The 55965-nt window shown below is 56.0% G+C and carries 55 protein-coding genes, 1 tRNA gene, 1 other RNA gene and 2 pseudogenes (1 of these 59 only partly in view); 37 read left to right on the top strand and 22 right to left on the bottom strand.

All coding sequences use genetic code 11. The features are described 5' to 3' along the window. The 5 genes in view from OE750_RS10355 to OE750_RS10335 are tightly spaced (at most 59 nt apart) and all read left to right on the top strand, a layout consistent with a single transcriptional unit that may run on beyond the window. Positions 1-250: the 3' end of an ABC transporter ATP-binding protein gene (locus OE750_RS10355; protein ID WP_263764109.1), read on the top strand. The gene continues 845 nt to the left of window position 1, outside the view; 250 of the gene's 1095 nt are visible here — the last part of the coding sequence; the start codon falls outside the window, past its left edge; the stop codon is at positions 248-250. Positions 251-253: 3 nt separating this feature from the next. After that, the gene (locus OE750_RS10350) at positions 254-1165 is read left to right on the top strand and encodes an ABC transporter permease (RefSeq protein WP_263764108.1); all 912 of its coding nucleotides are present in this window, start codon (positions 254-256) and stop codon (positions 1163-1165) included. Then, a complete protein-coding gene (locus tag OE750_RS10345) occupies positions 1158-1964 on the top strand; it encodes an ABC transporter permease (RefSeq protein WP_263764107.1) in 807 nt (268 codons plus the stop codon). The genes OE750_RS10350 and OE750_RS10345 overlap by 8 nt, the downstream gene beginning before the upstream one ends. Positions 1965-1998: 34 nt before the next feature. Then, entirely contained in the window at positions 1999-3018 is a 1020-nt protein-coding gene (locus tag OE750_RS10340; protein WP_263764106.1) for an extracellular solute-binding protein, read from the top strand. Between the two features lie 59 nt (positions 3019-3077). Beyond that, positions 3078-4757 (top strand): amidohydrolase, encoded by a 1680-nt coding sequence (locus tag OE750_RS10335; RefSeq protein ID WP_263764105.1) that lies wholly within the window; start codon positions 3078-3080, stop codon positions 4755-4757. Here the strand turns inward: OE750_RS10335 and ffs are convergent. Then, an RNA gene (ffs, locus tag OE750_RS10330) (signal recognition particle sRNA small type) lies at positions 4758-4855 on the bottom strand. Further along, positions 4853-6763 (bottom strand): 5'-nucleotidase C-terminal domain-containing protein, encoded by a 1911-nt coding sequence (locus OE750_RS10325; RefSeq protein ID WP_263764104.1) that lies wholly within the window; start codon positions 6761-6763, stop codon positions 4853-4855. Before OE750_RS10325 ends, ffs begins: the two co-directional genes overlap by 3 nt. Before the next feature lie 165 nt (positions 6764-6928). Here OE750_RS10325 and nudC point away from each other — a divergent pair, with 165 nt between their 5' ends. The 6 genes from nudC to OE750_RS10295 all read left to right on the top strand — a co-directional run bounded on the left by nudC (position 6929) and on the right by OE750_RS10295 (position 12543). Next, positions 6929-7900 carry an NAD(+) diphosphatase gene (gene nudC, locus OE750_RS10320; protein ID WP_263764103.1) on the top strand — a complete coding sequence of 324 codons (972 nt, stop codon included), beginning with the start codon at positions 6929-6931 and terminating at the stop codon, positions 7898-7900. A 48-nt stretch (positions 7901-7948) separates the two neighbouring features. Next, on the top strand, positions 7949-8416 hold the full coding sequence (locus OE750_RS10315; protein WP_263764101.1) for an SRPBCC family protein: 468 nt from the start codon (positions 7949-7951) through the stop codon (positions 8414-8416). A gap of 91 nt (positions 8417-8507) precedes the next feature. Further along, on the top strand, positions 8508-9140 hold the full coding sequence (locus tag OE750_RS10310; protein ID WP_263764100.1) for a hypothetical protein: 633 nt from the start codon (positions 8508-8510) through the stop codon (positions 9138-9140). Between the two features lie 135 nt (positions 9141-9275). Further along, positions 9276-10052 carry a DUF6478 family protein gene (locus OE750_RS10305; RefSeq protein ID WP_263764099.1) on the top strand — a complete coding sequence of 259 codons (777 nt, stop codon included), beginning with the start codon at positions 9276-9278 and terminating at the stop codon, positions 10050-10052. A gap of 10 nt (positions 10053-10062) precedes the next feature. Continuing rightward, positions 10063-10443 carry a hypothetical protein gene (locus OE750_RS10300; protein WP_263764098.1) on the top strand — a complete coding sequence of 127 codons (381 nt, stop codon included), beginning with the start codon at positions 10063-10065 and terminating at the stop codon, positions 10441-10443. Between the two features lie 72 nt (positions 10444-10515). Continuing rightward, a complete protein-coding gene (locus OE750_RS10295; RefSeq protein ID WP_263764097.1) occupies positions 10516-12543 on the top strand; it encodes an NADPH-dependent 2,4-dienoyl-CoA reductase in 2028 nt (675 codons plus the stop codon). Between the two features lie 110 nt (positions 12544-12653). Here the strand turns inward: OE750_RS10295 and OE750_RS10290 are convergent, their stop codons facing one another. The 7 genes from OE750_RS10290 to ffh form a co-directional block, all read right to left on the bottom strand. Next, entirely contained in the window at positions 12654-13439 is a 786-nt protein-coding gene (locus tag OE750_RS10290; RefSeq protein ID WP_263764096.1) for a hypothetical protein, read from the bottom strand. Further along, a complete protein-coding gene (gene rimM / locus OE750_RS10285; protein ID WP_263764094.1) occupies positions 13436-13942 on the bottom strand; it encodes a ribosome maturation factor RimM in 507 nt (168 codons plus the stop codon). The genes OE750_RS10290 and rimM overlap by 4 nt, the downstream gene beginning before the upstream one ends. Before the next feature lie 200 nt (positions 13943-14142). Continuing rightward, complete coding sequence (rpsP, locus tag OE750_RS10280) at positions 14143-14559, bottom strand: 30S ribosomal protein S16 (RefSeq protein WP_263764093.1); 417 nt, start codon at positions 14557-14559, stop codon at positions 14143-14145. A 39-nt stretch (positions 14560-14598) separates the two neighbouring features. After that, complete coding sequence (locus OE750_RS10275) at positions 14599-14895, bottom strand: chorismate mutase (protein ID WP_263764092.1); 297 nt, start codon at positions 14893-14895, stop codon at positions 14599-14601. Between the two features lie 120 nt (positions 14896-15015). After that, a complete protein-coding gene (locus OE750_RS10270; RefSeq protein WP_263764091.1) occupies positions 15016-15621 on the bottom strand; it encodes a GNAT family N-acetyltransferase in 606 nt (201 codons plus the stop codon). Then, positions 15621-16169, bottom strand: a complete 549-nt coding sequence (locus OE750_RS10265; protein WP_263764090.1) for a GNAT family N-acetyltransferase — start codon at positions 16167-16169, stop codon at positions 15621-15623. The genes OE750_RS10270 and OE750_RS10265 overlap by 1 nt, the downstream gene beginning before the upstream one ends. A gap of 4 nt (positions 16170-16173) precedes the next feature. Continuing rightward, entirely contained in the window at positions 16174-17673 is a 1500-nt protein-coding gene (ffh, locus tag OE750_RS10260) for a signal recognition particle protein (RefSeq protein ID WP_263764089.1), read from the bottom strand. Positions 17674-17992: 319 nt separating this feature from the next. Here ffh and OE750_RS10255 point away from each other — a divergent pair, with 319 nt between their 5' ends. Together OE750_RS10255 and OE750_RS10250 are read left to right on the top strand one after the other, a co-directional pair. Beyond that, positions 17993-18214, top strand: coding sequence for a hypothetical protein (locus OE750_RS10255; RefSeq protein ID WP_263764088.1), 222 nt, complete (start codon positions 17993-17995; stop codon positions 18212-18214). A 312-nt stretch (positions 18215-18526) separates the two neighbouring features. Beyond that, a complete protein-coding gene (locus OE750_RS10250) occupies positions 18527-19402 on the top strand; it encodes a LysR family transcriptional regulator (protein ID WP_263764087.1) in 876 nt (291 codons plus the stop codon). Here OE750_RS10250 and OE750_RS10245 read toward each other — a convergent pair. Beyond that, on the bottom strand, positions 19399-19728 hold the full coding sequence (locus tag OE750_RS10245) for an ArsR/SmtB family transcription factor (protein WP_263764086.1): 330 nt from the start codon (positions 19726-19728) through the stop codon (positions 19399-19401). The genes OE750_RS10250 and OE750_RS10245 overlap by 4 nt on opposite strands. Positions 19729-20112: 384 nt before the next feature. Between OE750_RS10245 and OE750_RS10240 the strand changes: the two genes are divergently transcribed. The 5 genes from OE750_RS10240 (at position 20113) to OE750_RS10220 (ending at position 22689) form a co-directional block, all read left to right on the top strand. Beyond that, positions 20113-20463 (top strand): AtpZ/AtpI family protein, encoded by a 351-nt coding sequence (locus OE750_RS10240; protein ID WP_263764085.1) that lies wholly within the window; start codon positions 20113-20115, stop codon positions 20461-20463. A gap of 2 nt (positions 20464-20465) precedes the next feature. Beyond that, on the top strand, positions 20466-21224 hold the full coding sequence (locus OE750_RS10235) for a F0F1 ATP synthase subunit A (protein WP_263764084.1): 759 nt from the start codon (positions 20466-20468) through the stop codon (positions 21222-21224). 43 nt (positions 21225-21267) lie between these two features. Continuing rightward, positions 21268-21492: a F0F1 ATP synthase subunit C gene (locus OE750_RS10230; protein WP_089892297.1), complete on the top strand. Its 225-nt coding sequence runs from the start codon at positions 21268-21270 to the stop codon at positions 21490-21492. A gap of 83 nt (positions 21493-21575) precedes the next feature. Beyond that, positions 21576-22112 carry a F0F1 ATP synthase subunit B' gene (locus OE750_RS10225; RefSeq protein WP_263764083.1) on the top strand — a complete coding sequence of 179 codons (537 nt, stop codon included), beginning with the start codon at positions 21576-21578 and terminating at the stop codon, positions 22110-22112. A 4-nt stretch (positions 22113-22116) separates the two neighbouring features. After that, positions 22117-22689: a F0F1 ATP synthase subunit B gene (locus OE750_RS10220; RefSeq protein ID WP_263764082.1), complete on the top strand. Its 573-nt coding sequence runs from the start codon at positions 22117-22119 to the stop codon at positions 22687-22689. A 73-nt stretch (positions 22690-22762) separates the two neighbouring features. Here the strand turns inward: OE750_RS10220 and OE750_RS10215 are convergent, their stop codons facing one another. Both OE750_RS10215 and OE750_RS10210 read right to left on the bottom strand, forming a co-directional pair. Further along, the gene (locus OE750_RS10215) at positions 22763-23530 is read right to left on the bottom strand and encodes a FadR/GntR family transcriptional regulator (protein WP_263764081.1); all 768 of its coding nucleotides are present in this window, start codon (positions 23528-23530) and stop codon (positions 22763-22765) included. A 120-nt stretch (positions 23531-23650) separates the two neighbouring features. Beyond that, entirely contained in the window at positions 23651-24856 is a 1206-nt protein-coding gene (locus OE750_RS10210) for a TsoY family (seleno)protein (RefSeq protein WP_263764080.1), read from the bottom strand. Between the two features lie 226 nt (positions 24857-25082). Between OE750_RS10210 and OE750_RS10205 the strand changes: the two genes are divergently transcribed. Next, on the top strand, positions 25083-25352 hold the full coding sequence (locus OE750_RS10205) for a hypothetical protein (RefSeq protein WP_263764079.1): 270 nt from the start codon (positions 25083-25085) through the stop codon (positions 25350-25352). Between the two features lie 24 nt (positions 25353-25376). Here the strand turns inward: OE750_RS10205 and OE750_RS10200 are convergent, their stop codons facing one another. After that, positions 25377-27605, bottom strand: coding sequence for a transglycosylase domain-containing protein (locus OE750_RS10200; protein ID WP_263764077.1), 2229 nt, complete (start codon positions 27603-27605; stop codon positions 25377-25379). Positions 27606-27862: 257 nt separating this feature from the next. Between OE750_RS10200 and OE750_RS10195 the strand changes: the two genes are divergently transcribed. From OE750_RS10195 to OE750_RS10175, 5 genes are all read left to right on the top strand, one after another. Further along, on the top strand, positions 27863-28201 hold the full coding sequence (locus tag OE750_RS10195; protein ID WP_263764076.1) for a P-II family nitrogen regulator: 339 nt from the start codon (positions 27863-27865) through the stop codon (positions 28199-28201). 21 nt (positions 28202-28222) lie between these two features. Next, on the top strand, positions 28223-29548 hold the full coding sequence (locus OE750_RS10190) for an ammonium transporter (RefSeq protein ID WP_263764075.1): 1326 nt from the start codon (positions 28223-28225) through the stop codon (positions 29546-29548). A 108-nt stretch (positions 29549-29656) separates the two neighbouring features. Continuing rightward, entirely contained in the window at positions 29657-31483 is a 1827-nt protein-coding gene (gene mutL / locus OE750_RS10185; protein ID WP_263764074.1) for a DNA mismatch repair endonuclease MutL, read from the top strand. Then, positions 31480-32634 (top strand): DNA recombination protein RmuC, encoded by a 1155-nt coding sequence (locus tag OE750_RS10180; RefSeq protein WP_263764073.1) that lies wholly within the window; start codon positions 31480-31482, stop codon positions 32632-32634. Before mutL ends, OE750_RS10180 begins: the two co-directional genes overlap by 4 nt. 74 nt (positions 32635-32708) lie before the next feature. Next, positions 32709-33035 (top strand): DUF3775 domain-containing protein, encoded by a 327-nt coding sequence (locus OE750_RS10175; RefSeq protein WP_263764072.1) that lies wholly within the window; start codon positions 32709-32711, stop codon positions 33033-33035. 87 nt (positions 33036-33122) lie between these two features. On the opposite strand, the gene OE750_RS10170 is transcribed toward OE750_RS10175, so the two are convergent. Genes OE750_RS10170 through OE750_RS10155 form a run of 4 tightly spaced genes read right to left on the bottom strand, consistent with a single transcriptional unit; the run spans position 33123 to position 36236 of the window. Beyond that, the gene (locus tag OE750_RS10170; protein ID WP_263764071.1) at positions 33123-34265 is read right to left on the bottom strand and encodes a saccharopine dehydrogenase family protein; all 1143 of its coding nucleotides are present in this window, start codon (positions 34263-34265) and stop codon (positions 33123-33125) included. A gap of 12 nt (positions 34266-34277) precedes the next feature. Further along, positions 34278-34532 carry a SemiSWEET family sugar transporter gene (locus OE750_RS10165; protein WP_263764070.1) on the bottom strand — a complete coding sequence of 85 codons (255 nt, stop codon included), beginning with the start codon at positions 34530-34532 and terminating at the stop codon, positions 34278-34280. After that, on the bottom strand, positions 34529-35572 hold the full coding sequence (locus OE750_RS10160) for a saccharopine dehydrogenase (protein ID WP_263764069.1): 1044 nt from the start codon (positions 35570-35572) through the stop codon (positions 34529-34531). The genes OE750_RS10165 and OE750_RS10160 overlap by 4 nt, the downstream gene beginning before the upstream one ends. A gap of 13 nt (positions 35573-35585) precedes the next feature. Beyond that, positions 35586-36236 (bottom strand): histidine phosphatase family protein, encoded by a 651-nt coding sequence (locus OE750_RS10155; RefSeq protein ID WP_263764068.1) that lies wholly within the window; start codon positions 36234-36236, stop codon positions 35586-35588. Between the two features lie 189 nt (positions 36237-36425). Here OE750_RS10155 and fdhF point away from each other — a divergent pair, with 189 nt between their 5' ends. The 3 genes from fdhF to OE750_RS10140 are packed head-to-tail and all read left to right on the top strand — an operon-like array spanning position 36426 to position 41352. Then, on the top strand, positions 36426-39203 hold the full coding sequence (fdhF, locus tag OE750_RS10150; protein WP_263764067.1) for a formate dehydrogenase subunit alpha: 2778 nt from the start codon (positions 36426-36428) through the stop codon (positions 39201-39203). 38 nt (positions 39204-39241) lie between these two features. After that, on the top strand, positions 39242-40153 hold the full coding sequence (locus tag OE750_RS10145) for an HNH endonuclease (RefSeq protein ID WP_263764066.1): 912 nt from the start codon (positions 39242-39244) through the stop codon (positions 40151-40153). After that, on the top strand, positions 40150-41352 hold the full coding sequence (locus tag OE750_RS10140; protein WP_263764065.1) for a Zn-dependent hydrolase: 1203 nt from the start codon (positions 40150-40152) through the stop codon (positions 41350-41352). The genes OE750_RS10145 and OE750_RS10140 overlap by 4 nt, the downstream gene beginning before the upstream one ends. Before the next feature lie 100 nt (positions 41353-41452). Here the strand turns inward: OE750_RS10140 and OE750_RS10135 are convergent, their stop codons facing one another. Both OE750_RS10135 and OE750_RS10130 read right to left on the bottom strand, forming a co-directional pair. Further along, a complete protein-coding gene (locus OE750_RS10135) occupies positions 41453-42154 on the bottom strand; it encodes a response regulator transcription factor (RefSeq protein ID WP_263764064.1) in 702 nt (233 codons plus the stop codon). Then, positions 42151-44061, bottom strand: a complete 1911-nt coding sequence (locus OE750_RS10130; RefSeq protein ID WP_263764063.1) for a PAS-domain containing protein — start codon at positions 44059-44061, stop codon at positions 42151-42153. The genes OE750_RS10135 and OE750_RS10130 overlap by 4 nt, the downstream gene beginning before the upstream one ends. A gap of 233 nt (positions 44062-44294) precedes the next feature. Here OE750_RS10130 and OE750_RS10125 point away from each other — a divergent pair, with 233 nt between their 5' ends. The 9 genes and pseudogenes from OE750_RS10125 (at position 44295) to OE750_RS10090 (ending at position 53249) form a co-directional block, all read left to right on the top strand. Then, positions 44295-46268, top strand: coding sequence for an AMP-binding protein (locus tag OE750_RS10125; RefSeq protein WP_263764062.1), 1974 nt, complete (start codon positions 44295-44297; stop codon positions 46266-46268). After that, on the top strand, positions 46265-47086 hold the full coding sequence (locus tag OE750_RS10120; protein WP_263764061.1) for an ABC transporter ATP-binding protein: 822 nt from the start codon (positions 46265-46267) through the stop codon (positions 47084-47086). The genes OE750_RS10125 and OE750_RS10120 overlap by 4 nt, the downstream gene beginning before the upstream one ends. Positions 47087-47124: 38 nt before the next feature. After that, complete coding sequence (locus OE750_RS10115) at positions 47125-48111, top strand: branched-chain amino acid ABC transporter permease (protein ID WP_263764060.1); 987 nt, start codon at positions 47125-47127, stop codon at positions 48109-48111. 6 nt (positions 48112-48117) lie between these two features. After that, positions 48118-48372, top strand: coding sequence for a hypothetical protein (locus OE750_RS10110; RefSeq protein ID WP_263764059.1), 255 nt, complete (start codon positions 48118-48120; stop codon positions 48370-48372). Beyond that, a pseudogene (locus OE750_RS10105) lies at positions 48372-49328 on the top strand (branched-chain amino acid ABC transporter permease); the annotation flags it as partial. The gene OE750_RS10110 and the pseudogene OE750_RS10105, both read left to right, overlap by 1 nt. 186 nt (positions 49329-49514) lie before the next feature. Next, positions 49515-49664: pseudogene (locus OE750_RS18165) on the top strand (branched-chain amino acid ABC transporter permease); the annotation flags it as partial. 74 nt (positions 49665-49738) lie between these two features. After that, positions 49739-51022 (top strand): ABC transporter substrate-binding protein, encoded by a 1284-nt coding sequence (locus OE750_RS10100; protein WP_263764057.1) that lies wholly within the window; start codon positions 49739-49741, stop codon positions 51020-51022. A gap of 71 nt (positions 51023-51093) precedes the next feature. Beyond that, on the top strand, positions 51094-51918 hold the full coding sequence (locus OE750_RS10095) for an ABC transporter ATP-binding protein (protein WP_263764056.1): 825 nt from the start codon (positions 51094-51096) through the stop codon (positions 51916-51918). A 110-nt stretch (positions 51919-52028) separates the two neighbouring features. Next, positions 52029-53249: a phenylacetate--CoA ligase family protein gene (locus OE750_RS10090; RefSeq protein WP_263764055.1), complete on the top strand. Its 1221-nt coding sequence runs from the start codon at positions 52029-52031 to the stop codon at positions 53247-53249. Between the two features lie 14 nt (positions 53250-53263). Here OE750_RS10090 and OE750_RS10085 read toward each other — a convergent pair whose 3' ends face one another. From OE750_RS10085 to OE750_RS10075, 3 genes are all read right to left on the bottom strand, one after another. Next, positions 53264-54187, bottom strand: coding sequence for a hypothetical protein (locus tag OE750_RS10085; protein ID WP_263764054.1), 924 nt, complete (start codon positions 54185-54187; stop codon positions 53264-53266). Positions 54188-54354: 167 nt separating this feature from the next. After that, positions 54355-54480, bottom strand: a complete 126-nt coding sequence (gene ykgO, locus OE750_RS10080; RefSeq protein ID WP_085850311.1) for a type B 50S ribosomal protein L36 — start codon at positions 54478-54480, stop codon at positions 54355-54357. A gap of 86 nt (positions 54481-54566) precedes the next feature. Further along, positions 54567-54641: transfer RNA gene (locus tag OE750_RS10075), tRNA-Val, on the bottom strand. 152 nt (positions 54642-54793) lie between these two features. On the opposite strand from OE750_RS10075, the gene OE750_RS10070 reads away from it, so the two are divergent. After that, positions 54794-55657, top strand: a complete 864-nt coding sequence (locus tag OE750_RS10070) for an N-formylglutamate amidohydrolase (RefSeq protein WP_263764053.1) — start codon at positions 54794-54796, stop codon at positions 55655-55657. Positions 55658-55965 lie beyond the last annotated feature (308 nt).

The raw sequence follows: 55965 nt of genomic DNA, 5'->3' as shown, positions 1-55965 counted from the left end.
GGGCATGGTGACACTGGCGATCAGGCCCGAGCACGCAAGCCTTTCAGGTGAAGGCGAAGGGATACTTGCGGGCACGCTCGACAATATCGTCTACTTCGGGACCGACACCCATTATCATGTGGCGCTCGATGACGGCACCGCATTTGTTTTGCGTCAGCAAAATACGCCTGACGCCGCTTCGCAGTTTGAAAAGGGATCGCGGGTGGGTGTGAAATTTGGCGCGGATGTCGCGCAAGTATTGAGGGACTAGCGCATGGCGGATCTCTCTCACAAGGCGGCAAAGCGCGCCTCTCGTGTCCGCTGGATGCTTCTTGCGCCCGCGTTGTTTATTCTGGTCATTGCCGCGAGCGGGCCACTTTTGATTACGCTGGTTTATTCGTTTCTCACAGCGGGTGACTATGGCGGAGTGGAGTGGGGCTTCTCGGCGGACGCGTGGTTTAATGTGTTTATGCAGCGCGATATTTTTGACGACACGCTAAGCTTGTCGGATGCGCACCTGAGCATTTTCTGGCGTTCGGTGAAGCTGTCACTGATCACAACATTGGTGTGTATTTTCTTCGGTTTTCCAACGGCCTACTTCATTGCGACACGGCGCAAAGAGCATCGTGATCTCTGGATGCTGCTGATCATGATACCGTTCTGGACCAACCTTGTTATCCGCACATTTGCTATCGTTGAGCTTATTCGCAACGAAGGCACTGTGAACACGATTTTGATGTCACTCGGGATGATAGATGAGCCGCTCCAGATCCTTTATACCGAGTTCTCGATCGCGCTGGGGATGGTTTATGTTTACCTGCCTCTGATGGTTCTGCCCCTTTATGCGTCGATGGAGAGACTGGATTTCAGCCTCGTGGAGGCAGGATATGACCTCTACGCCACGCGAATGAAGGTGTTGCGCCGTGTTATTTTCCCCTTGGTCAAGCCGGGTGTGATTGCTGGCTCGATCCTTGTTTTTGTTCCGTCGCTCGGCGCTTATGTGACGCCGCGCGTTATGGGCGGGGGCAATCATTTGATGATCGGTAACCTCATTGAATTGCAGTTTGGCCAAGGGCGGAACTGGCCGCTGGGAGCAGCGCTTTCGATTACGCTTCTTGCGATCGTGATGGTTGCGCTCATGGCTTACGTGCGCGCGGTTGGTAACGAGGAGGTGAAGCATGGCTAAGAACAAGGGTTTTAATATCCGGCGCCAGACCGGGTTTACGACAATCGCATTGGTCTGTTTCGGGATGCTGTATCTGCCGATTGTTTTGTTGGTGACCTACTCGTTTAACTCGGGCACTTCGATTGCTATCTGGGAAGGGTTTTCCTGGCGTTGGTATCAATCGGCCTGGGCCAACGAGCAGGTGCAAGAAGCTACTGTGCGCAGTCTTGTGCTTGCGTTTTGGGCTTCGCTGACAGCGACGACCTGTGCTGTGTTGGCTGCCTTGGCGACGACGCGCACGCGTAAGTTCAAAGGGCAAAGTGCTGTCTTTGCAATGATCAACCAGCCGCTCATGGTTCCCGAGATTGTCACGGCTGTAGCGCTTCTGATTTTGTTTGCGATGATTAAAGTGGCCACAGGCTATTCGGGGCTTCTGTATCTTGTCGTTGCGCACTCGGCATTCTGTATTCCCTTTGCCTACTTGCCGATCCGTGCACGGCTTCAGGGCATGGACCTGAGCCTTGAGCAGGCGGCAGCCGATCTTTACGCTACGCCCTTTCAGGTATTTCGCCGCGTGACACTGCCACAGCTTTGGCCGGGTATTCTGGCAGGCGCGATGCTGGCTTTTGTGATATCCTTGGATGACGTAGTGATCACAGAGTTTGTTAAATCGGCAGGGCAAGACACGCTGCCGACTTATATGCTTGGCCAGTTGCGCCGTGTGATTACCCCGGAAGTTAACGCGATTTCGACGGTGCTGGTTGCTATTTCCGTGACGATGGTTGTTGCCTTCACGTTGCTCAGTAAAATCAAGAATTAAACCAACTACAAAAACCTAAACAGGGAGACTTGAAATGAAAAAGACAATCGCAGCCATGGCTCTGGTCCTGGCAAGCCCCGCTTATGCGGACGGCGAGCTGAACATCTACAACTGGGGTAACTATACATCACCAGAGATGATCGAGAAATTCGAGAAAGAGACTGGTATCAAGGTGACGATCACCGACTATGACAGCAATGACACAGCCATGGCCAAGCTGAAAGCGGGCGGCCACGGTTTTGATATTGTTGTTCCATCGGGGACATATGTGCCGATTTTCATTTCTGAAGGCTTGCTCATGGAGTCAAAGCCGAACGAGATGGAAAACTTCAAAAACATGGACCCCCAGTGGGTTGATGTCGAGTTCGATCCGGGCCGTAACTACACTGTTCCGTGGCAGTGGGGCACTGTTGGTGTGACAGTGAATACGGGGATTTATGGCGGGGATATCAACACCGCTGCTGTTATCTTTGATCCGCCCGAAGAGTTGAAAGGCAAGATCAACGTTGTGCCGGAAATGAACGACGTGATGGGCATGGCCATTCAATATGTCGGTGGTGAGCAATGCACGGCGGACAAGGAAGTCCTCATGAAAGTGCGCGACACGCTTGTAGCGGCCAAAACGAACTGGCTCTCGATGGATTACGGTATGATCGAAAAATTCGCCAAAGGCGATGTGGCAGCCGGTGTGAACTGGAACGGTGCGTCGTTCCGTGCGCGTGAGCAGAACGCCGACATTGCGTTTGGGTATCCGCAGGAAGGGTATCCTGTCTGGATGGACAACGCGGCCATCGTGTCTGACGCGAAAAACGTAGATGAAGCCAAGATGTTCCTCAACTTCATCATGGATCCTGAAAATGCTGCCATGCTTTCTGCGTTTGCGCGTTATGCCAACGGGATTGCAGGTTCGGAAGAATTTATGCCTGAAGATATGCAAACAGCACCCGAGATTGTTGTGCCTGCGGAGCTGAAAGGTGCTGCCTATGTGGCCAAGACTTGCCCGCCTGAGGCGACCAAGCTTTACACCGCAATCTGGACTGAACTTCAGAAATAAATCCCTTTGGGCCCCGCTGTATAAAAGCGGGGCCTTTTTCTTTTTTTGCGGAGAGCAGAATGACCCCCGATATTATTGTGTTGAATGGCGCGCTGATGACTTTTGACGACAGCCAGCCTGAGGCTGAAGCGCTGGCGATTGCGGATGGCAAGATTTCTGCTGTCGGCGCGAGTGAGGACATCCGTGCGATGGCGGGGCCGCAAACGCGGATTATCGACGCTAAGGGCGGCACGGTATTGCCCGGGTTTATCGACAGCCATGTGCATTTGTTCGGGGGGGCTGTCGAACTTAGCTGTCTCAGCCTTTATGGCGTTGAGGGGCTGCAGGGGATGGCCGAGGTCATTCGCCCTTATGCCGACGAGAACCCCGAGGACAAGCTCGTCTTTTGTGTGATGTGCGACTACATGATTCTGGGCACAGGCAAGACGCCGACACGCCACGACCTTGACCAGATACTGAAAGACCGCCCCTTGGCGATGTTTGCGCCTGATCACCACACCGTTTGGGCGAATACCGCTGCGCTTGAAGCGACAGGGCTTTTGCAGGGCGGCGAGGTTGATGCCGGTTCCGAGATTGTTATGGGAGACGACGGCTTGGCCAGTGGTGAGCTTTTGGAGCCTGGGGCTTACGGCCCTGTGCTTGCTCTCACGCGCCATGGAGGCCGTGAAATGATGGGTTTGACCACGGGAAAAGACCCTGTGCCGCCTGCGACACCAGCCGAACGGGAAATGGACAAGAACGTGATTGCCCAAGGGCTTGCGCATTGTGCGGAGCAGGGCATCACCGGGCTTCACTTGATGGACGGGAATATTTATCAGGCGGAGCTGTTGAGCGAGCTTGAAGCCGAGGGGCGGCTTTTGTGCCGCTGCGAGGTGCCGTTTCACTTTAAGGGCACAGACCCGATTGAACGGATTGCAGAGGAAGCGCCAGCGATGCGCGCGCGCTTTCAGGGCGATATGGTGCGGAGTGCGCATTTCAAAATGTTCATCGACGGCGTTGTCGAGAGCGGCACGGCGCTGATGCTTGAGCCATACCCCGGAGTGCTGGGAGAAGGTGGTAACACCGGCGAAGAGGTGTTTACCCAAGAGCATTTCGTGGCGGCTTGTGTGGAGGCGGATCGACTGGGCTTCCAGATTGCCGTTCATGCTATCGGTGATGCAGGTATCCGGCGCACTATTGATGCTTTGGAGGCCGCGCAGAAGGCCAATGGCAAACGAGACAGCCGTCACCGTATCGAGCACCTGGAAGTGATGCATGTCGATGACATTCCGCGGCTTGCCGAACTTGGCATTGTGGCCTCGATCCAGCCGGGTCATGCGCCGATCGGGCATATTTTCCCGCCTACGGGTGTCGGGGAATGCCTCCACGATCATCAGATTGCGGGTGCTTATGCGTGGCAGGATATCCGCGCGACAGGGGCGAAGGTGATTTTTTCGACAGACTGGCCTGTGATCCCTGTGGATGTAATGCCGAGTGTGAAGGCTGCGATTGCGCCGCTTGATCTGGGTGAGAAGTGGCGGGACCAGACGCAGAGCCTTTCTGACACGCTGGAAAGCTACACCAAGGGCAATGCTTGGGTTGAGTTTAACGAAGCGCGCAAGGGACAGCTCAGTGTTGGGATGATGGCAGATATTGCTGTGATGAGCCACGATCTGACGGCTCTCGCACCCGCAGACATCACCGCGGCACAAGCGGTTATGACCATTTGCAACGGTCGAATTACATTTGAACGGGGATAAGGGTGAGAGGTTGAACACGACCCAAGCGGGTCTCGTTGCGGCTGCTTCCTTCCGGATCTGACCGGGTTGGCGAGGCGCCTGCCCGCGCCAACCTCTCACTGGCCGATATAGGATGCTCCCGCCGGATTCGCAAGGGTTTGCGCGCAGCCTGTGCCCGAGAGCGACAGGCGCATCTCTGCAAAGCCGAAAGGCGTGTGGCGTATGAATTCGATGCCCTTTGCGGGGGAGCTGGCCGCCTTGGGTGAGGTCAGGAAAAGTGCGCTGGTGTGCGGCATTGGCTTGAACCGCCACGAGGGGCTGGTAGCAGGGCGAATTGTTCCTTTGCTGCGGATGTAACTGCCGAGAACGTTGCGGCAGGGCTCGCCTGTATCCAGAATGAGCTGCGGTCGTAAGGCTTCGGGGATGTCGGGCCAGAAGGTTTGCACGCGATATGAGCTTGCTGCGAGAGTGAAGATCGCATCATCGCATACGGTTTTGCCTTTGTAGCTGAGTGAAGTAATGCGGCCTTGGCCTGTGCTGACCCTGCGCCGCTCTGCATTGAAAACGGCGGGCTGGGAGATGTCGATTTCGTATTCAAGCTGTGGAATGACATCAAACAGATACCCCGGGAATGTGCCATTGAGCAGGGGGGCATCTTGCGCGCCGACGGGCACTTGGCTGAACACACTGGCGCTCGCTTCCAGCCAGAGGCGCAAGGCTTTGCCACTAATGCGCAGTGCGCAGAGCGTGTCATGAAAGCTGTAGAGCTTGTCGAGATCACGCTGGGCGATTGTGCCTTTGGGAATATGGCAGTAGTGCCACGGACCAGCGCGCCCGCCTGTGCGGAATGGGGCGATAACAGAAAGCACGGGCACGTCGGCAATAGCGGTGCCTCGCACCGCTTGGCGCACACTTTCCTCGAAAGCTTCAGCTAGAAGGTGAAGGCTTGCGTTGTCTTGAACAAGAGTAAAAAAGCTGTCGATTTGCCCTGTGGTCTGGCCCAGCGGTTCGGCCACGGCGGCAAGGGTTGCGCTGTGATGGCCCGCAAGGGCTGCGACTATCTCGGGGCATTCGGGGGCGTTTGCTGCTGTGCGTTCTGTGCTCAGCAGTGTTTCACGGATGTGCCAGCGATTGTTGCTGCGCTCAAGCGAGAGGTCGGCTTGACCCAGATGCTCGCCCCATGCGCCCGGAATCAGAGTCGGGAAGTCTGCGCCGGGAATTATGCGTAGACTTGCATCGGGCCGCGGGCAGACTTCATGGGTGTGTCCGGCTAGAACAAGATCGGCTTTCTGAAGCACCGAGAGCGTGTCGGAGAGTGCTGTGCCAGATTCGGGTCGCGCCTCAGAACCAACAGCGCAATGGGCGAGAACAATGGTTATATCCGCGCCAGCTTCTTTCATCTCGGCGAGAACGCGGGCAAGAGCAGGCCCGACAGGCTCGCAGACGATTGACGGGTCTTTCGCGGCAGGAGATTCGAGCGTTTCGGGAGGTAAAATTCCAGTGACACCGATGCGCATCGGGGATTTGTGCCCTGCCATTGTGCGCTCAAGGATCACATAACGTTTGATCTGCAGGAGTTCCGGAGGCAAGCGAACGTTGGCCGAGACGATGGGAAATGTCTTTTTTGCCAGTGCTTTGGCTAAATGTTCAGGGCCAAAATCAAGATCATGATTGCCAAGGGTGGCGGCGTCATACTCCAGTGTGTTCATTGCTGTGATGACGGGGTGGTCTGTTTGTGTTTCAGCTTGAGGCATGTAAGCCAGCCTATCGGCGATGGGAGAGCCTTGAAGAAAATCGCCTGAATCAAACAAGAGACAGGCGGCGGCCTTTCCACGTGCGCGCTTGATTTGAAGCGCGGTGCGCGACAGGCCGCGATGTTTGAAAAGCACATTGTTGTTGTAATCAAACGCCAGCACATGCCCGTGTAAATCCGATGTTTGCAAGACGCGAAGGCATGCAGCATGGGGTGACGCGGGAGTGTTTTTGTTCTGGGTCAGGTGCTGGAGCCTTATGTGCTTGGGTGCCATTAGAGCTTGTTTTCGAGGGGAGGTTAACACGCAATAGTTGAGTTTATCAACTGATGTCGTCTGACCCGCGTGCGGTGCTTTCAGGCGGGGCTTTGTTGCAATAGTCAGCGGGTGTTCAAGGATTCTCAATCCCGCTACAAGACAGAGAGAAAAAACGAGGACGTTATGAAGCTGGCTGAAACAGTGACTTTTGGAGGCTCGCATCTTGATCGCGCGGCCGAGATTAGGGGGATGTCCGCACATCTGGCCGAAACGATCGCAGCGGGCGGGGCGGAGACGATCTTGTTATGGCGGGGCAAGCCGCTTTTGGAGGGTGAAGCGCGTGACCGTTTGGCGCGGTTACCGATGGATCATGTCGTGCTGCAAGAGCACGGGAAAACCCCGATACTTCTGGGTCGCGAAGAGAGCGGCAAGCTGGTTTTTGTCAGCGATATATCCGATTGGATTCCTGTTGAAGTTGATGAGGCGGCGCTTGGGGCATTTTTGGACCAGACGGAGCAGCAGCATCCGATGCTTAACGAAGCGCAGGGCTTTTTGGAGTTGCGTGGCGTGATGACCCGGCTGAGTGCGCGCGATGCGGAGCTTGCAGCGACGGCGCGTGCGGTTTTGGGATGGCATAGATCGCACCGCTTTTGTGCTGCGTGTGGAACCGAGAGCAAAATGATTATGGCGGGCTGGCAGCGGTCTTGTCCGAGTTGCAACACCCAACATTTTCCACGCACTGACCCTGTGGTGATCATGCTGATTACGCAGGGTAATTCGGTCTTGATGGGGCGTTCGGCGGTTTGGCCCGAGGGGATGTATTCTCTTCTGGCGGGCTTTGTGGAGCCAGGAGAAACCATTGAGGCAGCAGTGCGGCGCGAAGTCTTTGAGGAGGCGGGAATTGAAGTGAGCGATGTTGGCTATCTGGCGAGCCAACCTTGGGCTTTCCCGAGTTCGCTGATGATCGGATGTGAGGGGCGCGCGGAAAGCGATGTGATTACGCTTGACCCTAACGAGCTTGAGGACGCCCGATGGTTTAGCCGGGAGGAGATCGCTCAGGCGTTTGCGGGTGAGCATCCGGTGCTGAAACCTGCAAGAAAAGGTGCGATTGCGCACTTTTTACTTTGGAACTGGCTGGCAGATCGGCTTACATAGCCGCCAACCTAGAAACTCGACACAAGATCCTAAAGGGGCCATTTGAGTATGATTTTTTCCGCTAAACAGGATGTTGAGGCTCCTATCGAGCATGTTTTTATGGCGGTGTCCGATTTTGAAGGCTTTACGCGCCAAGCGATGCGGCGTGGAGCAGAGGTGACACGGCTTGACGCATATGATGAGCCCACGGCGGGTATGGCCTGGAACACGATGTTTCATTTTCGCGGCAAGCAACGCAAAATGCGGATCGAACTTCAGAAGGTGGATGCGCCGAACGGTTTGACTGCTAAGAGCAGTACGAAAGGGCTTGAAGCGACTCTCCAAGTTGAGCTGGTGGCGATGTCAAAGCAGCGCACACGGATGAGTATAGAGCTTGAGCTTGACCCTCAGACTCTTGCGGCCAGATTGCTGGTGCAGTCACTTAAGCTGGCGCGGGGGAGCATTACAAAGCGGCTGGCCAAACGGCTAGATGGTTTTGCGAAAGCTACAGAGGAAAGCTACCACAGCGTTAGCTAGGGGCGCGTCAAGGCTTGTGTCGCAGTTCCGGCTTCGATATCTCGAGGGTTAAAGCTGATAGGGGCAGACCCGAGCGCCGAGGCGGAATCATATGTCGACATTGAAATTCAGACGGGCCACTTTGGGGCTAGTGTTTTGCACCTTGCTGAGCGGTTGTCTGGCCGAGCTTCCAGCGAACGGGCAAGCAGGTTCTGTGTTGAAGGCTGGCGGGGAAAAACGCAGCTTTGCGCTTGCGAGTGCTGCAATCGTTCCTGAGCGGGTGATCGGAAAAGGCCCTGCGGGGTATTGCATCGACAAGCGGTCTCTTAAGACCGGGCGTATGGGAGGTTTTGCTTTGCTCGCGCCTTGCGCAGCGCTTGATGCGCGCGCTGACAGCATTGGACTTGAGGCTGCGATTTTAACCCTTCAGGTGCAACCTATGGGTTTGGCGGAAAAAGAGATTTCCGCTGAAGCACTGGCGCAAGCTTTTGCAAGCGAGAAGCCGATATACCTAGAGAACGGGGATGGCATTAGCTTGGTGCATCTGGCATCGGGCGGCGAAACTCTTATTCCGCAAAGCGACCCAAAGCACTGGCGTGGAGCACTGAAGTTCAACGGCTTTCTTATCGGGCTGGCGGTTTATTCCGAAAAGGGCGGAGCAGCGGCAGGTGAAGCGGGCAAGATGCTTCTGATCGATTTTGCCGAGGCTGTCTTGAGCGCGAGCCCCATTGCTGTTGCCGAGTAGTGTTGTTCTATAAGGGACGAAAAAGTGCAAATAGCTCAATTTGTTCAGTGGTTTCTTGAAATCAGGCCTTTTCGTTAACTTTGTTTCCATTACAGTGACAATTCAAACCGCACAGCATTTTGGCAGCAATATACGATGGCTTTTTCCTTTGGCAGCGCAGCGTTTAAACGCGGGCTATACCGGCTTTCCTTGAAGCGGTGGCAACGGGCTGCGCGGCGTGGATATGAAACACGGCTGGAAAAGTTGCGTGCCGAGCGAGCCGATGCGCGCAAGATGAAGACCCAGCTGGACCAGCTTATTCACATCGCCGACGAGCGCCTTGCCTTGCCGATGATCGGCTCGCAGGCCTTTGACAAACCGTTTGATTCAGACTGGGCGTGGCGGCCTGAATTGTGGCGTGGGGCGCTGCCGAAACCTGGTTTGAGTTCGGCACAAACCAAATCCATGTTGGGTCGCGAGGTGACTTTGTTTCATGATTGCCAGCACTCGGAGTTGACGCTGCGCCAGATCAGAAACCGTCGCGAAGCCGACCTTGCGCCTTATGGGTTGCAACTGGATGTTTTTAAGTTTGATGGTTCTTTCCTGTCGGTGGTTGTTGACCTTCCCGAAGCGGCGGCGCATGGGCTCTTGCGTAAACACTTGCTGCGCATCCAGACGATTGTGGAATTTGAGAAGCCGCTAGAAATTTTTGCGCGGATCAACATCAAACACGGGCCGAACACCGAGCAGATTGTACGAGAACTGCCGCTAAACCAGCAGGATGTGGTTGTGGAGTTTGATCTGGCTTACTCCAAGTTGAATGAAAAGAGGGTTGAGCGGATCTGGCTTGATCTGATCTTTGAGGGACCCGAGATGAACCAGATTGCTATTCGGGATCTGACGTTTAGCCGAAGACCAAGAGCCGAGCTTTGAGGGGCGAAAGATGAGCGAATATGTAGTCACCAAGCGGCGCATGATCGAAGCACGCTGGAACGCTGTTGTGACCCGTGCTGATGGGGCACCGATTGAAGATACGCCCAAGCTGAGCGTAACGCTTGACGGCAAGCCAGTGCTGGGTGTGAGCCTGAAGGCTGGTGAAAACGGGACATGGGAGATGATCGTGCCAGTTCCGGCCGAAGCGGTTTCAGACGGAATTAGGACGGTGCTTATCGCGGACAGCGAAACCGAAGAAACGCTTGCAGGCTTTTCACTGCTGTCCGGTGAAGCGCTGGATGAAGACCTGCGTGCGGAAGTCGAGCTCATGCGCCAGGAGCTTGATATGCTCAAGCGTGCGTTTCGGCGCCATTGTGTGGAAACGAGTTAAGGCTGACGCCGCGTTTTAAGTGACAATTTGCCCGCTTTGCCGCAATTTTGCGGGCAACAAGGGAGTTTCACAATGTCGCACTATCCACATATGCTCGCCCCGCTCGATCTCGGCCATACGACGCTGAAAAACCGCGTGATCATGGGCTCGATGCACACAAACCTTGAAGAGACCAAGGACTGGAACCGCGTTGCCGAGTTTTATGCAGAGCGCGCGCGGGGCGGTGCGGCTCTTATGGTGACAGGTGGTATCGCTCCCAACAACGAAGGCGGCGTTTTCCCCGGTGCGGCGGGGCTGTATACAGATGAGGATATTGCCAACCACAAGATTGTGACAGATCGAGTTCATGCAGCCGGTGGCAAGATTGCCATGCAGATTTTGCATGCAGGGCGCTATGCCTATGGACCCGAGTGTGTCAGCGCCTCTGCTATAAAATCCCCGATTTCACCGTTTCCGCCCAAGGAACTTGACGAGGACGGCATCGAAAAGCAGATCGCCGACTTTGCCACAGCGGCAGCAAATGCCAAGCGCGCGGGGTATGACGGTGTTGAGGTGATGGGCTCGGAAGGTTACTTCATCAACCAGTTTCTTGTGACCCATGTCAACAAACGCACCGACCGTTGGGGCGGCTCGTACGAGAACCGCATGCGCCTTCCTATCGAAATTATGAAGCGGGTCCGTGCGGCTGTAGGCGCGGATTTTATAATCATCTACCGTCTGAGCATGATTGATCTTATTCCCAACGGGTCGACCCATGAGGAAGTTGTGCAACTGGCGCAGGAAGTTGAAAAAGCCGGGGCAACGATGATCAACACCGGTATTGGCTGGCACGAGGCGCGCATTCCGACGATTGCGACAAGTGTACCGCGCGCGGGCTTTGCCTGGGTGACGAAAAAGCTGATGGGGAAGGTGGGTATTCCGCTGATCACATCAAACCGGATTAACATGCCTGATGTGGCGGAAACTGTGCTGGCTGAGGGCTGCGCTGACCTTGTAAGCATGGCGCGGCCTTTCCTTGCTGACCCTCATTTTGTGTTGAAAGCAGCAGAAGGGCGTGCAGCGGAGATTGCCCCCTGCATTGCCTGCAATCAGGCGTGCCTTGACCATACGTTCCAAGGAAAAATCTCGACCTGTCTGGTGAACCCGCGCGCTTGCTATGAGACCGAGCTTAAGCTTGAGCCCACGGATGCGCCCAAGAAGGTCGCTATTGTCGGTGCGGGGCCAGCAGGGATGAGCACGGCGATTGCGGCAGCCGAACGGGGCCATGATGTGACGGTGTTTGACCGCCTTGAAGAGGTCGGCGGACAGCTTAACATGGCCAAGCAGATTCCGGGGAAGGAAGAGTTCTGGGGCTTTGTTACGTGGTTTGGCACGATGGCCAAAAAGCATGGTGTGAAGCTTGAGCTGGGCCGTGATGTTCAGGCGGATGATCTAGACGGATTTGACGAAGTAATCGTGGCGACGGGTGTTTTGCCACGTGACCCCGAGATTGAGGGGCAGGACATGCCCCATGTGTTGAGCTATGTGGATGTGCTGCGTGGCAAAGCCAAAGTCGGTAAGCGTGTTGCTGTTGTTGGCGCAGGCGGAATTGGTTTTGATGTCAGTGAATTTCTTGTCCAGGAGGGCGAGAGCCCGACGCTTGACCTTGAGGAATGGAAGGAAGAATGGGGCGTTGGTGACCCTTCTCAAACACGTGGCGGACTTGCGGCTGAAGGGCCGAAACCTGAACCTGCTGCGCGGCAAGTGGTGCTTTTGCAGCGCAAAGCGGAGCGACATGGCAAAAGGCTTGGCAAGACAACAGGCTGGATTCACCGTGCGGCGCTGAAGATGAAAAACGTCGAAATGGTTGGTGGTGTTAATTACGAGCGCATCGACGCAGATGGGCTGCATGTGAGTTTTGGTGAGGCGCGGGACAATCCGACACTTATAGCGTGCGATACGATTGTGATGTGCGCAGGGCAGGTGAGTGAGAGATCGCTTGCGGATGCGCTGGAAGCCAAGGGCGTGCGCGTGCATGTGATTGGGGGTGCCGATGTAGCGGCAGAGCTTGATGCGAAGCGTGCGATTGACCAAGGCACACGGTTGGCGGCGGTTCTCTAAGTTTCGCTTTGCGCTTTGCGCAAACCGACCCGCCGGGGGAGCTTTGCTCCCCCGGACCCCCTCAGGATATTTTGGGCAATAAAAAAGGCGGGGGCTTGTCTTATGCGGCGCTAGAGCAGGGCGTTCTTGGTGGCTTTCAGCTTTGATCTGTTCCTGATGCTGCGGTTGAGGCGGAGGAACCTGGCCTGAACTGCGGGCGCGTTGGCCGTGTTGCGGCGCGGCACAGGGCGCAAAGCGTTTCGGGTTGCCGACGGGATTGCGAGCATATCGAGCAGTGCGGCAGCAGGGCCTTCGGGCGCGGTTGCATAGGCCTCCAGAGAGGCTGTTACGACTTGCACAGGAGCGAGCGCGCGGGTGAGCTTTTGTGCTTCGGCTTCGGGGCCGAGAAGCTGAGGGAAGCGAGCGCGGAAGCTCTCGTAATCATCTGTGAGACGGATAGAGCGTAATAGATGACCATAAACAGAGCGGAGCCAGTCTTCGCGCTCGCGGGTAGTATAGAAGAAAGTGATTTCTGCTTCGGGACCGAAGCGGCGGCGGATCTCTTGGATAATCACTTTTGCAAGGCGTTTTGCAGGACGCTGATAGGATGTCATCAGGCGACCAGAGAGGGTGCGATGACCCGGCATGCCGCCTGAGAACGTTTCACGCGACAACACGATTGTAGAGTGATTGGGGATGCTTTCGAGAAATGCGCGCAAGCTGCGGCGAAATTTGAATAAACGATGCGGGAAAGGGCGCTGCGCGTAGATTCGCGCGTGGGCTCCAGCGTCGAGGAAATCCATTTTCCCATAGTAGGCCATGTAGGGCGCGAGGGCGGATTTATTTTGGTTTAGAAAATCTTGCAGGCTGGTAGTGCCTGTTTTGTGAAAGCCCGCGTGAACGATCACGCGTGTCATTCAAAGAGACCTTCGGGGGGGTCGGCGATAATACGGCCAGAGGCAAGGTCGACCGTGGGCACAGCGGCCTTAGTGAAGGGCAAAAGCACCGTGGCGCTGCTGCCTTTAGTCTGGACCTCCAAAAGGTCGCCTGCGCCGTGATTTTGAACGGCTTTGACACGGCCCAGCTCGCTTCCGCCTGTATCGAGCACGGTGAGGCCGACGAGATCGGCGTGGTAGAACTCGTCGTCGGGCAGCGAGGGCAGTTGGCTGCGATCAGCATACAGTTCTGTGCCGCGCAAGGCATCGGCTTCTTCTTTGGTTGCTATGCCGCTGAGGCGGGCGGAGAAGCCGTTGTTGATCTGGCGAGTGATGGTGAGGGTGAAGTTTCTTGTTCCGTCTTTTGTGAAGAGCGGTGTGTAGTTTGCAATATCTTGAGGTTCAGCTGTAAAGCTTTTGAGGCGGATTTCGCCACGGACGCCAAAGGCACCTGCGATGGCGCCGACACAGACACGCTCGCTCATGGGCGGGCTCCTTCACAGAGGCCTGATGTGACGCTTCCACCTGCGGTGGTGCAGCGGTCATCGTGGGCAGTTTTTTCGTAGGTTACACCTGCAAGAAAGGCAGAGCCAATCAGGAAAAGGGTGCGAAAAGGGCGGAATAGAAAGCGCATGAGGGATAGGCAGAACGGGCTGGAGCGCGAATAGCTCCAGCCCGAAAATGCTTAGCTTTCAGCGGCTTCGTCACCGGCAGGAGCCTCTTCAGCAGGGGCTTCCGCCGGTGCTGCGGCGGCTTCAGCTGCTGCTGCGGCCTTGGCTGCTTTTTCTTCAAGGCGTTCTTTGGCTTTCTTGCCGGGCTCGCCTTTTTTCAGGTTGGCGCGTTCTTTTTTCTCCAGAACGCCTGCGGCTTCGAGCATGCGTGAAACGCGGTCGGTTGGCTGTGCGCCTTCGCCGAGCCAGTATTTGATGCGATCGAGATCAAGCTTTACGCGCTCTTCGCTGTCTTTGGCGAGAAGCGGGTTGTATGTGCCGAGTTTCTCGATGAAGCGGCCATCGCGTGGCATGCGGCTGTCAGTGGCGACAACGCGGTAGAAAGGGCGCTTTTTTGAGCCGCCGCGGGCGAGACGAATTTTCATAGCCATGGTGTGTTCTCCTTTAATGGCATTTCAGGCAACCGCCTGTTATTCTTGGTGCTTTTCGTGGTGCTGAATGACTTCAGCGATGATGAAGTTTAGAAACTTCTTGGCGAATTCAGGGTCCAGATCGGCCTGAACTGCCAAATCTTCGAGTCGTGCAATCTGGGCCGTTTCGCGGGCCGGATCAGACGGGGGAAGGGCGTGTTCGGCTTTGAGCTTGCCCACCGCTTGGGTGTGTTTGAAGCGCTCGCCGAGGGTATAAACGAGGATGGCATCGAGGCGGTCGATGCTTTCGCGATGCCCCTTGAGGAGCGTCGCAGCGCGGGTCACTGCATCGGTCATTCTGCACCTCCAAATCTGCCAAAAAGGGGGGGTGAAAAGCGTGCACAACCCGTGCACAACCCGTGCACCGCCTGAACAGGCTTTGTTACCAATGCGTTAACGCCAAAAAGGGACAAATGATCAGTCAAGCGCCCATCCTTTCGGTTTGAACAGCGGGTCGGCGTAGTGGCTGATTTCCATGTCGATGCCATGTGCCAACTGCGTGCCGTCGAGTTTGGCGGGAGAGGGGTGGCGGTAGACCGCATCGGAGCCGTCGATGCTGAGAGCTTCGGGGTCACGCTTTGCTCCGAGGCGCTCGGCGAGGCGGATGCTGTCGAGGTTTTTCGGGTCAAGGTAGCTGACGGCAGTTTCCCAGCCTTGCTGCTTGTAGAAATAGCCGCGTGCGGCGTGAGTTGCCTCGAGCGCGTAGCCTTTGCCGGCTTTGTCGGGCCAGATGATCCAGGCGATCTCGGCTTCGGGCCATTTCGCGGGCTTCCAGCCGCCTGCCATGCCGTAGGTCTCGTCGGTTTCCTTGTCGTGGATCATCCACATTCCGTAGCCGCGAATGTTCCAATGGCCGATTTCGGCAGCGTAAAGCATCCATGCTTCGTAAGCGTTGAGTGGTCCGCCCATGAAGCGCGAACGATAGGAGCTGAACGTGGCCTTGAAGTCGGGGTAATCCTCGGCTTCGGGGCCGCGCAGAACGAGGCGTTTGGTTTCCAGAACAGGGATGCTTGCAGTGTGCATTATGCGTAGGCCTCCATTCCGCCGTTTTCGAGCTCGGATGGGGCGAGGTGACGCCAGATTTCGGTTTTGCCGAATTTCGGGTGCTCGTAGTTATAGTCGAGCGCTGCGCCGAGGCGGGTTGCGACAGCTTTGCTGGCTTCGTTGTTTGGCGCGATGAGGCTGATTGCGGTTTCCCAGCCGAGCACGTCATAGGCATAGGCGCGGGCCGAGAGCGCGGCTTCGGTTGCGTAGCCCTTGCCCCAAGCTTCGGGGATAAGTGTCCAGCCGATTTCGCGTTCGGGCCAGCCGAGGGGGTTCCAGAGGCCGACGCGGCCGAGGTATGTGCCCGTTGCTTTGTCATCGACCGCCCAGAAGCCGTAGCCGCGCATGACCCAATGTCCGAGGATCGTGCCTATCATGCGCCAGACTTCATCGGGGCGCAGAGGGCCGCCGACGAACTGCGACGCCTCGGACGCCCAGAAGGCGACCTCTTTTTCAGCGTCGGCCTCGCAGGGCGCGCGCAGAACGAGACGTTCGGTTTCAAGCGTGGGGATGGCGAGGCTCAGCATCGGGTTATTTCTTCTTTCCGAAGCCGGAGAGACCAGAGGGCAGGCCTGCGCCGCCGCCAAGGCCCGGGAGTTTGCCGGAAGCGCCAAGTTGTTTGGCGGCGGCTTCCATTGCGGCGGGATCCATGCCCTGGCCGAGTTCGGGAGGCATACTGCCTTTGCCGCCAAACATGCCTTTCATGGCCTGCTTCAACATGCCGCCTTTGCCTTTGCCCATTTTCTTCATCATGTCCGACATCTGGCGGTGCATTTTGAGAAGCTTGTTGAGGTCGGAGACCTCCATGCCCGCGCCTTTGGCGATGCGCTTTTTGCGAGAGGCCTGAAGGATTTGCGGGTTGGCGCGTTCGCGTTTTGTCATGGATTGAACAAGGGCGATCTGGCGGGCGATGATTTTGTCATCAAAGCCTGCATCCTGCACTTGTTTGGCCATTTTGCCCATGCCCGGCATCATGCCCATGATGCCTTCCATGCCGCCCATTTTTTGCATTTGCTCGAGCTGCATCTTGAGGTCGTTCATATTGAACTGACCTTTTTGGAAGCGCTTCATCATGCGCTCGGCTTGTTCGGCCTCGATTGTTTCTTGCGCTTTTTCGACGAGAGAGACGATATCGCCCATGCCGAGGATGCGGCCGGCGATGCGCTCCGGTTCGAAGGTTTCGAGCGCGTCCATCTTTTCCCCGAGGCCGACGAAGCGGATGGGTTTGCCTGTAACGGCGCGCATGGAGAGGGCTGCGCCGCCGCGGCCGTCGCCATCCATACGGGTGAGGACAACGCCTGTGATGCCGATTTTGGCATCGAATTCTTCGGCGACTTCGACGGCGACCTGACCTGTAAGGCCATCTACCACCAGAAGCGTTTCGCGAGGATCGACCACGGCGGCCACATCGGCCACCTCTTTCATCAGGACTTCGTCGATCTGAAGGCGACCAGCCGTATCGAGCATATAGACATCATAGCCGCCGAGGGCCGCTTGCTGCTTGGCGCGCTTGGCGATATCGACGGGGTTTTGGCCCTTGACGATGGGCAGGGTGTCAACGCCGATTTGCGCACCGAGGATGGCAAGCTGGTCCATCGCGGCGGGGCGATAGATATCGAGAGAGGCCATGAGGACTTTCTTGCCCTCTTTTTCCTTCAGACGCTTGGCGAGTTTGCCTGTTGTTGTGGTTTTACCACCGCCTTGCAGACCGACCATAAGAATCGGTGCCGGGGGATTGTCGATCTTGAGCTTACCGGGGTCTTGCTCGCCTTTGAGCGTATCGACGAGGGCATCGTGCACGATTTTGACGACTTGCTGGCCCGGTGTGACGGATTTGGTGACGGACTGGCCTGTGGCCTGCTCCTGCACCTTTTTAACAAACTCGCGGGCAACGGGCAGCGAAACGTCAGCCTCAAGCAAGGCAACACGCACTTCACGCAGGGCTGTTTTCACATCGTCTTCTGACAGCGCGCCTTGTTTTGTAAGGCGGTCAAAGACACCCGAGAGGCGTTCGGACAGATTTTCAAACATCTTGTCGGCTCCTTTACCGCTGCGTTCTGACCCGACATAGGAAGCGGGCCGCCCAATGACAATTTGCCCCCGTGGGCGAAACTCGCTGACGGGGGGCGATCTCGGCAAGCGAGACCGGAAGGGTTTAGCTTCCGTATGATTGCGCGCGGTTTACGCCTTTGGGTGCGGTTGGTCAAGCGGGCAGATCTTTTGTGCCATACGCATATTTTTGCCACATGTAATAGAAAGACCTACCAAATTTTACAAACCTCTTACTGCACTTGCATATGCTGGGTAAGTTCAACTCGGTAATTACTATTTTTAACACGAGGTACCCAATATGAAAACTGTAGCAAAATTCGCCGCAATCGCTCTGATCGCAGCCCCTACATTCGCAGCTGCCGGCAGCAAAGGCACGGCCGTAATGGAATCAGACGTATTTGTTGACACAACACCAGTTGCTGGCGGTTCATCAGGTTCTATGGGATCAATGGGCACAGGCGCAGCAATCGCAGCGGCAGCCGTTGTTGTTCTCGCTATCGCGGCATCAGACGGCTCATAAGCTCTTTTAAAGTAACGGTTTCAGCGCTCCAATGCTTGGGCTTTACGTAGCCCAAGCGGGGCGCTGAAATTGTTTTTGGGTCGTGGTTTTCAGGCGAACGACCTTTTGAATATCTTGTGACTGCCTGACGTTGGCGAAGTTTTATTGCGCCTTTGTTTGTTTGACGTGCTTGCATGTAGATTCCAAATAATTGAAGTATTTATGCAGAGTTGGGCAGGCCAATGTGGCGCGTCGCGGAGGCTCGTCGATTGCAAAGAGAGATTCGCGCGTTAAGCTTGTAGCGGCTGAAAAAACTGGCGAGTGGGCAAGCAGATGGACAACTGGGACGAGATCAGAACCGCTTATCACGTTGCCCGGGAGGGCACGGTGAGCCGTGCCGCTGAAATTCTGGGTATTCATCATGCCACTGTGATCCGCCATATTGATGCCCTGGAAGACCGCCTGAAGGCGAAGCTGTTCCAGCGCCATGCGCGTGGCTATACGCCGACAGAAGCCGGGTTGGAGCTTTTACGCGTCGGCCAAGCGACGGCGGAGCAGTTTTCGCAACTCCAATCTCTTATTCATGGCACAAGCACCGGGGTGAGCGGCGAGCTTGTTATTACCTCGCTCACTGAGATTGTGCCAAAGATTATGCCTCTTTTGAAAGAGTTTCAGGATATGCACGAGGGGCTGACCCTGCGCTATCTGGCGGGGGACCGAGTGTTCAAGCTGGAATACGGCGAGGCCCATATTGCTATTCGCGCAGGCATTCGTAAGCCTGAGGAGCCGGACAATGTGGTACAGGAACTGTGTCCTGCTCAAGTGAGTCTTTATGCCTCGCAGAGCTATATTGAGGCGCATGGCCGCCCGGAAGGGCTGAATGACCTTGCAAGCCATCGCTTCGTCGGAAGCGACGATGCAGAGGCACGGGCGCCTTATTATCAGTGGCTTTCGGCGCATGTGAAGCCCGAGCAGATCACGTTTAGGGCGGGCGGATACCCGATTGCCAATGCAGCGATTTGTGCGGGTATCGGGCTTGGATTTTTGGCGGAGGGGTCCGAGGCGCACCGGCCCGATCTTGTAAAGGTGATTGGGCCTGTGGCGGAGTGGGGCACGAAGCTATGGCTTGTAACGCATATGGATTTGCACCGCACGGCAAAGGTGCAGGCAGTAGCGAATTTTCTGAAAGGGCGCTTGAGCCACGCTTAGAGCTTCTCGGGAAATTCTCTTTCAAGGAAGCGTTCGAAAGCGTCTAGATTGACGGGATCAAACTGGCCGAAACCTTGCATCCAGACTGAGGCTTGCTTGAGCGCATCCGGCTCGAGCTTGCACCATTTTACGCGTCCGCGCTTCTCTTGTGAGATGAGACCTGCGCGCGTGAGCAGACCGAGGTGTTTTGAGATTGCTGCAAGACTCATGGCGAAGGGCTCGGCAACGTCAGTTACAGCCATATCATCCTCGAGCAGCATCGTGAGGATGGCGCGGCGGGTTGGATCGGCCAATGCCGAAAAGACAAGGTCGAGTGGTTCTGTCATGACTTTGTTTGGCCTTTGGTGCGAATTTCGTCAACCGTTTGGTTAAGTGTTCGGGCGAAGAAGCGGCGTGCCTGCGGCACACAGGGCGGGCGCGCCAAGCGCGGTTAGGGCCAACCCCCAACCCCCGGGATATTTGCAACATCAAGAAAGGGGGAGGTTTTGTCTGAGGGGCACAGAGAACGAGGAAAAGTGAAGCCGTGTGAAGATCAACCTTTTGGTTGAATGTGGATTTTGGGGTGTGTTGAGCCAGATAGAAGGTGCGGCGGAATCTCCGTGAGCTTGCGGAGCGGCGAATAATCTAACTTAATCAGCCGTTTAGGTGGTTTTCCAAGCGGCGTTAACGCGACTTGACTCAGGCGGGCCTGCGCAATAGCAAGGCGTCAAATGTCCATGAGGGCTTTTCTGGTGTCGATGCGCGATAAAAAAGATCAACTCGACGAGTTGGATGAGCGGATCAAAGCGGTGAAAGCCGCTTACACGCCGAAAGATCACATGGATGAACACTACTCCCAGGCGCAACTGGCGTGGCGGATGGTGATCGAGCTGGTGGCCGGTTTGGGCCTTGGCTTCGGCATCGGATACGGGCTCGACTGGGCCTTCGGGACACTCCCGATCTTTATGGTGCTGTTTACATTTATGGGCCTTGCGGCCGGTGTGAAGACGATGCTTCGCTCCGCGCAAGAGATCCAGAAGACACAAGAAGCAGCGCAGGCTGCGGAAGACAAAAAGGATTAGTCATGGCGACTGAGACACACGGCGCAGAAGGCAACAGCCTCGTATTCCATCCGATGGACCAGTTCATTGTGAAGCCGTTGTTCGGCGGTGAAGGCATGGGCATGTTCACCATCACGAACGCGACATTCTGGATGATACTGGCGATTGTTGGTGTGATTGCGCTGATGGTTCTCGGCACATCACGCCGTGCGACTATTCCGGGCCGCGCACAATCGGTTGCCGAGCTGGCCTATGGTTTTGTCTACAAGATGGTTGAAGATGTGGCGGGCAAAGATGCTGTCGGCTTCTTCCCCTATATCATGACGCTGTTCATGTTTATCGTCTTTTCGAACTTCCTTGGCCTTCTGCCGATGTCCTTCACGCCGACTTCGCATTTTGCTGTGACAGTCGTGCTGGCGATGCTGGTGTTTCTCACTGTCACCATCGTCGGGTTTGTGAAGAACGGCTCAAAGTTTCTCGGGCTGTTCTGGGTTTCAAGCGCGCCTTTGGCGCTGCGCCCGGTGCTCGCGATTATCGAAGTTATCTCATACTTCGTGCGCCCTGTAAGCCACTCTATCCGTCTTGCGGGTAACGTGATGGCCGGCCACGCGGTTATCAAAGTGTTTGCAGGATTTGCGGCGATTGCTGTGATTAGCCCTGTGTCTGTACTGGCTATTACGGCCATGTACGGTCTCGAAGTTCTCGTATCGTTTATTCAGGCGTACGTGTTCACCATTCTGACCTGTGTGTATCTGAAAGATGCGCTGCATCCTTCACACTAAGGTTTGAAAGAAATCTAAACTTCCAATCGTAAGGAGAATATTCATGGAAGGCGATCTCGCACACATCGGCGCAGGCCTCGCGGCTATCGGTTCAGGCGCAGCAGCTATTGGTGTTGGTAACGTAGCAGGCAACTTTCTTGCCGGCGCATTGCGCAACCCATCGGCAGCGGCTTCACAAACAGCCACACTCTTCATCGGTATCGCTTTTGCCGAAGCTCTGGGGATCTTCTCGTTCCTCGTCGCGCTTCTGCTGATGTTCGCCGTTTAACTTTTTCGGACAACGATCCTTACGGCCGGATGGGCGCCTAGCGCTCGTCCGGTGATCAGGCAAGTTCCCGAAGGAGGGCCCACATGGCGACCGAAACGCACGACGCCGCAGGCCACGTAGCCGACGCGGCCCCAGGCATGCCCCAACTGGATTTTTCCACTTGGGCCAACCAAATTTTCTGGCTCGTGGTCACGCTTGTCGTGATCTATCTTGTCTTGTCACGTGTTGCCTTGCCCCGCATTGCTGCGGTTCTGGCAGAACGTCAGGGCACGATTACCAATGATATTGCCGCGGCTGAAGACCTGAAGCAAAAAGCTGTTGAGGCTGAAGAGGCCTACAACCAAGCACTTGCTGACGCTCGCAATGAAGCCAACAACATCATTGCCGCGACCAAGACAGATATTCAAAAAGACCTCGATGTCGCATTGGCCAAGGCCGATGCCGAGATAGCCGCAAAAACGGCCGAGGGCGAAAAGGCAATTGCCGCTATTCGTGAAGGTGCGCTCGAGAGCGTGAAGGCCGTTGCGAAAGACACGGCAAAAGAGCTCGTGACAGCGATGGGTGGTAAGGCTGATGCCAAGACCATTACTGCGGCTGTGACAGCACGGATGAAGGGTTAAGAAGATGCGGAAAGTTTCAATTCTCCTCGCTCTGACTGCTGCAAGCCCCGCTATGGCGGCCAGCAAAAACCCGTTTTCGGGCGATTTCTGGGCGTTTGGCAACACTGACCTGATCGTTACAATCGCATTCTTTGTTTTTATCGGGGTGCTGTTCTACTTCAATGTTCCTGCTATGATTGGCGGAATGCTCGACAAGCGCGCTGAGGGTATCAAAAGCGAGCTCGGCGAGGCGCGAGCGCTGCGCGAAGAGGCCCAGAAAGTTCTGGCCGACTACGAGCGCAAGCAAAAAGAAGTGCAACAGCAAGCAAACCGTATTGTCGAAACGGCAAAGGAAGAAGCCGCGGCAGCTGCAGAGCAGGCCAAGGCTGACATCAAGACCTCAATCGCACGCCGTTTGGCAGCTGCGGAAGACCGTCTTGCCAGTGCCGAAGCTTCGGCTGTGAAAGAGGTGCGTGACAGCGCGATTGTTGTTGCTGTTGCAGCGGCGCGCGATGTTGTTGCCAAGCAGATGACAGCAGCCACGGGCAACCAGCTGATCGATGATGCTATCTCTCAGGTGGAAGCAAAGCTGCACTAAGCTGTGCGAAAATTGCTTATTAAGAACCCGGCTTAAGAGGCCGGGTTTTTTCGTTTTGTGAGACGCGGAGTTTTCAGATATCTCGGTCGTGGTCAAAGCGCAGCTGTGCGATGCTTTCGTTTTTGTCCGATTTGATCTGGTCAGCAAGGGCCGCGTTGACAAAATTGAGATGGGACTCAACTGCCAAACGCGCACCTGTTGGGTCTCGCATTTGTAGGGCGGTGTTGATCTTGCGGTGCTGCTCAAGCAATTCTTCACGTGTTGTATAGAGTTCGAAGATGCGGGCGCGGTTGTAAAAAACACCCTGTGTGAGCAGGTCAAAAATCGAGCGCATCATATGGAGCATGATAACATTGTTGCTGGCCTCGATAATTGACATGTGAAAAGCGGCATCAAGCTCGGCTTCTTTCTGGGCGCCTGTGCGTTTGTCGGCCTTCTCCATACGCTCGAAGGCCTGATTGATGACTTTCAGATCAGTCTCGGAAGCGAGGCGTGCTGCGCGCTCGGCCGCAATTCCTTCAAGGTCGCGGCGGAAGGCGAGGTAATCAAATACCGCATCTTCATGTGTTGAGAAAAGCTCGATCAGTGCATCGGAAAAGGCCGATCCGAGGACATCAGCTACATATACGCCTGAGCCTGCCTTGGAAGTTAGCAGGCCGCGCTCTTGTAGCTCACTTATTGCTTCGCGCAGAGAGGGGCGGGAGACGTGCAGTTTGTCGGCCAGTTCGCGCTCGGAGGGTAGGCGCTCGCCGGGGCGCAGGATGCCACGCAGAACGAGATTTTCGATCTGGTGAACCACGGCGCGGCTGAGCTTTTCGGTCTGAACTGGTTGAAATGGCATGAGTGAACCTTGCTGAAATTGGTAAAATGGTATTACCAAAAATTCCATGCCGCAAGCCTTGGCAAAAAAAAGAGGCGGGCCAGTGATAGCCCGCCTTTTGCTGTGTGAGTGGTGGTATGTTTATTCAGCCGCGACAGGCTTGCCTTCGGGCTGTGCGGCAAAGTGCTGTTTGTTGAGGCGCAGGACCAAAGCGATCATAAGAAACTGCGATGCGATCGCGATGGCTGTGACGCTCCAATAGACGACACCAAACGCTTCGATTGCGCCCGCCCCAACGAGGCCTTTGTTGACGAAGAACTGTAGGAGCACAGAGAAAGCAACGCCGGGGCAAACCAGAGCGTAGGAGCCGGGTGAGGTTTTTGAACCGAAGACGAAGTCGTTGAAATAGCCTTGGCGGCGCAGAACGGTTAAGCCGAGCAGAAGGAAGACAACTTGAACGGCGACCATTTGTGAAAGCCATACCATGGTTGAACCTGCATCGGCATGGGAGCCGAATGTTGTGTGCAAGCCGTGATTCTGGCGGAGAAACAGAATCGACAGGATTGTCACGATAGGCACGATGACCATCAGGGTTGGGCCTGATTCACGGGCTGTGCCGTGCTGGAGCATCGAACTGAAGGCTGTGATAAGAGCGACGACAGTGTAGATGAGCGACGCTACGGCGAAGAAAGTCGAGAGCATCAGCGAGATGGCAACTGTTGCCGGGACCAGAGACATGGACGCGGGGGCTGAAAAGCCGACACCGACCATGGCCAAAGCAAACGCAGGTAAGAGCTGCGCGAAGCTGTTATGGGCTGTCACATCAAAAAGACCACCTTCGCTGAGAACACGGCCAAGGAAATCACCGATGAGGCGGAGTGCCCAAACCCCAAGCGCACCAAAGGCGACGAGGGCTAGGGGGAAGAGATATTCGATAACCGACCAGAGGCCCGGCACAAAGACAAGCCCGACGATAAAGAGCGCGTTGACTGTCATGGCTGTGGCGAGGGGCGCCGCAAGCAAGGTTGTTTCTGCGTTAGAGGTGCGCAGCTTGGCGTAGGCTTCGGTTTTTTGAAACCGCGAGAGCGCGCCAAAGTTCCAGATGAGATACTTTACATTGAGAAAGGTCATTGCCGCGATACCGAGAACGGCAACGGCAATAGCGACTTGAAGCGGGGTAGACCCGTTTGTGAAGGCGGTTGTGATATCAGCAAAGTTGGGAACAGGGCGGCCTTCGTGAGGCACCCAGAACATCAGATACATGAAGAAAGTAACGGCCAAGCCGCCAGCGCCAAGGGCACCGAGGAAGTAAAGCGGGGTGTAGGTATCAGCAGGTTTGCGTTGCATGAGATGATTCCTTGTTTCGAGTTGTGGAATACATAACACATTCCAATATTGGAATACAATAGGAATCCCATTTACCTGTTGTTAACCATGTCTGGGTAAAAGCCGTGGTATGAGATATATTTTGATATTGGCGGTCCTTTTGATGGGCTGCGATACGGCGAGCCCGGCTTTTAGGGGCGTTGAAGCACAGCGCATCACTGTGGGGCAGAGCACTTTTGATATTCGCGTGAGAGAGAATCGTGCAGAGGCGATCCGTATCAACAGCGAGTGGGCTCCGCGTATGGCCGCAGTTGAGCCTCGGGCACGGGCCGCAATCGCGAAAGTGTCCGGCTGTGAAGTGAAGCGGCTTCGCGGCGATCAGGCGATGATGGTTGCCGACCTTAAATGTGGAGAGAGTGCGGTGCCGCTTGCGCCGCAAGAGCCGCTGACCTGCGAACTTGATGGAAAGCCGCGAGCGCTGCCGGGTGAAGTCTTCATTGATTTGAGCTGTGAGTAGAGCCTCACGGCGAACGACTGGCGTTTAACGGTTGCTGCGGTTGTCCAACTCGCGCTGTCTGCGTTCCTCAACGTCTTGAGGTGTTCCACCGCTTGGGATGTTGCCGTTAGAGCCACCAAAGATACCTTCCAGAAGTTGCTCCACGGCGGTTTGTGTCTGGCCTCCGGTGCCTTGATCAGAAACGGGACCGAGCGGCTGACCTTCATTTGGATCGGGCGTGCGCATGGGAAGGACATGGGATGGCTGGCCCTCGTGCACGCGTTTCATGGCGTCTTGCCAGATTTCGGCAGGCAGGCCCGAGCCTGTGACGCCTGTGAGCGGGGTGTTATCGTCATAGCCAAGCCATACACCCGCGACGTAGTCGGCCGTGAAGCCGATAAAAAGAGCGTCTTTGGCGGACTGGGATGTGCCTGTTTTACCGGCGGCATCACGGCCCGGGAGCTTGGCGCGTCGGCCTGTGCCTTCGGTGATGACCTTGTTCATCATCCAAATCAGCTCTTCTGCTGTTTCTTGACGGATCACGCGTTCGCCGATACCGCCTGTGGCGCTCATGAGCGGGTCTTCATTGCCCAGGAGCTTTAGCTCGACAAGGCCGTAGGGAGTAACCGCGCTGCCGCCGTTGAGGATGCCTGCGTAAGCGCCTGTCATTTCCAGCAAGCTAGATTCGGATGCGCCAAGCGCGAGAGCCGGGCCTTGGGCGAGGTCGGATTCGATTCCGAAGTCGGCGGCGACTTTGCGCACCGTTTCAAGGCCGACTTCTTCGGCGAGTTTTACGGCGGGGATATTGTAGGAATACTTGAGTGCATCAGTGAGTGTGACTGTGCCATGAAACTTTCTATCGTAGTTGTTCGGACAGTATTCGCCCGATCCGGGAACTCTGGTGCAATAGGGCGCATCTTCTATCAGATCGAAGGGGGAGCGCCCCATATCAAGCGCTGCGGCGTAGACAAAGGGCTTGAACGAAGACCCGGGCTGGCGCTTGGCCATGGTCGCACGATTGAATGCGCCTGACACTTGCGTTTGCCGTCCGCCGACCATGGCGCGCACGGCACCATCGGCTGACATGATTACAATTGCGGCCTGAGCTTTGGAGCCTTCGCGCACTTTGGTTTCGAAAATTTCTTTCATCGCGGCCTCGGCCGCGCGTTGGACGCGCTGGTCGAGGGTGGTGCGGATGATCACATCTTCTGTCGTGTCACGCATGAAAAAGTCGGGGCCCGTTGTCATGACCCAATCGGCAAAGTAGCCACCGGCTTTGGCTTGGGCGGCTTGTGAAAGGGTCGCGGGATTGTTCTGGGCATCACGGGCCTCGGCGGAGGAGAGGTAGCCCTGTTCTTCCATGAGGCGCACAACCGTTGCAGCACGCTCCTGACTGCGCTCAAGATCGTTTGTGGGGGCAAAGCGCGTGGGGGCGACCAGTAGGCCCGCAAGCATGGCCGCTTCGTTGGCGGCTACTTCTGCGGCGGATTTACCGAAGTAGCGCTGGGCTGCAGCTTCAAAGCCGCGTGCCCCTGCGCCGAGGAAGGCGCGGTTGATGTAGACGGTCAGGATTTCGTTTTTGGTGTATCTCACCTCCATCGCCATGGCGTAGATCGCTTCTTTCGCTTTGCGAGCGAGCGAACCTTGGCGGCAGTCGGCTTCATAGTCGGCTTCATTTTTCCATTTCGCAGGGTCGAAGGGGACGCCGAGGCAAATGAGCTTGGCTGTTTGTTGTGTGAGTGTTGAACCGCCATGGCCAGAAAGCGGGCCGCGGCCTTCGCGCAGGTTGATCCGGACTGCTGACGCGATGCCACGCGGGCTGAGACCGAAATGAGAGTAAAAGCGTTTGTCTTCGGTGGCGACAATGGCGTTTTTGAGGTGAGGAGACACGGAGGAAGCAGTGACTGCCCCGCCGAACTGGTCACCGCGCCACGCGAACACCTTGCCAGATGCATCCAAGAGAGTGACAGAGCCGCGTGCTCGTCCGTCAAAGAGTTGCTCGACCGGCGGTAGGGTGAGCGAGACATAGCCGATGGCCAACCCCAGAATGAGGGTGCAGATCAATGTCATGCGCCAGCCGAAGCCCCAGATGATACGGAATATCCAGCCAATCATGCCGTAAAGCACCCGGCGGATTGGCCCGCGAGTGGGCTTTGTGGGCTTGCGCTTGGCGGGCGCACGTTTTTTGGGCGCGGCCTTTTTCGCGGCTGCGGCTTTGTTGGTATAGCGGCGCTCGGCGACAAGCGGCGGCTTTTTACGTCCTGAATTACTCATGATCTTGCCCTGCTCGGAGCCTCGGTTTTCACCGACCTTACAGGGCCAGCCAGAAAATGTAGAGGGGAAAGACGTGACGGCAGCCTCATCGCAGCGCACATTTTTTACGCAAACTGCACAAAATCTGCGGAAATTTTCAGAGTCTGCCGCTTTTTGAGACGTTGAAAGAGTGCTCAGGCTTCTTTCTGAGCCGCCCCGCGGAAATGCTGCGAGTGCAAAGTGCTGCCACTGAGCAGCTTACAGAAGGGGACCAAGAGGTGAAACTCATTATAGCTACGATCAAGCCTTACAAGCTTGAAGACGTGCGCGAAGCGCTGACGGGGATTGGCGTGCGCGGCATGATGGTGAGCGAGATCAAGGGATTTGGGGCGCAATCTGGCCACACCGAGATTTACCGCGGAGCTGAATATGCCGTGAACTATGTTCCGAAGATCAAACTCGAGATCGCTGTGCCTGCGGATATGGCCGACAGCATCGTCGAAACCATCACCAATACTGCACGCACCGGCAAGATCGGTGACGGCAAAATTTTTGTGCTTGATCTTGCGCAGGCAGTGCGCGTGCGGACAGGCGAGACAGGACCAGAAGCGCTTTAAGCGCGGGGAAAGGGAATAATCATGACAAAGAAACTGACATATTTGCTGGGAGCCGCTGCAACGCTTCTACCAGCCGCAGCCATGGCGCAAGACGCTGCAGTGCTGCCTATTAGCGCCGAAGTCGGCTTCATTTTTAACACCTTTATGTTCCTTGTCGCGGGCTTTCTCGTGTTTTGGATGGCTGCTGGCTTCGCCATGCTGGAAGCGGGCCTTGTGCGTTCGAAGAACGTGACGATGCAGCTCACAAAGAACATTGCGCTCTTCTCGATTGCTGCGCTGACTTACTATGCCATCGGTTACAACTTGATGTATCCAGGTGACGGCTGGAGCATTGACGGCATTTTGGGTGCATTTGGCATGACATCTCTTGAGCCTGTTGGCCTTGAAGGTGCCGAGCCTGATTTGACATATGCTTCTGTTGGTTCGGACTTCTTCTTCCAGCTTATGTTCTGCGCAACCACTGCTTCGATCGTTTCGGGCACACTTGCCGAGCGCATCAAACTGTGGCCGTTCCTTGCCTTCGTTGTCGTTCTGACGGCATTCATCTACCCGATCCAGGCATCCTGGAAATGGGGCGGTGGCTTCCTTGACGGCATGGGCTTCCTTGATTTCGCCGGTTCAACTGTTGTTCACTCGGTTGGTGGCTGGGCTGCTCTTGCAGGCGCGCTTATCCTCGGGCCACGTCTTGGTAAATACACCAAAGAGGGCCGCACTGTTCCGTTCATGGGCTCAAACCTGCCGCTCGCAACGTTGGGCACGTTTATTCTGTGGCTCGGCTGGTTCGGCTTTAACGGCGGTTCGCAGCTTTACATGAACACTGCAGGCCAGGTCGGCGACATCAGCCGCATCTTCGCCAACACCAACACAGCTGCGGCTGGCGGTGCGGTTGCAGCGCTTATTCTGACACAGCTTCTCTACAAGAAGGTCGACTTGACCATGGTGCTTAATGGCGCGCTTGCCGGTTTGGTTTCCATCACGGCTGAGCCGCTGACGCCAACCCTTGGGTCCGCGACATTGATCGGTATGGTTGGCGGCGTTATCGTTGTCTTCGCTGTGCCCTTCCTCGACAAGCTGAAGATCGATGATGTTGTCGGCGCGATCCCTGTTCACCTCTTTGCAGGTATCTGGGGCACAATCGCTGTTGTCTTTACCAACTCTGACGCGAGCCTGATGGTTCAGTTGACATCAATCGCTGTTGTTGGCGTCTTTGTCTTCGTTGTCTCTGCAGTGATTTGGTTCTTGCTGAAAGCAACAGTCGGTATTCGTGCAAGCGAAGAAGACGAAATCATGGGTCTGGATATGGCCGAACTCGGTATGGAAGCTTACCCGGAGTTTTCTAAAGGCTAAACTAACCTAAAGAGCATTGGGGCCAGCCAGAGGTAATCTGGCTGGCCCTTTCTGTTGCGTGGTTTCTCTCATAGTCGAATCGCGCGAGCTTATGCTAAGTCTTGCGGCATGTCCGAGCCACGCCCCAATATAAGCCAAAATCACCCTGTGATACGTCAGTTGGATGATGCCGCGATCAACCGTATCGCGGCGGGTGAAGTTGTGGAACGCCCTGCTTCGGCGGTGAAAGAACTTATCGAAAACGCGATTGATGCGGGGGCGTCTCGTATCCGGGTTGAGGTGGCCGATGGGGGCAAGACCCTCATTCGGGTGGTGGATGACGGCTGCGGGATGTCAGGGGAGGATCTGCCGTTGGCGCTGTCACGTCATGCGACCTCAAAGATTGACGGTTCTGACCTGCTCAACATCCATACTTTCGGCTTTCGCGGTGAGGCGCTGCCTTCGCTTGGGGCTGTCGGGCGGCTTAGCATTGCGTCGCGCGCCAAAGGGCAGGAAGGCGCGAGTGTTGAGGTATCGGGAGGCGTGATGGGCTCGGTAAAGCCCGCTGCTTTGGCGGGGGGGACCCGTGTTGAGCTGCGCGATATTTTCTATGCGACGCCTGCACGGCTCAAGTTCATGCGCTCTGACCGTGCCGAAATGCAAGCGATTGCCGATGTGGTGAAACGGCTCGCGATGGCGGAGCCTTATGTCGGGTTTAGCCTTGCTGATATTTCCGGTGGTGGCGAGGCACGGATGAAGTTTCGCGTTGAGCCGGAGACCGGTGATATGTTTGCGGCACTTCACGGGCGGCTGGCGCAAGTTATGGGCCGGGAGTTTGCGCAGAATGCGCTGGAGATCGAGGCGGAGCGCGAAGGGATAATGCTGACGGGATATGCGGCTTTGCCGACCTATTCGCGGGGCAGTGCTGTGGCGCAGTTTTTCTTTGTGAACGAGCGGCCTGTGCGCGACAAGCTACTGATCGGAGCGTTGCGCGGTGCGTATTCCGATTTTCTCAGCCGCGACCGGCACCCTGCCGTAGCGCTCTTTGTCTCCTGTGCGCCCAATCTGGTGGATGTGAATGTGCACCCCGCCAAGTCGGAGGTGCGTTTTCGCGACCCGGGGCAGGTGCGCGGCCTGATTGTGAGCGCTCTGAAACATGCGTTGGCGGAGGCCGGGCATCGCGCGAGCTCGACCGTTGCTGATGCGGCTTTGGGGGCGATGCGGCCCGAGGTTTTGGAGCCGCGTGTTTATCAGATGGATCGGCCTTATGCAGGACCGAGCTATAGCGCGCCTAGTGCCGGTTTCGCCGAGATGGCAGGCGGATATTCTGCTCGGGTTGAGCCAGTTACGGCCGTTGACGAGCAGCCTCTGGAGGCACTGCCCTTGGGGGCTGCGCGGGCGCAGGTGCATGAGAACTATATCGTTGCACAGACCGAGACCGGTATGATTTTGGTTGATCAACACGCGGCCCACGAGCGGCTTGTATATGAACGGCTCAAAAAGCAAATGGCCGAGAATGGCGTGCGGGCGCAGGCTCTATTGATTCCTGAAATTGTGAATATGAGTGAGGGTGATTGCGCACTTTTGTTGGAGGCAGCGGAAGACTTGGCAAAGCTGGGGCTGACTCTTGAACCCTTTGGTGGCGGCGCTGTTGCCGTGCGCGAGACGCCGGCCATTCTGGGAGAAGTCAACGCTGAGGCAATGCTGCGGGATATTGTAGACGAGTTGACTGATGGCGGCACGACCTCGACGGTGAAAGACAAGCTGGAGGCGGTGTTGAGCCGCGTGGCATGCCATGGCTCGATCCGCTCGGGGCGACGGATGCGCGCCGAGGAGATGAACGCGCTTTTGCGCGAGATGGAAGCAACGCCGCATTCGGGCCAGTGCAACCACGGACGGCCGACTTATATAGAGTTGAAACTGAGCGATATCGAGAGACTTTTCGGGCGCACATGATTGAGATTGCCGGACTTCAGATTGCTGAAATGCACTTGCTTTTGGGCGGGCTCGCCCTTTTGTTTCTGCTTTTCTTTATGCTGTTTATGGGGATGCGCTCGGCTGCGCGCTCGGCGCGGATGACCGAGCCTTTGGTGCACCAACTGGGCCACCTTGGGGCGCGGGTGCAGCAGCTTTCGGACGGGCAACAACAGCTTGCGGGCGGACTCAACCACGTGAGTGAAGCGCAGGCGGCCTCTCAGGCTAACATGCTGCAACTTATGGAAAAACGGCTTGCCGATGTGAGCGGCAAAATGAACGAAAACCTGTTGGGATCAGCTAGGAGCACAGCCAAATCGCTTGGCGAACTACAGCAACGGTTGGTGGCGATTGATAAGGCGCAGGATAATATCACCAAACTGTCGGGTGATGTGTTGAGCCTTCAAGACATCTTGAGCAATAAGCAGACGCGGGGTGCGTTCGGGGAAATCCAGCTCACAGATATTGTGACCAAAGCGCTCCCGAGCGACGCTTACAAAATGCAGGCGACGTTAAGCAACGGCAAGAGAGCTGATTGTCTGATTCATTTGCCGAACCCGCCCGGACCGATTGTTATCGATGCGAAATTCCCACTGGAAGCCTATGAAGCGCTGCGCCGTGCAGACAACGACTGGCAGTTGAACGAGGCGGCGAAGATGCTGCGCGTTTCGATTAAAAAGCACATCAGGGACATATCGGAGAAGTATATTCTGGATGGCGAAACCGCGGATGGCGCGCTGATGTTTTTGCCCTCGGAGGCGATTTATGCGGAGCTTCACGCGAATTTCCCCGAACTGGTGCGAGAAGGGTTTGCCGCGAAAGTCTGGATTGTCTCGCCGACCACTTGTATGGCGACTCTGAATACGATGCGGGCAATTTTGAAAGATGCACGGATGCGCGAGCAAGCCGGAGCTATCAGGCGAGAGCTGGGACTGTTGTTTGCCGATGTAGACAGGCTGGGAAATCGTGTTGAAAATCTTGATCGCCATTTTCATCAGGCGGCGAAGGATATCTCTGACATAAAAGTATCGGCTGACAAAGCCGGACGGCGGGCCAAGCGGCTGGATAACTTTGACTTTGAAGAGCTTGCGCCGGAAAACCCGACTGTGGTTCCGATTAAAGCGCCTGACTGAGCTTGAGATAGATCAAGGATTGAGTGCGAGAAACCTATCAATGTGCTATGAGTGCGCTGACAGGAGAACCAGATATGCTTGAAATCAGTATCAATAAAATTGCCCAGATTATTCTGATGTCACGGGAACTGGACCGCGCAAAGGCCGAGCTTGCCGGGTTTTTCGAGACACTACGTGAGGAAGAGCTGACCGACCTTGTGGCTGTTATGTGGATTGGCCGCGGCAGCTTTGAGCCGGAGGAGCTTGAAGAGGCACGGGCCACGGCAATAGCCGAGGCGACTGTGCCGACGCCCGATTATCTGCTTGGAACACCGCATCTTTCGGACCATCTGGAAAACGGCCTTGAGGCGCTGGGGCTTTCTGCTTCGGATGAAGAAGACGATCTTATCCGTAAGGGATGAGGGGTCGAATTGCTTTGCAATCCGACCAACTGGGGGGCTAGCCCCCCAGACCCCCCAGGATACTTAGGGCAATAAGAAAGTACGGGCTTAGGCCAAGTGATCGACTATTTGCAGGTGTTGAGCGAGTTTGTCGACCTCGGAGAGCCATTCTTCTACGAGTTTCGGGTCGTGTGGAGCGGGGTGAACACCAGCGCCGATCTGGTGGTTGGCAACTGCTTTGACAGCCAGTGAGACGGGGATTGAAACCAAGCGGGCCATGGCCGTGCCGCGCGCGTCGCCGGATGCGTCCATGACATAGGTTTTGTTGTAAACGGGGGCGCCGTCTTTTTCGGCTTTGAGGCCAACGCACATGACGACGCGGTCGGGCTCGCCTTCGTCGTAGGCGTTGTCATTCCAGAAACCATCGGACATCTCCTTCAGGCGAGCGTCGCCTTCGGGACCAGTGAGCGTTTCGATTTCGGTGAAAACATCTGCCCACGCATCTTTCCAGCCGTTGAGACGAAGTGTGCCACGCACGAACTCTTTGACGCGCCAGTTTTCTTCAAAGTGGTAGTCGGCCATGAAGGGCAGGCTGTCACGGTTCGGGTAGACCTCGAAAGTTTCGGGAAGGGGCAGTGGTGCGTCGTAGGAGCTGATCGCATCCCACGGGCGTGAGACGTTGAGTTCGGTGTAGTTTTTGATCGATTTGGACGGTGAGCGCAGAGCTTTGAGCACGCCGAGGGGCGACCAACTGAATTTGTAGCGGAAGGGGTTGGGGTGCTTCGGGATGCCGCCGCAATAGGAGATGAAGGTGATATCATTGCCGACGTCGTAAGCGTCGCTTGCGCGGTAATCGGCTACGAGGTTGTGGGCCATGAGGTGATCAATCCCCGGATCGAGGCCGACTTCGTTGACGGAAGTGAGGCCAGCCTTGCGGAAGGCTTCATCCAGCGCGCGCATTTCCGGTGCGATGTAACTTGAGCTGACGAAGTTTGCGCCTTTGGAAAGGCACATTTCGGCCAGAGGCACATGCCAGTCACCCGGCAGCATGGAAACGACGATATCGCCCTTGGCTGTGGCGGCTGTGATTGCGTCCATATCAAAGGCGCGGATGTCTTTTGCGATGTCGCCGACGGCCTCTTGCGCCTTGGCGGCTGTGCGGTTCCAGACCACAACGTCGTTGCCTTCTTCAATCAGTTTACGAAGGCCAGGGATGGCCGAGAGGCCTGTGCCGCACCAGTGGATTGTCATGTTTTCAGTCCCTTACTTGTATTTCAGTTTTGCGGCAACGATTACAGTAACCGCAATGATTGCGCAAATATTTGCAGCAATGATTGGCCAGTCAGTGACCATAAGCCCGTAGAGTAACCAGAGTGATACCGTTGTGAGAAACAACAGGTTTGAGACCAGTGATATGCCGGAGGTGTCACGCGTGCTCCATGCTTTCCAAGCCTGGGGTATCCAGCAGACTGTGCCAAGAGTTGCGGCAAGGTAGCCGACGTAGAGTGCCGATGTCATAGCTTTGATATATGCTCTACGAAATCGGCCTCGGCGCGGGCCCAGACGCCTTTGCCAAGCTCGCCCAGCGTGAGCAGTGAGGGCAAAAGCTGGCTTGCGAAGTCTTCAGAGCTTTCGAGCGGGAGCATGGAGGGCAGGTTGTCGATCGCCATTACATCAAGTGGGGGCGTATCGTGGACGCGCACGGCGGGGGCTTCCCATGTTGTGGCTTCCGAGTACACGGGAACCGGGTTGTAATCACTATCGGGGTCGCAGGCGACATCGCCGATGGCTGTGAGCTTGCGAGAGGCTTCTTTGGCCGAGAGCGGGACGAACTGTGGGGTGCCGGGGCGCGCGAGGATACAGTTGATGAAGATGTCATGCGTAAGGATTTCGGGGAAGGGGCCGCCGCTGGCGGTTTCGGCCATATCCCATTTGGTAACTTTGACGCTCATCGCTTCCAGCAGGTCTGACGCACCCGTGCCGACGCGCCCGAGTGCGCCGATGACGATAGCGCTTGGGGTTTCTTTGAGCTCGGCGCGGAGTTCATCAAGGAGCGCATCTTTGTTGGGGTAGGCGCCTACAGGTGGACAGAGCGCACCGCTTTGTTGCGCGATCCATGTTTTAAGCGTGACCGCTGCGCCGGCGAAGCCCGCCCAGTAGCCGAAAGCGGCGACACGGCGGCCTGTTTCATCGACGAGATATTCAAGGTCGTAAAGTGTGCCGCCGCCCGCCCTGAAGCGCTCAAGCAGGGCTTTGCCTGAAAATTGCCCCTTGTAGGCGTGGCCGAACATAATGTGACGATGCGGCAGGGGTGTGCCGTCTTCGGGTAGCTCCTTGAGGCCGAAGATGATCGCGTCATGCGGAGCTGTTGGCCAGCTGTTTTCAGGCGCGATCTCGGCACCGGCGTCGATGTAGCCTTGCAGGGGAATGGCACGCACAGAGCTTTCTTCGACGGTGAGGCGGATGCCTGCATTAATCAGAGCTTTGGCGCCTTGGGGGGTGAGGCCGACTCGCTCTTCGTGGGGGCGCTGTTCGGCTCTGAGCCAGAGATGGGTCATAGTTTGCTCCTGTTCAGACAAAAGTGCGGGCGTGTTCACGGCCCGGGATATCAAGATGAGGTGTGGCGTTGAAACTGCCGAGCATGAGTGTTCCGTGCACGTATGAAAGGCGGTGAACAGAGGAGTTCATCACTTGCAGCATGATTTTAGCCATGCCCTCATCGCTGAGTTGCAGGACTTGACGCAAGATCGAACCGATGACGCCGCCGGACGTGACAATGAGAACGCGCCCGTGATCTTTGCACAGTTCATTTATGAGGCCGTTTGTGCGGCCGTAAAATTCGGCAAACGGCTCTGGCACGCCTTTCACGCGACCTGAGGCCCAGTAACCGATCATTTGCGGGAGATGCGCGGCGAATTCAGTCGGGTCGGTTGGCATACCGATGCCGTGCTCGGCCTCAAGGGCGGCTGCCATGGCAAAATACTGTAGCTCGTCAAGGCGTCCGTCAATGCGGGTATCGTCGTATCCCATGCTTGCGGCCGTTTCTTTCTGGCGGCGCAGTGTGCCTGTGATCACGTGGTCAAAATGCGGATTGGTGGCACGCATATGCTCGCCGAGCCAGCGGGCCTGAGTATGACCGAGATCGGACAGCTTGTCATAGCTGGCTTCATCGGTGGCGTGGCTGTTGGCCTGCCCGTGCCGGACTAGAATCAATTCTGCCATGTTGTCTCGCATTTGATCAAATTTGTGCAGAGGTTAGCCTTAGGGTGCGGCGGGTTAAAGGGAGTGGTGCAAAGAAAATGCAACAACCTGAAAGGCGGCGCAAAAGGGTGGTGGGGTGTCGGGAATGTGAGGTGTTCAGGTGGCGGTCTCTGGTTTATGATACAAGCCAAGACCGACGGGAGGCGCGCTATGTCTGAGACTGTTTTATTTACGCTCGATGGGGAGCCGGTTGCGGCAAAGAAAGGTATGACCATTTGGGAAGTGGCCAATGGACAAGGTCTTATAATTCCTCATTTGTGTCACAAACCTGCGCCGGGTTACCGCCCAGATGGCAATTGCCGCGCCTGTATGGTCGAGATCGAAGGTGAGCGGACCTTGGCCGCCTCGTGCATCCGCGAGCCGCAAGACGGGATGGTTGTAACGACGAATTCGCCGCGCGCAAAGAATGCGCGCAAAATGGTTGTTGAAATGCTTGTGGCTGATTTGCCCGAGCGCGAGGACAGCCACGATAAATCTGCGCATATGTGGGATATGGCCGATTTGAACGGCGTAAGCGAAAGCCGTTTTCCGAAGCTGGAAGACGGGCATATTCCGCTACTTGACGATAGCCATGTTGCGATGCGGGTTAATCTGGACGCTTGCATTTCGTGCGGGCTTTGCGTGCGGGCCTGCCGCGAAGTGCAGGTGAATGATGTGATCGGCATGGCGGGGCGCGGGCACAGCGCTTACCCTGTGTTTGATATGGGCGACCCGATGGGTGAGAGCACCTGCGTGGCCTGCGGTGAATGTGTGCAGGCTTGCCCGACGGGCGCATTGATGCCTGCGACTGTGCTTGATGCGGACCAACGTGGTGACAGCAAGGATTTTGACAGTGAAACAGAAAGCGTCTGCCCGTTCTGCGGTGTGGGCTGCAAAGTTTCGCTTAAGGTGAAAGACGGCAAGGTTAAGTATGTCGAGGGTATCAACGGCCCTGCCAACGAGGGCCGCCTCTGCGTGAAGGGGCGCTTTGGTTTTGATTATATTCACCATGCGCACCGGCTGAACAAGCCGCTCATCCGGCGAAAAGATGCGCCCGCCAAGGGGCTGAACGTTCACCCCGAGAACTGGCAGGAGTTTTTCCGCGAGGCGAGCTGGGATGAGGCGATGGAATTTGCGGCGGGCGGGCTTGCGGACTTGCGCGAGCGCGAGGGTGGCAAGGCTGTGGCTGGTTTTGGCTCGGCCAAATGCACCAATGAAGAGGCCTACCTTTTCCAGAAGTTCATTCGCCAAGGCTTTCTGCATAACAACGTGGATCACTGCACGCGGCTCTGCCATGCATCATCAGTCTTTGCGTTGATCGAGAATGTCGGGTCTGGCGGCGTGACTGCGACATTTAACGAGATCGAAAACGCCGATGTGGCGATTATCATCGGGGCGAACCCCGTTGAGAACCACCCTGTCGCAGCAACCTATTTCAAGCAGTTCACCAAGCGCGGCGGCAAGCTGATTGTGATGGACCCGCGTGGTGTTGGGTTGCGCCGCTTTGCCGAGGAGATGGTGCAATTCCGCCCCGGAGCGGATGTGAGTATGCTGAACGCGATCATGCATGTGATTGTCGAGGAAGAGCTTTACGACAGCCAGTACATTCACCGTTGGACTGAAAACTGGGAGGCTGAAAAGGCGCATCTTGCTGACTTTTCACCTGAAGCGATGAGCGCGATTTGCGGTGTCTCGCCCGAGCAATTGCGCCGCGTGGCGCGTATCTTCGCAGGCGCTGGGGCCGGGATGATTTTTTGGGGGATGGGCGTCAGCCAGCACATCCACGGCACAGACAATTCGCGCTGTTTGATCAGCCTTGCCTTGATGACAGGCAATGTCGGCAAACCCGGTGCAGGGCTGCATCCTCTTCGCGGCCAGAACAACGTGCAGGGCGCGTCTGATGCGGGGCTGATCCCGATGTTTTTGCCTGACTACCAAAGTGTGATGGACGACGGCATTCGCAAGGCCTTTACGGATGTGTGGGGCTCCGGTGACTTTTCATCCGAGAAGGGCCTGACTGTGACCGAAATCATGGATGAGGCCTACGCGGGTAACATCAAGGGAATGTATATTCAGGGCGAGAACCCTGCCATGTCGGACCCCGATGTGGAACATGCCCGTGACGCTTTGGGTAAGCTGGAGCACCTTGTTGTGCAAGATATCTTCCTGACAGAAACGGCGAACTATGCCGATGTGATCCTGCCTGCCTCGGCGCTGTATGAAAAGAACGGCACCGTGAGCAATACCAACCGTCAAGTTCAGCGGGTGCGCCCTGCTGTAGCCCCACCCGGAGAGGCGCGGGAGGATTGGAAAATCACTGTGGAACTGGCACAGCGCGTGGGACTCAACTGGGATTACAGCGATGTCTCAGAAGTGTTCAACGAGATGAAGATCAATATGCCATCGCTCGACAACATCACATGGGAACGGCTCAAGACCGAGACGATTACCTATCCTTCGCTGTCCGAGACAGACCCGGGGCAGGCGGTTATCTTTGGTGATGGGTTCCCCCGCGCCGAGGGGCGTGCAAAGTTTACCCCCGCGAATGTGATTGCGCCCGATGAGGCCCCTGATGCGGAGTATCCGATGATCATGACAACAGGGCGGCAGCTTGAGCACTGGCATACAGGCTCGATGACGCGGCGCTCGAGCGTCTTGGATGCAGTGGAGCCCGAGGCGAACTGTTCGTTGCACCCCAAAACCTTGCGCCGCCTTGGGGTAGAGCCGGGCGGACACGTGCGCCTGAGCACACGGCGAGGTAGTATTGTTATTATGGCGCGGGCTGATCGAGCTGTAGCGGAAGACATGGTGTTTGTGCCGTTTGCCTATGTAGAAGCGGCGGCGAACGTGCTCACCAACCCTGCGATTGACCCGTATGGAAAGATCCCGGAGTTCAAGTTTTCAGCTGTGAAGGTAGAGAAGGCCGAAGGGGTTGTTGCGGCGGAATAACCCTTGAAAGTTTTGTCCTCGCAGCGTTTTCTAGAGGCATGGCAAATGCTGTCTTCATCCAAAACCCAGGCTCGATCTACAGGGACGAACCGGGTATCGTTTACCACTTTCCCAAACGGTATTTGGGCATGGTGGAAGAGTGCCTGGGAGATTGGATTGTCATCTATGAAGGCCGTAAAGGGGCGTTCGGATATACCTCGGTTTTGAAAGTTGCCACTGTCGTACCTGATCACGAACTTGAGGGGCACTATTATGCCTACTTCGAACGTGGAACCGAGTGGCAATTTGAACAGGTTGTGCCGCGCAGCGATCCAATGGGCATAGCCTATGAGACTTCACTTCGTGGTCCTGACGGAGCGGCGATTTCGGGCGGGGCCAGCGTTTCGGCTGTTCGCAGGCTTAGCTTTGCAGAATTTGGTGCTATAGTAAGTGCCGGTCTTAAGCCTCTTGAAGGGCCTGAGGCTTTGCCTCGTGAAGCAGGGATGGAACATGCATTCGCCGAGGCGCAGGCTCCTTTTGAAAGTGCGGTCATTGTCGATATTCGTGATACAGTGCTTACGTCGCGGTTAAAGCGGGATGCCTCGTTTGCGCGCAATGTGAAGGCCGCCTATAAGGGCCGTTGCGCCATTTCGGGGCTTGATTTGCGCAATGGCGGAGGGCGGGCCGAGGTTCAGGCGGCGCATATTAGGCCAGTGGCAGACAAAGGGCCTGATAGCGTGATCAATGGATTGGCGCTTTCCGGAACATTGCATTGGATGTTTGACAGGGGGCTAATATCTGTGGGCGAGAAGCATGAAATACTTGTCTCTGACAACAAAGTTCCTGCGGAGGTTCGTCAGAGATTGATTAGTCCAACCGGTAAGTTGCATCTGCCTGAAGATGCACGCCATCATCCGCACCCCGCCTTTCTCAAGTATCACCGAGAAAACATCTATGGAATGACCGCATGACCCTTAAACCCGATCCAACCCGCTTTCTTTCAAATCTGCATGAGCTGCGCCAGTTCGGGGCGGCGGGTGTGGGTAAAGGTGTTGTGCGGCCTGCCTATAGCGAGGCCGACATTGCGGCGCGTGCGTGGCTTGCGGCCAAGTTTGAGGACGCAGGGCTCAAGGTTCACTACGATCCGATGGGTTCGCTTTTCGGGTTGGCTGAGGGGCCGTCGATATTGCTTGGCTCGCATTCCGACAGTCAGCCGGAGGGTGGATGGCTTGATGGTGCTTTGGGTGTGATTGCGGCGTTGGAAGTGGCGTGTGCGGCTAGAGAGGCAGGCGGACCTGCTGTTTCTGTTGTGAGCTTTCAGGATGAAGAAGGGCGCTTTGGGGTGACTACGGGGAGCACTGTCTGGTCAGGTCAACTGGGCCTTGAGAAAGCAGATAAGCTTACTGATCGCGACGGTATAAGTCTTGCTGAAGCACGCAGCACGATGGCGCATTTGGCAGGCGATTTTGTTGATCCGGCCCAGTTTACAGGGTTCATCGAGATGCACATCGAGCAAGGCCCCTGGCTTGATCAGGCGGGCGAAGCTGCTGGCGTTGTGACTGACATTGTCGGCATTCGAGATATGCGTATCACCTTCGAGGGCGAGCAGAACCACGCTGGCACAACTCCGATGCACCTGCGTCGTGATGCATTTCAGGCACTTGGAGCGTTTAATGCGCTGATTGCAGAACGGTTCCAGAATGTGGTGACGCCACAGACGGTTTGGACTATCGGCCATGTGAAGCTGCATCCGGATGCGCATTCTATCGTGCCGGGCACGGCAACCTTTTCGATGCAATGGCGTGATGGGGATGGGGACCGTTTGCGGCGGATGGAAGAAATTATCCGCGCAACTGCTCATGAGGTAGCGGAGGCCCGCGGGCTTGCTCTTTCCTTCGGGCCGATGTTAGGGCTGGAGCCAGTCGCAATGGATGCGAAGTTGCGCACAGCGCTTGAGGCGAGTGCAGAAAACTGTGCGCCGGGAAGTTGGCGGAAGATGCCTTCCGGTGCGCTGCATGACGCAACCAATCTGGCACAATATTTGCCTGTTGCGATGTTGTTTGTACCTTCTATCAACGGGATCAGCCATGCCTTTGAGGAAGACACAAACGAGGCTGATCTGGTCAAGGGTCTAGAGGTGTTGGCGGGAGCTGTAGCGCGCCTGTCCTGAGAGAAATGACGGCTCTTTTTCTTTCTATAAGTATCCCGAGGGGGGCCAGGGAGCAGCGCTCCCCCGTTGGTCGGATTTGGCGAAGCCAAATTTGAAGCTTCTAGCCCCAGCTGACATCACCCAGAAAGATATATCCCGCGCCATAAATTGTTTTGATAAGGCGTGGGTTCTTCGGATCTTCACCAAGTTTGGTGCGCAGTCGTGAAATACGCACATCCATGGCGCGGTCAAAGCTTTCACCGGCAGCGCCGCCCAGGCTCTCTTGCATATTTGCGCGGGAAATAAGCCGCTTCGGGCGTTCGAGGAACAAGCGCAGAACCTCGCCCTCGGCGTGGGAGAAAGTGGTTTCACTGCCAGTCTCGTCGACAAGCAAGTAGCGGTCGAAATGTGCGGTCCAACCGTTGAAGCGGGCGGTCTCGGTGCTTTGTGGCGCGGGGGCTGCCTTGCGCAGGCGGGCGCGGACACGGGCGACCACTTCGGCTGGCTCGAATGGCTTTATGATGTAGTCATCCGCGCCAAGTTCAAGTCCTGTGACGCGGTCTTGCACCTGCGCGCGTCCCGAGATGATGATGACGCTTGCACCTTGTTCAAGTGCCAGTCGATGAACAAGGGTGAGCCCGTCTTTATCGGGTAAAGACAGATCCACGAGGCAGACATCGGGCGCAGCCGTTTTAAGGGCGGCTTCAAACTCGGTTGCGCGGCCGAAGCTCATGGTTTCAAAGCCAGCTTCTTCTAGCGCGTCAGTGAGCATTTCGCGGATGGCACGTTCGTCATCTAAGATGGTCACAAGCGGTTTGGTCATGGGGCTTTGTCCGTTCCAAGATATATTGCGAGGGTTTCCGCAGTGAAGGGTTTGCGCAGTACGGGTGCCAACTTTATGGCGCGTTGAAAGAGCGGGTCGGTTTCCGGCAGAGATGTCATCAGGATACTTGGTGGCCGTGTTTGGCCCAGCCCGCTCAGTAGATCAAGGCCTGTGGCCTCTCCTTCGAGCGAGATATCGGATAAGACCAGTGCGATATCGGGCAAATCCTGCGCGAGCAAAAGGGCTTCCTCGACACTTGTCGCTTCGATAACGCTGTGTCCCTGTCCAATCAGCATTTCGCGCACGTCTGTGCGGATGGCGGCATTGTCTTCAACCAAGAGGGCCAGCCCCGGTGACACGGGGGCTGGCGCGTGGCGCAGGGGTAAGCGCAAGCTGACTTCTGCACCCGAAGCGGTATTGCGGGCCTGCACACGACCGCCCGAAAGCTTGGCCATGTCATAAACCATAGCAAGACCGAGGCCAGAGCCATCGTCGCCTTTTGTTGTGAAGAACGGGTCAAAGGCATGCGCAAGCGCGCGCTCTGAAAAGCCGGGACCGCTGTCGGAAACAGCGAACTCGACCCATGTGTTTTGCACGAGGTGCACGCATAATGTGATCTTTCCCTCGCCGTTACAGGCATCGCGCGCGTTAAGAACGAGGTTGAGCAGGCTGTCTTGCAACATGCCGGCGTCAAGCATGAGGGTGAGGTCCGGTGGCGTTGTTCCGGTTTCGATCAGAAGGGTGACGCCATGCGGCAAGGCCGAGTCTGCCAGCGTTTTGAACTCGGTCAGCAGTTGCGTCAGCCGCGTGGGCATGGGGTGCACATCGCGATGGCCTGTCATATCGGCAATGCGATTGAGTAAATCACCGCCGCGGCGCGCTGCTGTGAGTGTGGCGCTTACCAGATCGTCGGCCTTGGGCGGCAAATCAAGATTTTGGAGGCGGCCCTGAGAGCCAAGGACAATTGTCAGCAGGTTGGAGAAATCATGTGCGAGGCCTGAGACCATCTGCGCCGCCAGTTCGCGGCGGCGGGTTTGTTGAAGAGCTGCGCGGGTCTGGGTTTCTTCGGTTATGTCCATCGAGAGAATATAGACGCCACCTGTGCTCGCATCGGGCGTGAGAGCGACGCGGATCCGCCGAGAGCTGGGTTCATGGTTGAATTCGAAGACCGAGGGCTTGCCTGCAAATCCACGTTCAAGATAGGGGGCGATGACGTCATAAGGCTGTGGCCCGAGGACATCGGCAGCATGATGGCCTACAGGGTCAGCCAGACTGCCCGGCATCACGGAACTGACACGTCGGTTTGAGAAGGTATAGACTTGATCGGGGCTGACATGGGCGATGTGTGCGGGCATCATCTCGGTCGTCAGGCGGGTGCGGGCTTCCATTGCGGTCAACTGGCGCTTGGCTTCTTCCAGCGCCATGACAGTGGCTTCAAGCTCGCGATTGGTTGTCGCGAGCTCCTCTGCGCGTGTGAGAAGCTGACCAGAGAGGGCCTCCGAGCGGGTCCGCAAGAGCCCTTCCTGTCGCTTGGTTCCTGTGATGTCGGTGTAAACCGTGACCCAGCCACCGTTGGGCAAAGGGGAACCCTCGACAGAAACCCAACGCCCGTCGCCTCGCTGACGTTCGAAATAATGGGGTTCGAATGCGCCCGCTAGATCAACGCGCTCTTGCACGAAAGCGTCGATATCATCGACAGCGCCGTATTCCCCGTGCTCGGCGATATAGCGGATGGTTGCGGCAAAATCGGCTCCAGGCGCTACGATCCAGTCTGGCAGGGCAAACATTTGGCGGAAGCGTTCGTTTGAGACGACGAGGCGCAAGTCGCTATCATAAATTGATAGCGCCTGTTGAATGAGGTTAAGCCCTGCCATTGTCATGGCCTGATTGTAAGGGGATGTGCTCATGAGCTACCTTCCTTCGCCTGTGCTAGCATTCATAATGGGGTAGGCAAAGCCCCAGTGAAAGTCCCTGTGTGAAAGCTCCTGTGTTTGCCAGATGCGCTTGTTACAATTTGTTAGAATCGAGAAATGTTCACGTAAAAGTTGACGGTAACTCTGAATACGTCACGCTGGGGGGAGGAGAATCGCCCAGGCATCGTGGCGGATTTGCCCCGAAAGGGACAAAGGGAGGATAAGATTTGACACAGTCGTCACAAGCGACGGACGGGCTTTGCTCGGTTCCTGCGCTGTTGCAGCGAAACGCTCAGAAGTTTGGTAGCAAAGCTGCCTATCGCGAAAAAGAATTTGGCATCTGGCAAAGCTGGACATGGGCCGAGACCGAGAAAGAAATCGAGGCTCTGGCGCTTGGCTTTATCAATCTGGGTGTGAATGAGGGCGATTTTATCGCTATCATCGGGCGCAACCGACCCTATTTTTATTGGGCGATGGTTGCTGCGCAGTCAGTTGGAGCTGTCCCTGTTCCGCTCTACAATGACGCTTCTGCCGAAGAGATGGCCTATGTGATGGAGCACTGCGGCGCACGCTTTGTGGTATGTGAAGATCAGGAGCAGGTCGACAAAGTCATCGAAATTCAGGACGGTTTGCACCAGTTTGAACATATGATTTATGTCGATCCTCGCGGATTGCGTAAATATGACCACCACGCGCTACACCGGTTTGTCGACATTCAGGCGCAGGGCCGAGCAACATATTACGAGTGGATCGAAGACCTCAAGGCGCGCCGTGAGAAGCTGACCTATGACAGCACATGCGTGATGCTCTATACTTCAGGCACGACTGGCAAGCCCAAGGGCGTTGTTCTGTCAAACCGCAACATCATCGAGACAGCAAAAAACGCCAGTGAGTTTGATAACCTGAATGCGGGTGACGAAATTCTGGCTTATCTGCCTATGGCGTGGGTGGGCGATTTTATCTTCTCGGTCGGTCAAGCCTATTGGACCGGGTTTTGCACGAACTGCCCGGAAAGCCCCGAGACGATGATGACCGATCTGCGCGAAATCGGCCCGACCTATTATTTTGCGCCGCCCCGAATTTTTGAAACGCAGCTGACCAATGTGATGATCCGCATGGAAGATGCGAGCCCTTTCAAGAAACGCTTGTTTGATTACTTCATGGCCCATGCCAAACGAGTTGGCCCCGCTATTCTGGATGGCAAATCTGTAAACGCTTGGGACAGGTTGAAATACAAGCTCGGTGAATTAGCGATCTATGGTCCGCTTAAAAACACATTGGGCTTTAGCCGCGTGCGTGTAGGCTATACAGCGGGAGAGGCGATCGGCCCTGAAATTTTCGAGTTCTACCGCTCGCTCGGGATCAACCTCAAGCAGCTTTATGGGCAGACCGAAGCATCTGTTTTCATCACTGTGCAGCCTGACGGCGAAGTGCGCGCTGATACGGTTGGTATCCCGTCCAAGGGGGTTGAAATTCGCATTGCCGACAATGGCGAGATTTTTTACCGTTCCGAAGGCACGTTTGTTGAATACTACAAAAACGCCGAAAGCACGGCCTCGACCAAAGATGCTGAAGGCTGGGTTGCCACGGGTGATGCGGGTTTCTTTGAGCCAGATACAGGGCACCTGCGGATCATCGATCGCGCTAAAGACGTTGGCGCTATGGCCGATGGTAGCCTGTTTGCGCCCAAGTATGTCGAGAATAAATTGAAGTTTTACCCCGACATTCTGGAAGCTGTGCTCTTTGGTAACGGTAAAGACCGCTGTGTCGCCTTTATCAACATCGACCTGACCGCTGTTGGCAACTGGGCGGAGCGCAACAACATTGCTTATGCTTCTTACCAAGAGCTTGCGGGGCATCCCAAGGTGCTGGCCTCGATCCAGAGTCATGTGGAAGAGGTCAACAAATCAGTTGCGCAGGACGAGATGCTTTCGGGCTGTCAGGTGCACCGCTTTGTTATCCTGCACAAAGAACTTGATGCGGATGACGGCGAGATGACACGCACCCGCAAAGTGCGCCGTGTGATTGTGGCTGACAAATTTAAAGACATCATCGAGGCGCTTTATGACGGCTCACCGCAGATCTCGACCAAAACGGAAGTGACTTATGAAGACGGCCGCAAAGGCTCGATCAGTGCGACTTTGACGATTATTGACGCCAAGGTTCAGCCCGTGACGACACAGAAGGTGGCAGCAGAATGAACGATATGAGCACAGAAGGCTACACCACCGAGGACGGCCGCAAGATTGGCGGCACGTTGATGGAAATGAAGAACATCACGCTGAGTTTCGGCGGGGTGAAGGCGATTACGGATATCAGCTTTGACATCAAGGAAGGCGAAATTCGCGCCATTATCGGGCCGAACGGCGCGGGAAAATCCTCGATGCTCAATGTGATCTCGGGCTTTTACATCCCTCAAGAAGGCGAGGTTTGGTACAAAGGCGAGAAGCGCGCCCAGATGAAGCCGTATGAAGTGGCGCGTCTCGGGATTGCGCGGACGTTTCAGAACATCGCTTTGTTTGACGGTATGAGCGTGCTCGACAACGTGATGACCGGACGGCTCAACCACATGACCACAGGGCTTTTTGCCCAGGGATTATGGAAGGGCAAGGCCGAGCGCGAAGAGGTTGAGAACCGTGAGCGCGCCGAGAAGATCATCGACTTTCTTGAAATTCAGGCAATCCGCAAGACACCTGTTGCGCGGCTTCCTTACGGCCTCAAGAAGCGGGTCGAACTGGCGCGTGCTTTGGCGGCAGAACCTTCGCTTCTGCTGCTGGATGAGCCAATGGCGGGTATGAACGTTGAGGAAAAAGAGGACATGAGCCGCTTTATTCTCGATGTGAACGACGAATTCGGAACAACCATTGCGCTGATCGAGCATGACATGGGTGTGGTTATGGACCTGAGCGACCGTGTTGTCGTGATGGATTACGGCAAGAAGATCGGCGATGGAACGCCTGATGAAGTGCGCAACAACCAAGATGTAATCGATGCCTATCTGGGGGTGAGCCATGACTGAGCAAGCCCGTCTGACACAAGTATTTGGAGGCCTCAACAATGCCTGAACAACTCGTCTATGCGATGGAGGTTTTCCTCAACGGTCTGATGGCAGGGGTGCTTTACGCGCTCGTGGCTTTGGGCTTTGTCCTGATTTATAAAGCTTCGGGCATCTTCAACTATGCTCAGGGCGTTATGGCTCTGTTTGCGGCCCTTACACTTGTGGGCGTTATGGAAGGACAGGTGCCCTTCAGCCATCTGATCAATGCGATTTTCGGCACTGATATTCACCACTTCGGTTGGCATTTGCCAGCGATCGTGGGGATTGTCGTGACCATTCTTGTTATGATCGGGTTGGCGTGGATGGTGCAGAAGTTTGTCTTCAAGCATCTGGTGGGCCAGGAGCCGATCATCCTGTTTATGGCCACAATTGGTCTTGCTTATTTCCTTGAAGGCGTGGGTGATATCATGTGGGGAAGCGACATCAAGAAACTTGATGTGGGCCTGCCACAAGGGATCAATACCTGGATTGACGAGAGCACATTCAAAGTATTCGATTACGGGTTCTTCATCGACAATCTCGATATTTTCGCCACGCTTATCGCGGCTATCCTTGTGATCGGATTGGTGATTTTCAGTCAGTATTCCAAGCAGGGCCGCGCTATGCGTGCCGTGGCGGATGACCATCAGGCGGCTCTGAGTGTTGGTATCAACCTCAACTTCATCTGGGTTATGGTCTGGTCGCTTGCAGGCTTCGTTGCCCTTGTGGCGGGTATCATGTGGGGCACAAAATCGGGCGTGCAGTTCTCGCTGTCACTGATTGCGCTTAAGGCGCTGCCGGTTCTGATGCTCGGCGGGTTCACCTCTATTCCCGGCGCGATTGTCGGCGGGCTGATCATCGGTGTCGGTGAGAAGCTGTTTGAATTTGCCATAGGTCCAATGGTGGGCGGGGCGACTGAAAACTGGTTCGCTTATGTGCTTGCCCTTATCTTCCTCGTCTTCCGCCCTCAGGGGCTGTTTGGCGAGAAGATTATCGAGAGGGTGTAGGCTGTCATGATGAAGCTTATCGCGATTATCAATGTGGTTGCATGGTCGGGTTTTTGGGCCTTCGGGTATCTCGCTCTGTCGGCCAATGCCGAGAACGAAAGCCAGATGACCATGGCCATGATATTTGCTGCCATCGGCGCGGGGATTGGTATCTGGACTTACCTTCAACTGGTGCGACACGCAGAAGCAACGGGCTATGCCAAGCGCTCTAACCGCGCTGACCTAAGCCATCAAGAAATAGAAAACGGGGAGAGTGTCTGATGTTTTACCGTGAGGCTGGTGATTTCAAGACATCCTATGTGGATGACGGGCAGACTTTCCCGATCAAATTTGACCGCTATCGCTATTACTTTGTGCTCTTTGTGGCCTTTGCGATGGTTCCGCTGCTGATCAATGACTATTGGGTCAACGCGATTTTCCTGCCGTTTCTGATCTATTCGATTGCGGCAATCGGGCTGAACATCCTTGTGGGCTATTGCGGTCAGGTTTCGCTGGGCACCGGGGGCTTTATGGCTGTGGGGGCTTATGCCTGCTACAAGTTCATGACGGGCCTCGATATCTGGATCGGCGGCGTGCAATATGCGCTGCCGCCTATCAATATCTTCTTTTCGGTTATTCTGGCGGGGCTGGTGACGGCGGTTGTCGGTGTGCTCTTTGGCTTGCCAAGTCTGCGCATCAAAGGGTTTTACCTTGCCGTGGCAACACTGGCGGCACAGTTTTTCCTTGTCTGGCTCTTTAACAAATGGGCCTGGGCCTACAACTATTCGGCCTCCGGACAGATCAACGCTCCCGAACGCGAGATCTTTGGAGTCGCCATCACAGGACCAAACACCGAAGCTTGGGCAAGTTATCTTTTCTGCCTCGTCATTGCGGCGATCACTGCTGTGATCGCGCGCAACCTCACGCGCGGTGCTTCCGGGCGTAAGTGGATGGCGATCCGTGACATGGACATTGCTGCCGAGATCATCGGGGTGAACCCGCTGAAGGCCAAGCTGAGCGCTTTTGCGGTGAGTTCGTTTTATATTGGTATCGCAGGCGCACTTTTCTTTGCTGTCTATCTCGGTGCTGTTGAAGTGGGTGAGGCCTTTGGTATCCAGAAGTCGTTTATTGTTCTGTTCATGGTGATCATCGGTGGCCTCGGCTCGATCTTCGGCTCCTTTGCTGGCGCTGCGTTTCTTGTGCTTTTGCCGGTCCTGCTCAAGCTTATGCTGGCGGACAGCACCGATACGATTACAGGCTTCTCAACCGTCATGAGCTGGATCTTCCTGCTTGCCTTTGCTGCGGCGGTCGTGATGCTTGTGATCAATGTTATCCGCACCCGCAGCCTTATCGCTGGCTCGGGCGTTGGGTGGATTTTCGCAAGTATCGCAGCCTTCATGGCCTATGCGCTGACAATCGGCGGTATGGGCTGGCCCACAGATATCGTGGCGCATTTGCAGCTTGTGATCGTTGGTGCGCTTATCATTATCTTCCTTGTCGCCGAACCACACGGGATTGCCCAGCTGTGGCGCGTGGCAAAGGAGAAACTACGGTTGTGGCCGTTCCCGCACTAATGGGACGGCAACAAATAGGGGCTGCGGCGTAAAGCCGTAGCTTACATCGGATAAAACCAAGGGAGGAGACCCCGATGAAGAAGAGACTAGCGACAATGGCCGTGGCAGCCGTAATGGCGGCAGGCCCAGTGATGGCGGACCTTGTGTTCCCGTCGCTTTCATACCGCACAGGCGCATATGCGGCTGGTGGCATTCCGTTTGCTGACGGCTATGCGGATTACTTCACGCTGCTCAACGAGCGTGACGGCGGCATTGGCGGCGTTATGACCAAAGTCCCCGAGTGTGAAACAGCTTATAACACCGAGAAGGGTGTTGAATGCTATGAATCCCTCAAAGACAGCGGCGGGTTGGTGTATCAACCGCTTTCAACTGGTATCACTTATCAGCTGATCCCGAAAATGACGGCGGATGACATTCCCCTCCATACCATGGGTTACGGGCGCACATCAGCGGCGAACGGCAAAGTGTTTAGCCACGTCTTCAACTATCCGGCGAATTACTGGAACGGCGCATCGGTTATCGTTAACCACCTGCTGGAGCAGAACGGTGGCGATATGAAGGGCAAAAAAGTTGCGCTCGTGTATCACAACTCTGCTTTCGGCAAAGAGCCGATCCGGACGCTGGAAGAGCTTTCGGCCAAGCACGGTTACGAGCTGAGCCTTCTGCCTGTTGACCACCCCGGTCAGGAGCAGAAATCACAGTGGCTGCAAATCCGCCGTGACAAGCCAGACTATGTGATCATGTATGGCTGGGGCGTTATGAACCAGGTTGCCATTCAGGAAGCTGCGAACATCCGTTTCCCGATGGAAAACTTCATCGGTATCTGGTGGTCGGGCGCAGAGCATGATGTGATGCCAGCGGGTGAAGCGGCCAACGGTTACAAGGCCGTGACGTTCCACGCGGTTGGCGACGACTTCCCTGTGTTTGATGATATTCGCAAATACGTTGTCGACAAAGGCCTCGCGGCTGGTGCCGGCGATCAGGTGGGCAAGGTTGTTTACAACCGTGGTCTTTACGCTGCGATGCTCGCGGCTGAAGCGGCTAAGAAAGCTCAGGAAATCCATGGCACAGCCCAAATCACGCCATCTATGATGCGTGATGGTATGGAAGCGCTTGAGATCACTGAAGAGCGTATGGCGGAGCTTGGTATGCCAAACTTCGGCCCGAGCTTCTCAGTTTCTTGCGAAAACCACGGTGGTGACGGCCTCGGCGCGATCACACAGTGGGATGCCGCTGCTGGTGAGTGGAAAATGATCTCCGAATTCGGCCCGTCGGACATGGATGTGATCCAGCCGCTGATCATTGAAGACTCAGAAGCTTTTGCTGCTGAAAGCAACATCGAACAGCGTTGCAACTAAGCAACTCTGGCCGCCTGCTCAGATGAGCGGGCGGCCAACCCTTCAACCGAATTTAACAAGCGAGCCCTGACATGCTGGATGCTGGTGAAACGAACGAAGCCATTCTTGAGGTGAACAACATCGAGGTGATTTACAATCACGTGATCCTCGTTCTCAAAGGTGTTTCGCTGAACGTGCCAAAAGGCGGGATTACCGCGCTTTTGGGCGGAAACGGGGCTGGTAAGACGACGACGCTGAAAGCGATTTCGAACCTGCTGCATTCCGAGCGCGGCGAAGTGACCAAGGGCAGTGTGAGCTATCGTGGCGAGGTTACGCAGCATCTTGACCCTGCCGATCTTGTGAAACGCGGCGTCATTCAGGTGATGGAAGGGCGGCACTGTTTTGAGCACCTTACAGTCGAGGAAAATTTGCTCACTGGCGCCTACACGCGAACTGACGGCAAAGGTGCTCTCGCCGCGGACCTTGAGATGGTTTACAACTATTTCCCACGGCTGAAAGAGCGCCGCCGCTCGCAGGCGGGCTACACTTCGGGTGGTGAGCAGCAGATGGTCGCCATTGGCCGCGCATTGCTGAGCCGTCCTGAAACAATCTTGCTGGACGAGCCTTCGATGGGCCTTGCGCCGCAGCTTGTTGAGCAAATCTTCGAGATTGTAAAGTCGCTCAACGAAGACCAAGGCTACACCTTTCTTCTGGCCGAGCAGAACACCAACGTTGCGCTGCGCTATGCGCATTATGGCTATATTCTTGAATCAGGCCGCGTTGTTATGGACGGGCCTGCCAAAGAGCTGCGTGAAAATCCTGATGTGAAGGAATTTTACCTTGGCATGTCGGATGAGGGCCGCAAGAGCTTCCGCGATGTGCGCTCGTATCGCCGCCGCAAGCGCTGGTTGAGCTAAGGCCTTATGGCCCGCTGTAAACGATGATTGTAAGCCACGCGCCAGACAGGCCCGTGACGCCCCTCCATGCCGCTTGAAGCGGTGCAAACGACCTTGAGAAAGTTAACCCCATGAGCCAGTTTTTTGATGAGTTGGAGACACGGAGTCCCGAGGCGCGCGCTGCCGAGGTTGCGGAGCGCTTACCTCAACAGATCGCGCTGGCGCAGCGGCTTGAAGGCTATGGCAAAAGCCTTGCAGGAGTGGATGCCGCCAAGATTACAAGCGCTGCGGCGCTGGCTGAACTGCCGGTCTTGCGTAAGTCCGATCTGAGCGCGGCCCAGAAAAAAGCGCCGCCCTTTGGCGGGCTGACAGCGCAGCCAGCTTCTGGTTTCTCCCATATTTTTCAAAGTCCCGGCCCTATTTATGAACCTGGAAATGTGAGCCACGACTGGTGGCGCGCAGGGCGCTTTCTGGCTGCGGCCGGTATCGGTGCCGGCGATATTGTGCAGAACTGCTTTTCTTATCACCTCACGCCTGCGGGTATGATGTTTGAAAACGGGGCTCGCGCTGTGGGTGCTGCTGTTTTGCCAGCAGGTGTCGGCCAGACCGAACTTCAGGTGCAGGCGGCACATGACATCGGCTGCACGGCTTATGCGGGCACGCCTGATTACCTCAAGATCATTCTCGACAAGGCCGAAGAGATGGGTCTGAAGCTTAAGTTCACCAAGGCAGCGGTAGGTGGCGGCGCGCTGTTTCCGAGCCTTCGGGCCGAGTATAAAGACCGTGGTATCATGTGCTTGCAAAGTTATGGCACTGCTGATCTTGGCACGATTGCTTACGAGACTTCAGCCATGGAAGGCATGATCGTGGATGAGGGTGTGATCGTCGAGATCGTGCGCCCCGGAACGGGTGACCCTGTAGCGGCTGGCGAAGTGGGCGAAGTGGTTGTGACCACGCTCAACCCCGATTATCCGCTGATCCGCTTTGCCACGGGTGACATGAGCGCTGTGATGGAGGGGGAAAGCCCTTGCGGACGCACCAATATGCGCATCAAGGGCTGGATGGGCCGTGCGGACCAGACCACCAAGATCAAGGGGATGTTCGTACGCCCCGAGCAGGTTGCGGCCTTTGTGGCCAAGCACGGCGAGATCGTGAAGGCCCGCGTTGTGGCCAAACGCAGAGGCGAGATGGATGCGATGACTGTGATGGTTGAGGCCGAGGGCGGAGACGCTGCGGCCTATGCTAAATCAGTTGCCGAGGTGCTCAAGCTCAAAGGCGAAATCGAGATTGTTGCCAAGGGGAGCCTGCCGAACGACGGCAAGGTGATCGAGGATCAGCGCAGCTACGATTGAACGGGTCTGCGAGTTCAGCGAACACGTAAACCGAAGAGGCTTGCGGCGGGTTCCTTCAGGTCTGGCGACTGGCGTAAAACGCTGGCCACACCGCGCGCAATTTCGCGGCGTGCCTTGGGGGGGGCGGCTTTGTGCTGAATAGACATAGCCTCAAGGATTTTGATGCGTCTCTCAAGGGGTTGGGCGCGGTCGCTTAAGTAATGTTCGAGAATGGTCTGAACAGCAGTTGGTCCGCCGAGTTCTATCAAGGCTGTGGCGTAGGCTCCCATGTAGGGCGTGTCGCTTTGGACAGCGGTTTCCAATTCCTGCGATAAATAGCGGCTAAAGCTTTGGTCTTGCGACAACCCAGCCAGAAGGATGCGAATGGGCATCAAGTCTTCATCTCTTGTCTCAAGGTCGCGTTTCAGGTTTTGGATATTTGGGAGTCGCATGTTCCTTAGCGTGCTATAGGGCGCTCGATCGAGTTCTTGCAACGAGAGGCGGCGGACATCTGGGCTTGGATCATTTAGAAGTTTTGCAAAGAGCGCGAGACGATCTTTGTCACCCCCGTTGAGCAAGGCTGCTTGGCGTTTGGCGACTTGGACAAGCACAGACTGTAGTCTGTGCTCCAGAACGGTAAGCTCCATCCACGGCCCGTATGCGCCATCACGGGCCAAGAGGACACGCGCTGAGGAACGGGCGGACAGCGCTTTGCGGGTGGCTGCTGACACAGGGATAGGAATGTCGGCAACCTCCGGGCCCATGAGCACTTCCACCAGCTTGTATTGGCTTGGGTCTGCGGGGTCGGGCTCTGCAATTATGGCTTGTTCTGTTGCGAGAAGAAGGTCAACGAGAGTGGGATTTGGGGTGTAGCCATGAAAGGCGCAGGACAATGCCGAGCCTGCAATACCAAGGCTAAATAAACCGCTTAGAAGCGCTCCGTAAATGCTGTTTCTCATGCCATACACAAACCTTAGGCCCACACCTTCTGCGCTTGTGATGATAGGATAGAAACGAGTTTTGCGTAAGGGAAAGCCACACCAGTGGATTAAGATACTGCTCCAAAAGAAAAGAGCCGCGCCCTTAAGGGGTGCGGCTCTTTTTGCAGTTCTGCGTTTCGCTTGGTTTAGCCTTGACGGGCTTTGAAGCGAGGCTGTGTTTTGTTGATCACATAAACGCGGCCCTTGCGGCGCACGATGCGGCAATCACGGTGCCGGCTCTTCAGCGAGCGGAGTGAGTTTCTAACCTTCATCAGGTCGTCTCCTTGGTCGCGGCGCTGGGCTGCGCCTTTGGGTTTGCGGGTGCGCGGGGGCTCTCCCCCGTGCGGTGAATGGTGCGTGGTGGGCGATACAAGGTTCGAACTTGTGACCCCTTCGATGTCAACGAAGTGCTCTACCACTGAGCTAATCGCCCGAACTGGCTTGATTTTCTGTCCCTTCAAACAAAAAGGGACGCGGAAACCCGCGCCAGCGCCTCGTGTCTATAAAAGGAGTCGCGGATATGATCAAGAGCTTTTGACGCCTGATTTTTTTGGCCTATACTCGCCTCAATAAACTGGAGCCAGAATGCCGCGCGTTGCTTATGATTTGATCCATCCTGAACGGCGGACAACTTCGGTTGTGTTTGCTTCGCCGCACAGTGGACGGGACTATCCCTGGACGTTCTTGCGCAAGACGGTTTTGGACCAGCACACCATCCGAACTTCGGAAGATGCCTTTGTGGACAAGCTCTTTGGCCATGCGCCGAAGTGCGGGGCGCCTTTCCTTACGGCGGGGGCACCACGGGCCTATGTCGACCTTAACCGCGCGTCTGACGAACTTGACCCTGCTTTGTTTGAGGGTGTCACGGTGCGGGGGCATAACCCGCGTGTGGCTTCCGGGCTTGGTGTTGTGCCGCGTGTGGTGGCGGGCGGGCGGGCGATTTACCGTGGCAAGCTGCCTTTGAGCGAGGCCAGCCGTCGGATTGATACTTATTGGCGGCCTTATCACCAGATGTTGGGCAAGCTGCTGGACCAGTCATACGCCTATTTTGGTGAGGCGATTCTGGTTGATTGTCACTCGATGCCGCATGAGGCGATGGACATGACCGCGCGGGGTGTGATCCGCCGCCCCGAAGTTGTGATCGGGGACCGTCACGGGGCCTCGGCCAGCGGCGAGATTGTGGACCGTCTGGAAGCGGCGTTTACGGCGGCGGGGCTGCATGTGGTGCGCAATGTGCCCTTTGCGGGGGCCTATATCTGCCAGACATACGGGCGGCCTTCACGCGGGCAGCACGCGGTCCAGATCGAGATTGACCGCTCGATCTATATGAACGAGCAGATGATACGGCCTAATGGCAACTTCGAGGCGTTCCGGCGCTTGCTGAAGGGGGTGACCGAAGAAATCTGCGAGATTGGCCGCAAGGAAGCAGAACCTTTGGCGGCAGAGTAGGTCAGCCATATTTATCGTTACATTTCAATATGTTTGTGATTTGGGGTTGAGTGTATCAGACCCGTTTTTGCAAGAGGTTTATGCGCCGTTTTGATAGGTTAACGGGCATGAAACTTGCTGATTCCAGGGGGGTGATATGCGTGCACAACCCGTGCACCCTGCGTGCACCGCCAAAACGGGATTTCGTTAACAGAAGTTAAGTTAACGGGGCGTTCGGGAGGTATCGGCTCGAATGTATGTACCGGCTGCTGTTCGCAAATGATTTCTGGCATGTTCTCGGAAGTCGCTCATATGTATTCGGCCTGTTG

It is taken from the genome of Lentibacter sp. XHP0401 (assembly GCF_025751535.1).
Taxonomy (GTDB): domain Bacteria; phylum Pseudomonadota; class Alphaproteobacteria; order Rhodobacterales; family Rhodobacteraceae; genus Lentibacter.
This window is presented reverse-complemented; position numbering and strand designations above follow the sequence as displayed.

Excerpts from the sequence above, each read along its gene's own strand:
- OE750_RS10350 (WP_263764108.1), top strand. The coding sequence starts at position 254 with ATGGCGGATCTCTCTCACAAGGCGGCAAAGCGCGCCTCTCGTGTCCGC.
- OE750_RS10345 (WP_263764107.1), top strand. The coding sequence starts at position 1,158 with ATGGCTAAGAACAAGGGTTTTAATATCCGGCGCCAGACCGGGTTTACG.
- OE750_RS10340 (WP_263764106.1), top strand. The coding sequence starts at position 1,999 with ATGAAAAAGACAATCGCAGCCATGGCTCTGGTCCTGGCAAGCCCCGCT.
- OE750_RS10335 (WP_263764105.1), top strand. The coding sequence starts at position 3,078 with ATGACCCCCGATATTATTGTGTTGAATGGCGCGCTGATGACTTTTGAC.
- OE750_RS10325 (WP_263764104.1), bottom strand. The coding sequence starts at position 6,763 with ATGGCACCCAAGCACATAAGGCTCCAGCACCTGACCCAGAACAAAAAC.
- nudC (WP_263764103.1), top strand. The coding sequence starts at position 6,929 with ATGAAGCTGGCTGAAACAGTGACTTTTGGAGGCTCGCATCTTGATCGC.
- OE750_RS10315 (WP_263764101.1), top strand. The coding sequence starts at position 7,949 with ATGATTTTTTCCGCTAAACAGGATGTTGAGGCTCCTATCGAGCATGTT.
- OE750_RS10310 (WP_263764100.1), top strand. The coding sequence starts at position 8,508 with ATGTCGACATTGAAATTCAGACGGGCCACTTTGGGGCTAGTGTTTTGC.
- OE750_RS10305 (WP_263764099.1), top strand. The coding sequence starts at position 9,276 with ATGGCTTTTTCCTTTGGCAGCGCAGCGTTTAAACGCGGGCTATACCGG.
- OE750_RS10300 (WP_263764098.1), top strand. The coding sequence starts at position 10,063 with ATGAGCGAATATGTAGTCACCAAGCGGCGCATGATCGAAGCACGCTGG.
- OE750_RS10295 (WP_263764097.1), top strand. The coding sequence starts at position 10,516 with ATGTCGCACTATCCACATATGCTCGCCCCGCTCGATCTCGGCCATACG.
- OE750_RS10290 (WP_263764096.1), bottom strand. The coding sequence starts at position 13,439 with ATGACACGCGTGATCGTTCACGCGGGCTTTCACAAAACAGGCACTACC.
- rimM (WP_263764094.1), bottom strand. The coding sequence starts at position 13,942 with ATGAGCGAGCGTGTCTGTGTCGGCGCCATCGCAGGTGCCTTTGGCGTC.
- rpsP (WP_263764093.1), bottom strand. The coding sequence starts at position 14,559 with ATGGCTATGAAAATTCGTCTCGCCCGCGGCGGCTCAAAAAAGCGCCCT.
- OE750_RS10275 (WP_263764092.1), bottom strand. The coding sequence starts at position 14,895 with ATGACCGATGCAGTGACCCGCGCTGCGACGCTCCTCAAGGGGCATCGC.
- OE750_RS10270 (WP_263764091.1), bottom strand. The coding sequence starts at position 15,621 with ATGCACACTGCAAGCATCCCTGTTCTGGAAACCAAACGCCTCGTTCTG.
- OE750_RS10265 (WP_263764090.1), bottom strand. The coding sequence starts at position 16,169 with ATGCTGAGCCTCGCCATCCCCACGCTTGAAACCGAACGTCTCGTTCTG.
- ffh (WP_263764089.1), bottom strand. The coding sequence starts at position 17,673 with ATGTTTGAAAATCTGTCCGAACGCCTCTCGGGTGTCTTTGACCGCCTT.
- OE750_RS10255 (WP_263764088.1), top strand. The coding sequence starts at position 17,993 with ATGAAAACTGTAGCAAAATTCGCCGCAATCGCTCTGATCGCAGCCCCT.
- OE750_RS10250 (WP_263764087.1), top strand. The coding sequence starts at position 18,527 with ATGGACAACTGGGACGAGATCAGAACCGCTTATCACGTTGCCCGGGAG.
- OE750_RS10245 (WP_263764086.1), bottom strand. The coding sequence starts at position 19,728 with ATGACAGAACCACTCGACCTTGTCTTTTCGGCATTGGCCGATCCAACC.
- OE750_RS10240 (WP_263764085.1), top strand. The coding sequence starts at position 20,113 with ATGTCCATGAGGGCTTTTCTGGTGTCGATGCGCGATAAAAAAGATCAA.
- OE750_RS10235 (WP_263764084.1), top strand. The coding sequence starts at position 20,466 with ATGGCGACTGAGACACACGGCGCAGAAGGCAACAGCCTCGTATTCCAT.
- OE750_RS10230 (WP_089892297.1), top strand. The coding sequence starts at position 21,268 with ATGGAAGGCGATCTCGCACACATCGGCGCAGGCCTCGCGGCTATCGGT.
- OE750_RS10225 (WP_263764083.1), top strand. The coding sequence starts at position 21,576 with ATGGCGACCGAAACGCACGACGCCGCAGGCCACGTAGCCGACGCGGCC.
- OE750_RS10220 (WP_263764082.1), top strand. The coding sequence starts at position 22,117 with ATGCGGAAAGTTTCAATTCTCCTCGCTCTGACTGCTGCAAGCCCCGCT.
- OE750_RS10215 (WP_263764081.1), bottom strand. The coding sequence starts at position 23,530 with ATGCCATTTCAACCAGTTCAGACCGAAAAGCTCAGCCGCGCCGTGGTT.
- OE750_RS10210 (WP_263764080.1), bottom strand. The coding sequence starts at position 24,856 with ATGCAACGCAAACCTGCTGATACCTACACCCCGCTTTACTTCCTCGGT.
- OE750_RS10200 (WP_263764077.1), bottom strand. The coding sequence starts at position 27,605 with ATGAGTAATTCAGGACGTAAAAAGCCGCCGCTTGTCGCCGAGCGCCGC.
- OE750_RS10190 (WP_263764075.1), top strand. The coding sequence starts at position 28,223 with ATGACAAAGAAACTGACATATTTGCTGGGAGCCGCTGCAACGCTTCTA.
- mutL (WP_263764074.1), top strand. The coding sequence starts at position 29,657 with ATGTCCGAGCCACGCCCCAATATAAGCCAAAATCACCCTGTGATACGT.
- OE750_RS10180 (WP_263764073.1), top strand. The coding sequence starts at position 31,480 with ATGATTGAGATTGCCGGACTTCAGATTGCTGAAATGCACTTGCTTTTG.
- OE750_RS10175 (WP_263764072.1), top strand. The coding sequence starts at position 32,709 with ATGCTTGAAATCAGTATCAATAAAATTGCCCAGATTATTCTGATGTCA.
- OE750_RS10170 (WP_263764071.1), bottom strand. The coding sequence starts at position 34,265 with ATGACAATCCACTGGTGCGGCACAGGCCTCTCGGCCATCCCTGGCCTT.
- OE750_RS10165 (WP_263764070.1), bottom strand. The coding sequence starts at position 34,532 with ATGACATCGGCACTCTACGTCGGCTACCTTGCCGCAACTCTTGGCACA.
- OE750_RS10160 (WP_263764069.1), bottom strand. The coding sequence starts at position 35,572 with ATGACCCATCTCTGGCTCAGAGCCGAACAGCGCCCCCACGAAGAGCGA.
- OE750_RS10155 (WP_263764068.1), bottom strand. The coding sequence starts at position 36,236 with ATGGCAGAATTGATTCTAGTCCGGCACGGGCAGGCCAACAGCCACGCC.
- fdhF (WP_263764067.1), top strand. The coding sequence starts at position 36,426 with ATGTCTGAGACTGTTTTATTTACGCTCGATGGGGAGCCGGTTGCGGCA.
- OE750_RS10145 (WP_263764066.1), top strand. The coding sequence starts at position 39,242 with ATGGCAAATGCTGTCTTCATCCAAAACCCAGGCTCGATCTACAGGGAC.
- OE750_RS10140 (WP_263764065.1), top strand. The coding sequence starts at position 40,150 with ATGACCCTTAAACCCGATCCAACCCGCTTTCTTTCAAATCTGCATGAG.
- OE750_RS10135 (WP_263764064.1), bottom strand. The coding sequence starts at position 42,154 with ATGACCAAACCGCTTGTGACCATCTTAGATGACGAACGTGCCATCCGC.
- OE750_RS10130 (WP_263764063.1), bottom strand. The coding sequence starts at position 44,061 with ATGAGCACATCCCCTTACAATCAGGCCATGACAATGGCAGGGCTTAAC.
- OE750_RS10120 (WP_263764061.1), top strand. The coding sequence starts at position 46,265 with ATGAACGATATGAGCACAGAAGGCTACACCACCGAGGACGGCCGCAAG.
- OE750_RS10115 (WP_263764060.1), top strand. The coding sequence starts at position 47,125 with ATGCCTGAACAACTCGTCTATGCGATGGAGGTTTTCCTCAACGGTCTG.
- OE750_RS10110 (WP_263764059.1), top strand. The coding sequence starts at position 48,118 with ATGATGAAGCTTATCGCGATTATCAATGTGGTTGCATGGTCGGGTTTT.
- OE750_RS10100 (WP_263764057.1), top strand. The coding sequence starts at position 49,739 with ATGAAGAAGAGACTAGCGACAATGGCCGTGGCAGCCGTAATGGCGGCA.
- OE750_RS10095 (WP_263764056.1), top strand. The coding sequence starts at position 51,094 with ATGCTGGATGCTGGTGAAACGAACGAAGCCATTCTTGAGGTGAACAAC.
- OE750_RS10090 (WP_263764055.1), top strand. The coding sequence starts at position 52,029 with ATGAGCCAGTTTTTTGATGAGTTGGAGACACGGAGTCCCGAGGCGCGC.
- OE750_RS10085 (WP_263764054.1), bottom strand. The coding sequence starts at position 54,187 with ATGAGAAACAGCATTTACGGAGCGCTTCTAAGCGGTTTATTTAGCCTT.
- ykgO (WP_085850311.1), bottom strand. The coding sequence starts at position 54,480 with ATGAAGGTTAGAAACTCACTCCGCTCGCTGAAGAGCCGGCACCGTGAT.
- OE750_RS10070 (WP_263764053.1), top strand. The coding sequence starts at position 54,794 with ATGCCGCGCGTTGCTTATGATTTGATCCATCCTGAACGGCGGACAACT.